The sequence below is a fragment of the Anabaena sp. UHCC 0399 genome, from assembly GCF_034931465.1.
In the GTDB taxonomy this organism is placed as follows: domain Bacteria; phylum Cyanobacteriota; class Cyanobacteriia; order Cyanobacteriales; family Nostocaceae; genus Trichormus; species Trichormus minutissimus.
In genome coordinates this window covers 1-53181 of sequence record NZ_JAYGGZ010000050.1, presented here as the reverse complement: position 1 = coordinate 53181, position 53181 = coordinate 1, and the positions used below count along the sequence as shown (strand labels likewise).

Sequence of the window (53181 nt, the reverse complement as noted above, 5' to 3'; positions counted from 1 at the left end):
TCTCTGTTGATATATTAATAATAGACACGGAGACACAGAGATTTATAATATTTGGGCTATTAGGCGATCGCTCTCATGATTTACGACCAGTCTGAGTTTGATTTACGCTGTGAATGGGGTTCACAAGGCGTTGCTCAACTTGCTCCTATCAGTGATGTGGTTGTGATAGTTGATGTTCTTTCTTTTTCTACCTGTGTAGAAGTCGCTACTAACAACGACGCAATCATTTTTCCCTACGCCAGTAAAGATGAATCAGTTATAGATTATGCCAAGTCAATACAGGCAGAATTGGCAAGTCATAGACAACGTTGGACAACAAGTGGTTATTCTCTATCTCCCAAATCCCTACTGGAGATTCCGGCTGGAACTCGGTTAGTTTTACCTTCGCCTAATGGTTCTTTTCTCACATTAAAAACTGAAGTTACACCAGCATTAGCTGGCTGTTTACGAAATTGTGAAGCAGTGGCGAAGTTTGCTCAAACCTACGGGAAGAAGATTGCAGTGATTCCAGCTGGAGAAAGGTGGAGCGAAGACGGTAGCCTACGTCCTGCATTAGAGGATTTGCTTGGTGCTGGAGCGATTCTTAGTCATTTAGCTGGCAGTTTATCACCGGAAGCTTATATCGCGGTAACAGCATTCAAGACTCTGCAACGGGATTTACTCGGCTACTTGAAGCAATGCAGTTCGGGTAAAGAGTTGATTGCAAGAGGGTTTGATCTGGATGTGGAAATAGCCGCCATATACAATGTTAGTGATTGTGTGCCTTTGTTTACTGATAATACTTACGTTAAAAGAATATGAGAGGAATGAGCAAGACTACTAACCCCTAACTCAGTACTCATTACTCCCTATTGCCCACTCCTAGATTTTTATGTTCCAATCTCCATTAGAGAGCAAAGGCAAATGAGAACATTTTGGGAGATTTCGTTAAAAAAAGTAACAAAAATTAGATGTTGTCTCAGGAGAGAAAGAGTATGTACTTATTGATCTACAGGGATCGAGACTAAAAATCTACATACTTCTTAATAATTCAACAGTGCAAACGCAAAACGTTCTAATCTAAAAACTGACTGGGTTAATTTTACTGGCAATTTTGTAAGCAGTAATCACAACGCATGAAAAGACCTATGTGTCAAGCCTCAAGCAACCCAGACTTAACACATAAATTATTATGATGGGAGTTTTACAAATCAATGAGTGTTAAGGCAAGTGGTGGAAGCTCAGTTGCGCGCCCGCAACTATATCAAACCTTGGCTGTAGCAACCATTTCCCAAGCAGAGCAACAAGACCGCTTTTTGGGCAATGGGGAACTAAAAGAACTAGCAACTTATTTTGCATCTGGTGCAAAGCGGTTAGAAATTGCCCAGACCCTCACAGACAATTCTGAGATTATCGTATCCCGCGCAGCTAACCGGATTTTTGTCGGTGGTTCGCCAATGGCTTTTTTAGAAAAGCCCAGGGAACAAGAACTAGCAATGGCTGGTGCTGCTGTTGGTGGTGGTGAAAATGTTGCAGAAGGAATGAAATTAGGGACTGTAACCTACGTGGAAACGCGTGGTGGTTTCTTAGAAAATTTGCGTTCCATATTCAACACATCTCCTAGTGGCCCAACCCCAGCAGGATTTAGACCAATTAACGTTGCGCGTTACGGCCCCAGCAACATGGCCAAGAGCTTACGGGATTTATCCTGGTTCTTGCGCTATGCTACTTACGCGATCGTCGCTGGCGACCCCAATATCATTGCTGTGAATACGCGTGGTTTGCGGGAAATTATTGAAAATGCCTGTTCTGGGGAAGCGACTTTAGTAGCTTTGCAAGAAATTAGATCAGCATCGCTGTCTTACTTTCGTAAAGATCCTGAAGCCACAGATATTGTGACTCAGTACATGGATGTGTTGTTGACAGAGTTCAAAGCCGCAACACCTTCTACTAAAGTCCGTCAACGGCCCTCTGGCGACCAACAAGGTTTACAACTACCTCAAATTTACTTCAACGCATCCGAAAAAAGACCCAAGTTTGTCATGAAGACTGGGTTATCAACTAGCGAAAAAAATGAGGTCATCAAAGCAGCTTATCGGCAAATCTTTGAGCGCGATATTACCCGTGCTTACAGCTTGTCAATCTCTGACTTAGAATCCAAAGTGAAAAACGGCGACATCTCTATGAAAGAGTTTGTCCGTCGCTTGACCAAATCTCCCCTTTACCAAAAACAGTTTTACCAACCTTTTATTAACAGCCGCGTTATTGAACTAGCTTTCCGTCACATATTGGGACGGGGGCCAAGTAGCCGTGAAGAAGTACAAAAATACTTCTCGATTATTTCTAACGGCGGTCTATCAGCATTAGTGGATGCTTTGGTAGATTCTCAAGAGTACAGCGACTACTTTGGGGAAGAGACAGTACCTTACCTGCGTGGTCTGGGTCAAGAAGCGCAAGAATGTCGCAACTGGGGGCCACAACAAGACCTGTTTAATTACAGTGCGCCTTTCCGCAAAGTACCTCAATTTATCACAACATTTGCGGCTTACGAACAGCCACTACCTGACCAGCATCCTTACGGTTCTGGTAACGACCCCTTGGAAATTCAGTTTGGGGCGATTTTCCCGAAAGAAACTCGCAACCCCAGCACCAGTCCTGCACCTTTTGGTAAGGATACAAGACGGATCTTGATTCACCAAGGACCTGGGATTAATAACCAACTGAGCAACCCTGGTGCTAGAGGTGTCGCTCCTGGTACTCTGGGCGCGAAGGTGTTCAAGTTAGATCAATTGCCTGGCACAATTGGTAAAAAGGCTGCTAAAGGTGCAAGCGTTAAGTTCTCTGAAAGCTCTACTCAAGCAGTAATTAGAGCTACTTACCTGCAAGTGTTTGGACGCGACCTTTACGAAGGTCAAAGGTTGAAAGTACAAGAAATTAAGCTGGAAAACGGCGAAATTTCTCTACGGGAGTTTGTCCGTGCTTTGGCGAAGTCGGATATATTCCGCAAAATGTACTGGACATCGCTTTATGTTTGTAAAGCCATTGAGTACATTCATAGACGCTTGTTAGGTCGTCCTACCTACGGTCGTCAAGAAATTAACAAATACTTTGATATCGCCTCGAAAAAAGGCTTTTATGCTGTAGTTGATGCCATTCTAGACAGCGTAGAGTATAGCGAAGCCTTTGGAGAAGATACAGTTCCTTACGAACGCTATCTAACTCCTGCTGGTGTATCACAAAGACAATTGCGTGTCGGTAGCATTCGTGAAGATGTCGGAGCAAAAGTTGAAAAACAAGCAACACCACGCTTCGTAGAACTGGCTACAGTTACCGAAAAACGTCCAGAAGCAGAAGTAGACCTCCGCATCAACCAAGGTGTCACCAAGCAACGGGAACAAACTAAGGTCTTCAAACTAGTAGCAAATACTGTTGATAAAGTCGCAGTCAAAATTTTGATTAATGCGGCTTACCGCCAGATTTTCGAGCGTGATATTGCACCTTACATTGTTAAAAACGAATTTACAGTTTTAGAAAGCAAGTTGGGTAACGGCGAAATCAGCGTTAAAGAATTTATTGAAGGTTTGGGTTACTCTAACCTCTACTTGAAGGAATTCTACACACCCTACCCCAACACCAAAGTGATTGAGTTGGGAACTAAGCACTTCCTAGGACGCGCACCGCTTGATCAGGCAGAAATCCGCAAGTATAACCAGATTTTGGCTACCCAAGGGATTCGCGCCTTTATTGCGGCGTTAATGAATAGCCAGGAGTATAGTGAGGTGTTTGGTGAAGATACCGTACCTTATCGTCGCTTCCCCACCCTACCAGCTGCGAACTTCCCCAATACCCAAAGACTGTACAACCAACTCACCAAGCAAAACGATGATGTGGTTGTACCTAGCTTTAAGACTGTAAAATCGCGCATTGACTCTGATAAGACACCAATTTTAGCAAAGGCGATCGCAGATTTAGCGGCTGAAGCTAAACCCTCCTTTGTGGAATTGAGTCGTTCTTCCAACGATGGCGGCGGACAATCTCTAGAAGTGGCTCGCCAACCCATTCGCATTCACCGTCTCACCGATGCTACAACCCAAGCACCAGTAGTCATCAACGCTATTTACGCTCAGGTAATGGATGTATATAGCAGCGAAGTTCCTGAGTATTTACGTCGTTCTGACCTGGAAAGTAAACTCAGCAACGGTGAAATTTCCGTGCGCGAGTTTGTGCAAGAACTAGCTAGTTCTGATATCTATTGTCAACGTTTCTGTACGCCTTATCCTTCTGCTAAGGTCGTGGAACTTCTGTTCCGCCACCTGTTGGGACGTGCGCCAGCTAGCCAAGACGAAATTAGCCAATATAACAACCTATTGGCTGATAGTGGTGTGCGTGCTGCTGTCGCAGCGATTGTGAATAGCGCAGAATATAGCGGCTACTTTGGTGAAGATGTAGTTCCATACTCACGAGTCTCAGCATAACTAGCTCGGTAGTGTGCAAGTTCGCTAACTTCTCAGGGACTGAGTCCTAGGGATTGGGGACTGGGGAAATTTTTCCCCAGTCCCCAATCCTAATACCCAGCCCCTAATCTTGTATTGGCTTGTAATAACTGTGGCGATCGCGGCAAATCTGAAAATAAATATTACAAACTGTTAAGAGTAGCAATAAATGCTCAACAGAATGCCGGAGAATATTTTGCGTAAGGTAGTTGAGTTTTCAAGCTTGTGTAGTTGTATTAACTCAAGCAACCTCGTAATCTAAAGACAGAAGCAGTTACTCATTTAACTGCTGTGTCTGTAGGATGAGAGTAAAATCTCAGCCCGACCAACTTTAAAGTCGCACCAGTTTAATCAAATTCTGGTTTTATTTCGTACTGGAGGAATCCATTAATGAGTATCGTCACGAAGTCCATCGTGAATGCTGACGCAGAAGCCCGCTACCTCAGCCCTGGCGAACTAAGTCGGATCAAGAGCTTCGTTGCTGGTGGCGCACAACGCCTCCGCATCGCTCAAGTATTGACCGAAAACCGCGAGCGTATCGTTAAGCAAGCTGGCGACCAACTTTTCCAAAAGCGTCCTGATGTTGTTTCCCCTGGTGGTAACGCTTACGGTCAAGAAATGACAGCTACCTGTCTGCGTGACCTAGACTATTACCTCCGCCTCGTTACCTACGGAATCGTTGCTGGTGACGTTACCCCCATCGAAGAAATCGGTATCGTTGGTGTACGTGAAATGTACAAATCCCTCGGTACACCCATCGATGCAGTTGCTGGTGGTGTTGCCGCTATGAAGAGCGTAGCTGCTGGCTTGTTGTCTGCTGAAGACGCTGGCGAAGCTGGTGCTTACTTTGACTACGTTGTTGGTGCAATGCAGTAGTTGGAAACCGTTTCCAAAGCACAAAACTGAAATCTATTGCAATAAGGTTGGAAATAAGGAAATAACAACATGCAAGACGCAATTACCTCTGTAATTAACTCCTCTGACGTTCAAGGTAAGTACCTTGACACCTCAGCTTTAGAAAAACTCAAAGGCTACTTCGCTACTGGCGAACTGCGTGTACGTGCTGCTACCACCATCAGCGCAAACGCAGCTGCAATTGTTAAAGAAGCTGTAGCTAAATCTTTGTTGTACTCTGATATCACCCGTCCCGGTGGTAATATGTACACCACCCGTCGCTACGCTGCTTGTATCCGCGACTTAGATTACTACCTACGCTACGCTACCTACGCTATGCTAGCTGGCGATCCTTCCATCTTGGATGAGCGCGTACTCAACGGTTTGAAAGAAACCTACAACTCCTTGGGTGTACCCGTTGGAGCTACCGTTCAAGCTATCCAATCAATTAAAGAAGTGACGGCTAGCTTGGTTGGTCCTGACGCTGGCAAAGAAATGGGCGTTTACTTCGACTACATCTCCTCTGGCTTGAGCTAAGAGTTAGATTGCACTTAAGTCATTAAGTGCGCTTATATTAAGGTCTGGAAATCAACCATGAGTGCTAGAACATCTAGAGGCTTATCTAACTAACATATGAGTTATGAGTGTTAGCTGTCTAGTATTGATGTTTGATTTCCAGCCTTTGAAAGATTAATTAGAAATCTGGGTAAAATTCATAATCCCATTTTTGAAATAAAAAAGTTTTCATACTCACCACAGGAGAATCAAGATATGGCTCGCTTATTTAAAATTACAGCTTGCGTTCCCAGCCAAACTCGGATTCGTACCCAACGCGAACTACAAAACACCTACTTTACTAAGCTTGTTCCTTACGAAAACTGGTTCTCTGAACAGCAACGCATTCAAAAAATGGGTGGCAAAATCGTTAAAGTGGAACTCGCCACTGGTAAGCAAGGTTCTAATGCGGGTTTGCTGTAATTGCTATAGTTTTAAAATTTATTATAAGAAGAAGTTGTCAAAGAGGTCTAATTAGACCTCTTTATTTTTCTTGCTGATAAAATTTTACAAGTTAAAAGTCGAACATCTTTACAAGGCGATATCCCCTAGTATAAAGAGGGACAGGAGATCCAACATTGCGCTTCGCTTTCGCCTGCTCAACAGTTTCATCAAAGACGATGAGAGTGTCGTGACCAACCTTTAGCCAATCTTGATAAGGCACACTCATATCTTCTTCTACACCCCCAACATTGGGTGCAACCATCGCCCGATAAGCTTCATTAAATTTTCTGCGGAAGCGAAAATCAACGGAAATCCTCAAACCTGCGGATTTTCTTCTCACTGTCTGGTGCAATCCACGAGCATCATTGAAATACATAGTACCGTGCTGTAGTTCTGCTTCCTGGTAAGAAACAACCATCGGAATATCTCGCCCTTCATCAAAGTCCGACATCACGCGCATCGCCTGTAGTTCCATTTCCCGTGGCATTTCACCTGCTTCAATGGTGATATTCTCAATGTCGCCAAATAGCGGTAAAACAACTACAGTAGCATCTGCTGGAACACCTGCCCACACGTCGCTATGGCACTTAGAACTAGTAAAGGGCAAACGCAGTTTCTCCGCATCAGTCTGTCCATAAACCATGCGTAGATTTACTGGTAAATCTACTGCATCAATCAGGTCATTTCCTCCTAGAGTGTAAAAAGCCTCAGCTACACTCTTTTGAAACAAGTTAAAAGCTAGAGTGTGTTCTTTCTTGGGCATTAACAGACCAGTACCCATATAGTTGGGCAGATTGTTTCTAGCGTCTAATAGCCTTTGCAGCATTTCCGCTTCAGAAAGAATGATGGGACTATTTAGACAAGCTGAAATATAAGCTGCGGCAGCAAATTGAATTTGTTGGAATAATTCAAGCGGCAATGTGTGTTCAAACAGCAGTCGGTAATCTCGCCTTGTCGCCATTTTATCAGCCAGTTCATCGAAGAGGCGATCGCCCAACTCGGAAAATGCGATCGCCCGTTCATATTCTGACTGAGCTTGTAGCAATGATTCAGTTAATAGTCCTTGCATCATTTATTTTTATCAAACTATTTCAATAACTTGTATTCTTACTGCTATTTCGTTTTTCAAACGAATCCTCTCATTAAAAACTACCAAAATTCTTCATTATTTAACTTCGTAAAATATACTGTTTTTAGATTGCCATAATCTTGATAGAAAAAGAAAAGACTGCACCAGATTTTAAATTATAGATAAAGAGCAAAGTTTAATATTTTCTATTTAGAAATAGAAAATATTATATGAAGCCAACAATATAATTAAAGAGATAAAAATTCATAAAGTTAAATTTAAATTAGATTAGGTTTTTAAAGAAAATAATAAGCAAGGCATTGCTGCCAATACTTTTCAATATTTAAACCTTGAAAATATCCATATTCTGGGTTTTCTAAAAATCAAGTAATCAAAAATCAGCAATATCAACATTAAAAATAAAATTAGACCATGATAAAACATAAATACCCTGAAATTAAGCACCCAGTGTTGTGTAAATAGCTAAAATAAAAATGTTCAAAAATGAAAATCCTAAATAATGAAATATCCACGAGAGAGTTATACAATAACACCGCCTCTCATTGGATTAGAGAACAACCTATTTCTCTCTCAGACTTCACAGCACGCCCTTTTGTATTAGAGCTTTGCGAACCAATTAATCAAATGCAGGTACTAGACCTTGGCTGCGGTGAAGGTTACTGCACTAGAGAATTATCTCGGCGTGGCGCTGCACAAGTCTATGGAATAGACATTTCTCAAGGGATGATTGAAGCAGCACGCCTGCAAGAAATACAAAATCCTCTAGGTATTAACTACGAAATCGGTTGTTCTACCAACCTTAAGCAGTTTGGTAACGGTGAAATGGACTTAGTTGTTGCTGTTTTCCTATTTAATTATTTGACTATTGCTCAAACCCAGGAATGTATGGCAGAAGTTGCACGCATTCTTCGTCCTGGTGGTCGGTTCATATTTAGCGTTCCTCATCCATCCTTTCCCTATATGCGGGAAGCCACATATCCTTTCTATTTTCAAGTTGATGGTAATGGCTACTTCAGCAAGCGAGATCAGCAATTTCCCGGACGTATTTGGAAACGAGATGGTTCTTGGTTAAATGTGCAATTGATTCATAAAACTCTTGAGGATTACTTTAATTCCCTTAACGTTGCAGGCTTCAATACCATGCCAGTCATCAAGGAATTACGTGTTACCCCAGAGCATATTGCATTAGATGAATCATTTTTTAGCCCTTTACTTGACCTACCCCTACATCTAGCAATACAAGTATCAAAATAAAGCATTATGTCATCTTTAGTAAAAAACTCTTTCCGTGAAATTACGGTTAATCATTCGCTATGGAACCATGAATTCTTAATTCGCTGTCGTACTAGTAATTTGTGCCTCCAAGACGTGCAGATACTAGCTGTTCAAATGTACAAATTTTCTAAGGAATTTAATCGCATTCTGGCCAGTATCTTATCTTGTTGCCAAGATGAAGCCGCTCAGTTGGTTATCCTAGAAAACTTATTTGACGAAATGGGACAAGGAGATGTAAATCAGTCTCACCCAGAATTATTTCGTCGATTTACCCGCGCACTAGGAATTGATGACAAAACTCTAGCTGCACTACCAACTGCACCGGAAACTTTGGCTTTAATAGAAACTTACTTGAGAATCCCACATCAGTATGGCTACTTAGCTGCATTAGGTGCAGTCTGTTATGCTTCCGAAGGGATTGTTAGTTCTCTGTACACGCAACTATATACGGGAATTGTAGGATCTGCTCCTTTCCCGAAAGAATCGCTCATTTTTTTTGAAGTCCATATTGATGTAGATGATAGTCATGCGGCAAAACTAGCAGCAGTCATTGAGCCTCATATCGTTGCCATGAGTGAGGAGGATATTAAAGTTAAGCTAGCTATTGTAGAAGCAATGGATGCTCGTGTTCAATTTTTCAATGGAATTCAGCGTCAAATCTCTAAATACTCTCAATATAGTTTCTTTCCTGACTCATTACTTCTTCTTAATTCATAACTATAGATGAATAGAAAGGGTGTAAACACTGATGCCGAGATAGCAACTTGTAGCATTAAAATTTAGTCAGCCCTGATGAACTTATTAGCACATTACCAAGTATCAAAAAGGGGCATTGAGGCTCAAGGCTCGTAATTTTTGTTTAACACAAGCTTACTGCCCACTACTTTAATAGCACTTATTAGTCTTTCAGGGGGCATACTCTAACCATTGCGTATATACGCATACAATTGGGTAAACGTTAAATCAAGTCAAGCTTTAATGGAAAACAACTAGTTTAGTTCAACAAATTTTGTGGGTAATGACAACAGCACTAAGTATTAGCTAAATACAGCTTTTAGAGGGGGCTTCTATGTATGGATTAGTGAACAAGGCAATTCAAGATATGGTGTGTAGTCACTTCGGTGAAAAGATATGGAAAGAAATTAAGCAGAAAGCTGAGGTAGATGTAGACGTTTTCATTAGCATGGAAGGCTACCCCGATGACCTTACCCACAAGCTAGTAAAAGCTGCTAGTGTTGTTCTCAATTTATCTCCATCAGAGATTATGCAAGCTTTTGGAGAATTTTGGGTGAAATACACATCTGAGGAAGGCTATGGGGAAATGATGGATATGAGTGGGGATACACTACCTGAGTTTTTAGAAAATCTGGATAATCTTCATGCTCGTGTGGGTGTTAGTTTTCCTAAATTGCAACCCCCATCATTTGAGTGTAGTGATATGGAAGAAACTACTTTAAATCTACACTATCGATCTGACAGAGAAGGACTAGCTCCTATGATTCTTGGTTTAGTTAAGGGATTAGGAACGCGGTTTGATACAGAAGTAGATATTACCCAAACTCAGAGTCGAGATGATGGTGCTGAACATGATGAATTTTTAGTGAAATATAAACCAAACTGAGCAATATATGAATGGCTACTCCTTACTTAAGTCTCTCACCAGAACTTTTTGCTCAAGCTTTTCCATTCCACTTTGTTTTTAACCAGAAGCGAGAAATTTTACAGGCTGGTGATGTTCTAGAACGCATCAGTTCTGAACCACTGATTGGTAGTCAGATTGAGCAACATTTCCGGATTAATCGTCCTAATATTCCAGTTGATTTCGATAATATTCACAAAAAATCCCGTTCTCTTTTCATTTTGGAGTTTATTCAGAATGGAATGCTCCTGAAGGGACAAATAATGTATCATAACGAACACGATGTCATATTCTTTCTAGGTTCTCCTTGGATTACTGATACAGCCAGTCTTCCTCCTCTTGGCATTAAACTAAAAGATTTTGCAATTCACGATCCAATTGCTGATTTTCTATTTCTATTACAAGCCAAGAATACTTCTCTAGCTGATACTGAAAAGTTAACAGCAGAACTTACTCAGCAACGCGCACAGTTACGGAGTGCGCTGCAAATTAAGGATAATTTAACTCAAATTGCTCAAAGACAAGCTAAGGAATTACAAAAATCTCTAAAAGAGCTAAAGCAAACTCAAGCCCAATTAATTCAAGCCGAAAAAATGTCTAGTTTAGGGCAGTTAGTCGCTGGTGTAGCGCACGAAATTAATAATCCAGTTAACTTTATCTACGGGAACTTAAAGTATATTAGGGAATATATCAATGATCTGATGCAGCTTGTAAATTTTTATCAGAAGTTCCATAACAATCCTGATCCAGAAATTCAAGATTATATTAGATTAATTGATTTAGATTTCCTACTTGATGATTTACCAAAAATATTAAACTCTATGGAGGTAGGAACTGAACGTATCACGGAGATTGTCTTATCTCTCAGAAATTTTTCTCGTCTTGATGAGGCAGATATCAAAAAGGTTGATATTCACCAAGGAATTGATAGTACCTTATTAATTTTGCAAAATAGGTTCAAGGAAAAAGCTGATCATCCCAGGATAGAAATAGTCAAAAATTACGGTATTTTACCTTTAATAGAGTGCTATCCTGGGCAGCTAAATCAAGTTTTCATGAATATTATCAGTAATGCAATTGATGCCTTAGATGTTTGCTACAGTGAACGTTCTATTATAGAAAGATGTGCTAGTCACAGTCAAATTACAATTACGACAGAAATCTTAGAAACAAATTGTGTGGCCATTAGAATTGCTGATAATGGTTCAGGAATCACAGAAGCAATTAAGGAACGACTGTTTGATCCGTTTTTCACAACGAAGCCTGTAGGTAAAGGTACAGGATTAGGCTTGTCAATCAGTTATCAGATTGTTGTTGAAAAGCACAAGGGAAAACTAAGATGCTCATCAGAAATTGGTAAAGGGACAGAGTTCTGTATTGAAATTCCCTTATTTATAAGTAGCTATGTCGTTCACGAAGATAAATCGCTGATTTTTGTGGGATAAATATCTTAATTAACCTGAGTTTGGGATAAGATGAAACCTTGATTGTACCGTTGCTTGATTCTGCGATATGTCAATGTGTTTGCGTTGTTTCAGTTAACCAACGCGGAATAAATTTTCTTAACCAGAACTGACATTAATTATCAAGTTTAATATAGGCAGCTAATAGTCATTTTCTTAAAAGTAGGTTAAAAAATTATTCTACACTCATATTGAGACTACTGTTTAAGAGATTACTTGTCCCTAATATGAATAGACTATTGATAATTACAGAAAGATATACACCAGACCTTGGAGGCTTGGCTAGTAGTGCCACACGACTGGTTGGAATACTGTGTCAACTAGGTATAGAAGTTGATGTTATTACCTGGAGTCGTTACTTACAACCGGGTGAAGTTTTGCCACCAGAATCTTTAGAGATTAAGCCTCGTGTTTATCGCATAGGGTTATATCGGCATTGGGATATGACTATGCCTCATACATTAAATTTCCTAGAATGGTTACATCAAACGCGTAATTATGATGCTGTATGGGGGCATTATCTTTTTCCTAGTGGTTTTATAGCCACTTGGTTTGCCAGACTTCAGGGACTAGTCAGCACTGTTAGTGCGCGGGGTAATGATATTGACAGACAAATGTTTCCACCTGGAGATTTTGCTCGTTTGCAGTGGACGCTGGAAAATGCCAATGTAATCACGGCTGTAAGTGCTGATATGGCGCGGAAGATTCAGCTATTGAGTGGGCGTGATGATGTGTTGGTGTTGAAAAATACTGTTGATACAGAAATATTTTCTCCCTGGAATGAGAGTTCACAGAACCCCACAACCACAAAGGAAGAGGTGTTTACAGGGAACGGTAATCTTCGGAATAGTTTGGGAATTACCCCTAATGAAGTCGTACTGGGGTTTTGTGGGGAATTGAGGGAAAAGAAAGGGCAGCAGTTTTTATTGAATGCCTTAACTACCGTTCGCAAACAACGTCCGGCTTGTCTACTAATTATTGGTGAAATTAGAGATGCTCAAGAATCTGTACTGCAATTGTATGCAAGTCATCAGCCAGAAAATGCTCAACGAGTGATTGTCACTGGACATTTATCTAATCCGGAAACAGTAGCTGCCTATCTGCGGTTGTGTGATGTTTATCTTCAGCCTTCACTGTGGGAAGGAATGCCCAATGCGTTGTTAGAGGCTATGGCTTGCGGTTGTTGCTGTATTGCTAGTGATGCGGGTGGGATTCCAGAAATTATCTCGCATGGGGAAAACGGATTTTTACTGTCTCGTTCTCAGTTGCACAAGTTGGGCGAGGCTGTGCTGGAATGTTTAGCAATGCCATTAGAGGAAAAAAATAGAGTTCAGCAAGCAGCACGCGATCGCATTTTAACTACACATTCTATCACTCAAGAAAAACAGCAACTTCAAACGGTGATTGACCGCTTAATGCCTAATTCTTGATAGGCTTTCACTAAAGCATCACCAGCCTGTTGCCATGTATAGTAATTTTCAATTCGCTGACGGGCGTTGACTGCTAGTTGTGTGGCTAATTCTTTCTCATGATGTAACCGTAACGCCGCATCTTTAATCGCCTTGGCTGAACCTGGCTTGACTAATAAAAAATGAACCCCATCTTCTCCTAATTCCTGTACTACTGGCAAATCACTGGCAATTACAGGCGTTCCCGTTGCCATTCCCTCTAGAATCTTCAGAGGACAACAACCTTGGACTAAATTGCGATCGTTGGCTGTGAGAGGAGATAAAATCATATCTGAGGCATGAATTTTTGTCACCAAATCTTTTTGTGACATTGGTTCTAGGATAGTTAATTTATCCGCTATACCTAACTTTAATGCTAGTTGTGTTAAAGCTTTAATTTGATATTCTCTGGCTTGTCCAATTACGGTTAAATAAGCAGGAAAATCTCGATTTATTAGCCCTAACGCCTCAATAGCTAAACTCACACCTTGCCAGGGAGAAAGTGTCCCAAAATATAACATCTGCAAGGGTAAATCATTTGCATTCTCAGTTAAACGATAAGTAAATACCTCTAAATCTACACCATTAGGAATTACTCGGATTTTATCTGCTGGGATGTTCCTCTGTTGTTGTAAGTATTTAGCGGTGACTGCGCTAGGGGTGACGATTAAATCTGCGACTGAGAAGCAAATTTGCTCTTGAGAATACAACTTATGTAAAAGTTCTTGATCATCAACAATAGCAGGATAGCGATATTTTAGCTCTATAGAAGGTAATCCATTCACTTCAAATATCAACTTGTCGCAATATAGATTTTTGTTAATTGCAATAACCAAACCTTCATAAATTGACCGAATATGAATAGTATCAAATTGCTTTCCTTGCAACCATACTCTTAATATACGACGAAAGTACAAAATTCGCTGAATTAAATTCTCACCCAAAGCTGGCAACATTGTTTGCATAACTTGTGCATGAATTTGTACAGAATCAATCAAATCTGTTGTCGGAGAAACCGTTAATAAATGTATATGACTGAAAGCTGCTGCTAAGGCCACAGAAAAAGCCTCAATATGGATAGCAGCCCCCTTTGGTGCGGGTACAGTATCAAAGGAAATGTAAGCTATTTTTGACTTATTCATAAATGTTTAATTTCGTTGACACTATTTTTTTTGTTTGATATACTAGCGGCGATTTGTATTAGTTTTGTCTAAATATATTTAAACAAAACTTAGTATTCAAAAAAATTAATAAAACTATATAAAAGCCAAAAACATAGCTAAAAAATTGAGTTGAGGGAATTTAGATAATATGCCTATTGAATTACAAAAATTTCGTAAGCAGCTAATTTATCAAGAAACAGCACCAATTAGTGTTATTAAAACTGATTTAGATGATTTGGCAGCACTTGATCAACTCGCAGAATTGAAACAAAATAAATATGGCAAAAAAGCACTTTATTATTTTTTAGGGGTATTAAGTTTCAGTATATTGATGATAATGTTATCTACATTAAGTCCAGGAATAGGATTCCTTAGTGTAGTTATTATTTTGCTACTTTTGGGCTGTGTTGGGTTAATGGGCGGCTGGATTTATGCCTTGGTTATGATGTTTAAATTCAAAAAGTTAAATATTAGTAATAATCGATATGATGTAAGTAAAAAAATTTTAGAAATGCTGGCTAGGGACGTGAATGAAACAGCTTTAATTTCTATAAAGTTAGATTTTAATAAAGGCGAAATTAAGGAGAATAAAACAGGTACGATACCACACCCATACAAATCGGGATGGAAAATAGATATTTACCAAAATGAATGGTTGAAAATCCAAGGAAGTTTTTTAGATAATAGTCAATTTTTATTAACTACTACTGAGCTATTGAAAAAACAATATGGCTGGAAACGTGGTAGTAGTGGCAAGAGTAAGTATAAATCAAAAACTAAGTCTATTGGTTTAGAAGCAAGTTTAAGTTTAACCTATCCTTTGCGTCGGTATGGGGCAGTTAAAATTTTGAAAAATGATGTGATTAATGCAGTAAAGCTACCCCCATCATCAACTTTAAAAAGACTAAGAGTTACAGATAAAGTTATGTATCTTGGGGTCAGAATTGAACCACAGTTTGCAGAAAGTCAAGATAAAGTTTATCAAACAATTGCATCAATGTTTTTGAGCATTTATCAGGTACTTAATTTAGCTAAAACACTTTCTAAATAAAAGATATGCAAAAAATATTCTTAAATTTTTTAATTTCTGGTTTGTTACTAACATCTATTTTTAGTTGTAGTAGTAATCAAGCTAATCAAGCAACACATAGCGCACTTAGCACAAATAATCAACCGACAGAAACAACTGTACTTAAAATTAATGATCGCACAGATAAAATCAAGTTTAAAACTGAAGGAGGTTCAGATTTATTTTCTCTCAAACAACTTCCAGATGGTGCAAAATTAGTTAATGCTAATGAACAAGAAATAGCCAGAATCAAAACAGATGAAGCTGGGAAAATTAAAATTAAAAATATTCAGGATAAAGTTTTGGGATATGTATTAACATCTCATGGGTACTGGACAATAGAGAACCCAGAAAAGCAATCTGTATATATTCTTAAACGCAACAGTGATAGCAATTATCAATTAGAGGATGTTAACAAGAAAAAAATTTATCAAATTAAAACCAATAAAACTGGATTAGACATTTCCACGCCAGATCAAAAATTAGTTTATCAAGTAAGAATTAAAGAGGGCAAAATATCATTAAGAAATACCTCTGGAAATACAGTTTTTTCAACTAAATCAAATATATCTCCCTTAGCATTTACTTGCTTTGGATTAGATGCACTCACCCGTGAACAACAAGCGGCTTTAGCTTATGCTGTGAATTTAACAGGAGGTTGATAGGCTTTGCAAATTAAATTAACTTGGGTAGATCCCAATACAGGCGATCGCCGCGAACCATTATTACAGATACCAGTGGCAATTGGTAAAGAATTTGCAGCCATGCCACAAGAAGTTGATGAGCAAAGAGTTTCTAGAGCCACAATTCAAGATGATCTAGTTGCAGGTTATCATGCCTTGATTAATTGGCAAAATCAAGAATTAGTTATTATTGACCAGAATACCAGCAATGGGATGCAAATTAATGGTTTACCGTTAACAACGGGTAGCCTCACAGATGGCGATCGCATCCAAATCGGCAACTGTGAAATTATGATCAATTTTATAGCTACAACTGGCGCAGTGTGCGATCGCATGATCGGCTTCCTATTCAAACGTCGCTGTGGACGTACTGACACCATTGATTGTGCTTACTGTAACCAATCTTACGAAGAAGACTACGCCTATTACTCTAATTATGGAAACTATCGGTCTAGCTCTTGGGGTAGTGACTATTACTCTAACCGCGATCGCTATTCCTATGACCCGGAAACTGGTAACGTAGACTTTACAGAAGCTGACGCTATGAGTTTAGAAAGCGAACGAGATAGTGATTTTGAAAGCAATATGGGAGCAAGTTAATTCAAAATCCGACAACAAGAGTATTTGAAGTATTGAATATTGACTAAAACTTGGTTAATTTACGCCCTTGGTGGCGGTTGGGGACATATAACTCGTGCTTTGTCTTTGGGGAGAATTGCAGCTAACCAAAGAAAAGTGAAGATTATGACAAATAGTCCTTATGCAAAACAGATCAGTGATGAAGGGTGCTTATTACATTGGATTCCTGATAGTGCTGATTTTGCTGCAACTTGTCTGCAAGTACGAGAAATTTTATTAAATACTGAATATGATTGCTTAATTGTTGATACCTTTCCCAGAGGGTTGGGGGGTGAGTTGGCTAATATATTACCGCAATTACAGGCTATACCCCGAATTTTAATTCATCGAGATATCAACCCTCGTTATGTGCAAGTTAAAGATTTGCGATCATTTGTAACTAATAATTTCGATGCCGTGATTGTACCAGGGGAAGGAACAGATTTACCTTTGTCCGACTTACCTCGTGTTATACATACCGCACCGTGGTTAATTCGCAATGCGGAGGAATTACTGGCTCAAAAAATTGTGCGATCGCGTATTCTCAAAGTTGATAATGATCGTCAAATTATCCTAGTATGTGCAGCTGGGCAAGCCTCAGAGTTACCTTTATTTAGTCAACTTACCCGACGACTACATGAGGCTTTTCCTGAATCTGCTGTGAGAATTTTATCGCCTCATTGCCCTGAAGATGAACTCAAGACTTTATGGGTATCTCACCATCCAGGGATAGAATGTTTAGCCGTAGCTGATGTAGTTGTAGGTGGTGCGGGGTACAACACTGTTTACGAATGTGTATCTGTGGGTGTACCTTTGGTAGCATTAGCACTACCAAGACTGTACGATCGCCAACTCAAAAGAGCTAGCAAAATTAACCAGGTGCAAAATATACCAGATGCACTCTTTACTGTGAAAAAAATCCTAGATACAGTAAACAACAGTCAATCCATACCAAGTTACACCAATGGCGCGATCGCAGCAGTGCATCACATAATGAATTTTGAGTTATAAGTTATAAGTGTAATTCCTCACCTTTAATATTCTTTCTGCTTGATTACTCATTCAACCCGAAGAACCCCACCCCGCCAAAGCTACGCTTAGTCTCCCCTCCCTGCCTGCGGGAAGGGGATTAAGGGGTGGGGTAAGATGACTGTGGTAATCATCTAATTCCTAACTTTTACCTGTACTGCATCGTGAATCTACGCAGCCTAATTCCAATTTTTGATGATTCCGTCTCCAGCTGGGCATTAGAAGCGCGGTTGTTACGCTGGTTAACATTTACTTGGCTATTTATCGGCTTGATTATCCTGTTTTCAGCCTCCTATGTAGTAGCTGATGTTCGTCAAGGCGATGGCTTATTTTACTTTAAACGACAAATTATTTGGGTTTTCGCAGCCCTGATTGGATTCAACATCATTGTGAATCAACCCTTGCAGAAAATTCTCGGCGTATCCCATTGGTTACTAGGAATATTTTTAGCCTTAATTTTTGTAACCCTCATTCCAGGATTTGGTAAAAAAGCCTTTGATGCAGCCCGTTGGATAGCCATTGGGCCGATTCCCATACAACCATCAGAATTAATTAAACCCTTTTTAGTCCTGCAAAGTGCGCGATTATTCGGTCAATGGGAAAGACTAACTTGGCGGGTGCGTTTAACTTGGCTGGGTATTTTTGGCTTAGTAATTTTAGGAATCCTCGCCCAGCCTAACTTAAGTACAGCCTCACTTTGCGGTATGACTATCTGGATGATTGCTCTAGCAGGTGGCTTACCTTACAAATATTTAGGAGGAACAGCAATAGGAGGATTTTCGTTAGGGTTACTCAGTATCAGTATTAAAGAATATCAACGCAAGCGGGTGATGTCATTCCTGAATCCGTGGGCGGATGCAACAGGAGATGGCTATCAGTTAGTACAGAGTCTCTTAGCCGTAGGTTCTGGCAAAACTTGGGGTTTAGGGTTTGGGATGTCCCAACAAAAGCGGTTTCATTTACCAATTCAAGACACAGATTTTATTTTTGCTATATTTTCGGAAGAGTTTGGCTTTGTTGGCAGTATTTTACTGTTGCTTATGTTAGCTGCATTTGCCACCCTAGGGTTAATTGTGGCACTGAAGGCGAAAAACCCTATATACCGATTGGTAGCAATTGGTATCACCACTATCATGGTAGGACAATCACTGCTCCATATTGCTGTGACAACAGGTGCATTACCAACAACAGGCTTACCCCTACCGATGTTTAGCTATGGTGGTAATTCTATGATTGCTAGCTTGATAGGTTCAGCCTTGCTAATTCGGGTAGCCAGGGAAAGTAGCGAAGCCGAGGTAGTACCTTTAAGAAGACCCCAACTTGAAAAGAAGCGTCAACGCCGGCGGATGTTTTAACAGTGAGATCAGCGCGATGGCGTAACCGCCCGCCGGAGGCGATCGCACTTCCTATGTATGATAGCCTGTACCTTAAAACCATTGACCATGTGTGGAGATCGAGTTTTATATAATAATCAACAAGGCGATCGCACTTTGGTTCTCAGATAGCGAGTTTCAAATTCTGGTACTGCAAACCCACTTGTACCTCCTGCTATTATTTCTTGGCAAACTTCAAAAGGAACTAATACTTGAGCGTACAGCGATCGCAATACCTCTAAATCACCAAGTGCCGCTACTATACTGATTAAGGGAGCAGTATTAATAACTATTTTCTCAGTTTTAGGCATTCTCTAAATCAGTCAGCAGTTCATCTTCTGTTAAATCAATCATCGATACACCATAATGATGTAAATTGAGTAAAAAAGAAACTCTATCAGTGCCTACTAATTCAGCCGCCATACCTGAAGATAGACGTTTCATTTCAAAGAGTTTTACCGCCATTGCCCATTTCGCTTCTTGTTCAAACTGTTCTCGTGTCTTTTGTAAGGCATCAGGAAGTGTTGCTGGGTAGTCTATTTTCAGCTGTAATGACATAGGCTTATCACTAGTTTATTGGAAATACTCATTGTTCATACCGAATCAATATCTGTCGTAGCACCTAATGATTGGTTCGGTGCGTTACTTCGTTAACGCACTCTATTGGACTGACACAGCTAAAATGTTACATTAAAATTCTCTTGTAGTGTAGGACAGACAGACCGCACAGGAGGGGCTAGAAGCCCATCCCAAAAGTGAAAGGGGGCGAATTGCGTTGGCGTTAGCCTTCCGCTTGCGGTATTGCGAATTGATTTAATCTCCGCCCAACCCCCAACTGTGGCACAATAAAGAACTGTAATAAGAAAAATATTGTTAAGGTAATTTAGTGACTCCAACTGCTCAATCCACGGCAAGTGTGCGTCGCGTGGTATTTCCATTTACGGCAATTGTAGGCCAGGAAGAAATGAAACTGGCTCTGCTGTTGAACGTGATTGATCCCAAAATCGGTGGTGTAATGATTATGGGCGATCGCGGCACAGGTAAAACCACAACTATCCGTGCGCTGGCTGACCTCCTACCAGAAATCCCCGTCGTTGTCAATGATCCTTTCAATAGTGACCCCAGCGACCCCGACCTGATGAGCGATGAAGTCCGCCAAAGGACAGGCCAAGGAGTCGAAATTCCTATAGAACTGAAAAAAGTTCAAATGGTAGACTTACCCCTAGGAGCTACAGAAGACCGGGTTTGCGGTACTATTGACATCGAAAAAGCTTTATCTGAAGGTGTCAAAGCCTTTGAACCAGGACTGCTAGCTAAAGCTAACCGGGGTATTCTATACGTGGATGAGGTCAACTTGCTAGATGACCACCTAGTAGACGTACTCCTTGACTCTGCTGCTAGTGGCTGGAACACCGTAGAACGGGAAGGTATTTCTATTCGTCACCCAGCAAGATTTGTCTTGGTAGGTTCTGGTAATCCAGAAGAAGGTGAACTACGTCCCCAACTACTTGACCGCTTCGGAATGCACGCCGAAATTCACACCGTCAAAGAACCAGCTTTGCGGGTGCAAATCGTAGAACAAAGGTCAGAATTTGACCAAAATCCCCCAGTATTTCTAGAGCATCATCAAACTGAGCAAGAAGCACTGCAACAAAAAATCGTCAACGCTCAAAAGCTATTACCAGAAGTCAAACTTGACTATGACTCAAGGGTGAAAATTTCTGAAGTTTGTTCAGAATTAGATGTAGACGGCTTGCGGGGTGATATCGTTACTAACCGAGCCGCCAAAGCCTTAGCAGCTTTTGAAGGTCGCACAGAAGTTACAATTGATGATATTCACCGCGTCATTACCTTATGTCTGCGTCACCGTCTGCGGAAAGACCCCCTAGAATCAATTGATTCCGGCTACAAAGTTGAAAAAGCTTTTGCGCGTGTCTTTGGTGTAGAACTACCAGATGATACTACGCAAAAAAATGGTACAGGTCAAATGAAGACAGGTGTCCGGTAATCATTCTCAGTGAACAGTGAACAGTGAACAGTGAGTGATAACTGATTTAACATTCCTGACTCAGTTACAAAAAGCTGTAGTAATTACTGTTCACTCACAACTCACAACCGGCTAAACGCCGCGCTACCGCTAACAGCACTCATAACTGTTTATGAGATTTTGTCAATTTTGGTTAAACAGCTTCATTTTAGCTAGTCAATACAACCCGCCTCGGTTTGTAGAGTTAGTAATGTTGATGCTAGCGATCGCTATGTTAAGCGTTGCGATCATTGTACCAGCCGAACCCTATTTAGTCTTGGGCTTAAGTTTCGTAGTAGGTGCGGCTATTTCTATATTAGTGCGAGAAGCGATCGCGCCTTCACCTCAAACCAGACTCACCCAACTCACCGCAATATTATTACTCCTCATCAGTTTCTACGGTTTTGCCGACTTAATCAACACTCTTTAATGATAACTGTTGACTGTTGACTGTTGACTGTTAACCCCACCCTTCCATTTCCACTAATTCCATACACAAATCATTAATTTGCTCTAAATCTGGTTGATGCGGTAAAGTTGATGTTGCATAGACAGATTCCATTTGAGCAACTAAATCATCTGCCATTTGCATCACCTGTTCATAAGAATATTCACCTTTGAGAATAGCTTTTAAGTCCTCAACATCACCTGCTATTCTCCTATCTACAATCACTTTTCCTGTTTGCAATATTTCTAACCCACTGCGTAGCAATCTAATGCAGTGCATCCCGTGTTTGAGGTCAAAACCTGACCTTCTTTCCATTTCCGCCCTAGCCGGATTTCTATTTTCTTGCCATGATACATAAGCCTTCCATTCTCTTAAAGCTATTTGATAATTTTGACTTTTTTGTAATAAGCGAATAAAATCTTTCCGACTATTGGTTAATTTCTGGGTGTAATCTAAAACTTCATCAGGCAAAGCGTACTGTTTTAGCACACCTTTAAAATCAATATCAGCCGTGAGTAATTTATATAATTCTTCAGCTTCTTCTAAAAATTCTATTCTGCCCCTAATTAAGATATAAAGATACTCTAAAAAAGCATTTAATTCATCTTTAATTAAAGGCTCTTCATTTTCTATGCCAAAATCAGATGGTAGTGGTTTCTTTTGCGGCGGATGTAATAACCACTTACGATGAGTTTCCATCTTTTTGATTTGAGCAAAAGCATAGCCAGAATAAGTATGTTTAACTTTTTTGCTCAAGAATAATTTTTTATGCTTAATGAGATGCTGTCCAACAGATGTTAACACAGGATAGTTAGGCAACCACAGCAATTCTAAAACATTAGGATTAGCCCCTGCTAATAAATGAAGGACTTTCTTTAATTCATAGATAACGGTGTCTTTATTACCATCAATAAAAGGAAAAATACCGGGTTCATCCCAACCAGCATCTTTTTGTTCTATGCGGTCAAACCCCAAATAATATCTTTTAGGTGCAATAAACACACCTCGAAAATCCCAATCAGACTCAGGACGATTTAACCCATAGCCGTGACTACCGGCTAAACCAATGAAGATAGTTCTTTTTTCAATTTCAATTCTTTTCATATGATCGATGTATGGCGATTTAAAATTATTAGCTAGAGAAAAATAGTCCAGGAAATTTTAAAACCACTTACTTTTATACTCTGCAAGATACGTATGTCGTATACTTTTACACCCTTTATGACGTGTAAAAGTATACAATAAATTTTGGCTCTCCCATACTTAGGTCGATAAATTAACACTAAAAAATGGCTAAAACAATTGACATAACAAGGTTTGTCTAAAATAGAATCAAAGATTTAATAAAGATTCACTTTGTTCCTCTTGAATCCCTGAGGATGTAAGGATTTAGCTACTTATCAAGTATTGATTTGTTATAACTAGTCTAGGAGAGCCTGAATTTTTATGAGTATTCCATAATTCGACCTTGACTATGTGAGTTGAGTAAACAAAAAGGTTTCATAGCTATTCCGTCAAAACAGAAAAATTTCTCCGATATCAGGAAATTTCTGTGATGTTGGAAAATTGCCAAGCTATGAAGAAAAATGGTTTTATGACTGGCAATCGCCACAACTTAAATGAGCTACAGTTAAGTACGAAATAGAATCTTGAATTATTCTAATAATAGCTCAGATATGGAAACAGAGAATCTTAAAAAGTTATTATATTCTGTTATAATGTTTAACTCAGTCGTTTAAGGGAATATTTTAATAATTTTTATGGAGGGATTAAAACTCAAATTTGCTGATTTATTTGCTGGTATTGGAGGTTTTAGATTAGCTTTTGAAAAAGCTGACTATGATTGTGTATTCTCCTGTGAGATTAACGAGGCTTGTCAACAGGTTTACTTGAATAATTTTGGAGACATACCTGCAAATGATATCAGAAAAATTGACAGATGTAATCTACCTTACTTTGATGTTTTAACAGCAGGATTTCCTTGTCAACCTTTTAGTATTTGCGGCAGAAGAAAAGGGTTTTATGACACTAGAGGTACTCTATTTTTCCATATTTGCGAAATTATTGAATATATTAATCCGCCTGTAGTTATTCTCGAAAATGTTAAGCATATATTACATCACGATAAAGGTAGAACATTAGAAGTAATCTTATATTCTTTAGAAGATATAGGTTATGTAGTTAATTACGAAATACTTAACTCTAAGGATTTTGGCTTGCCACAAAATAGAGAAAGAGTAGTATTTGTTGCTACGAAAAATAAAAAATTTGATTTTGGACTGCTCAAAAAAACTTATCCGTTCCCTAATCTAAAAGAATTTTTGTGTACTTCAGGAGAATTTGAATACTTAAATCCTCAAGAATACACAATGATAGATAATCCGAAGCAACAAGAATCAGGTTTAATTTTTGTAGGATATCGTAATAAAAATATTTGGAAAACAGGTATTCGGCCAAACACAGAACATTTGTCCAGAGTTCATCATCAACCAAATAGAATCTATTCTATAGAAGGGGTGCATCCAACAATACCATCTCAAGAGACTTCAGGGAGATTTTTTATTTACATACCAGAAGAAAATGCAGTTAGGAAATTAACCATTAGAGAATGTTATAGAATTATGGGTTTTCCTGATAGTTTCAAAACCCATAGTAATTTAGCAGAGTGTTATAAGCAAATAGGCAATTCAGTTTCTATCCCAGTGATGTATGAACTTGCTAATCAAATTAAGAAACAAGTTTTTTACCATCAAGAGATAATGAGTGACATGATCAATATTACACAAAGTTGTCATGTTAAGCAATCTATTCAATTAGAAATTCCTTTTAAGTAGATTAATGATTGATTAATCAAGTGGATATCAAGTCAGCTTTTTCATGAGGGATGAAAATAGTCGTAGATTGTTTGCGCCAACTTCGTTCCAATACCTGGAACTTCCGCAATTTGTGTGGGTGTGGCTTGTCGGAGATAGTCAACAGAACGAAAATGTCCTAATAGCAGCTTTTGACGATGGTGTCCCAAACCGGGAATTTCATCTAAACGCGATCGCTTTAATTTATCACTCCGTTGCTGACGATGGAAACTCACAGCAAAACGATGCGCTTCGTCTCGCAGTCGTCGCAACAGTTGTACCCCTGGTTGTTCAAGATCAGTAGCTAAAGGTGTTGATTCTCCCGGTAAAAAAATTTCTTCTCGCTTCTTGGCTAAACTCACAACTCGCAAGTCTTCTAATAAATTCATCTCCTGCAAAACAGCAACCACTGAAGATAGTTGTCCTTTACCGCCGTCTATCATCACTAAATCAGGCCAATCAAGGTTATCTACTCTTGGTAGTTGTGGATCTTCAGCATACTTGCGAAACCGTCGTTGAATCACTTCTGCTAAACTAGCGAAATCATCTGAATGTCCTATGGTGACTGTGGGATTTTTAATTTTGTAGTGGCGATAGTATTGTTTGGCGGGTATCCCATCGATGAACACCACTTGGGAGGCGACAGCATTCGACCCTTGAATGTGGGAGATATCGTAACCTTCGATGCGGTGGGGTAAGTCGGGTAAATCGAGAATCGCTGCTAAATCTTGCATCCCTTGGTGATTGCGATCGCCTAATTTTTGCATCCGTTGCAATTCATATTGGGCATTACGTTCCACCATCTCAATTAATTCTGCCTTAGTTTGACGCTGGGGAGTTAAAATTGTGACTTTTCTTCCCTTGCGTTGCGTCAAGACTTCCGCCAACATTTCCCCATCTGGTAATTCATGCTGTACCAAAATCTCTGCGGGAATTTCCACCGAGTCAGCAGTTTGGTAATGTTCCTCTAATACCCGTTGTAAAATTGCGCCTGGTTCAGCTTGAGATTCAGCCACAAAAGCTAAACGTCCCACCAATTGACCGGCGCGAATCTGAAATAATTGAATACAGGCGTGTTGTGCGTCGGCTGCCAGAGCGATCGCATCCCGTGAAATAGTATCATCGGGTAAGGAAACCTTCTGTTGTGCATTCAGAGACTTTAAGCCGGCTATTTGATCACGAATTCTCCCAGCTGACTCAAAGTTAAGCGATTCGGCCGCTGTTTGCATTTGTTCAGTCAAAATATCGATCAGTTCTTGCGTCCGTCCTTGAAATACCATCGCTACTTTCTGCACAGTTTTGCGATATTCTTCTGGCGAAATCAGCTTTTGACACACACCTGGACAGCGACCAATATCATAATTTAAGCAAGGACGGTCTTTAAACAGTGGTTGCGGTCGTTGTCTTAAGGCAAATATCCGCTTAGATAGGTGCAGTATGCCTCTTAATAGACCTGAATCAGTATAAGGCCCGTAATACTTATCTTTTTCTTTGCCTAGTTGACGTTTGCGAGTGATGAAAATGCGGGGATAGTCTTCTGACCAAGTGATACAGACGTAGGGATATTTTTTATCATCTTTCAGCAGCACATTAAAGTATGGTTGATGCTGCTTGATTAAGTTTGCTTCCAACGCCAAGGCTTCCGCTTCAGTATCAGTGACGATAAATTCAATTTCCGTCACCTGCTTCACCATTGTGGCGATACGTTCAGTTTTGTTGTAACCCTCGCGGAAATAAGAACGGACACGCGATCGCAATTTACGCGATTTACCTATATATATAATGCGATCGTTGCCGTCGCGCATAAAATAAACCCCCGGTTCTGGGGGAATTTCTGCCAGACGCACTTCCAGGCGTTCCGGGTCTTTAACCAGTGATAGGATATCAGCAGATGTTGTCACAATCTTAACTTAGGTAATTTTACAAATTTACCTATTCTTATTCTAGGAAAAATCACTGGTTTTTGTGTAAGAATTCAAAATCTACAATCTAATAAATTTTGAGCGTTAAAAGATTCAAATTTATAGGTTTAACTAAATAACCACGCGCACCCAAATCCATTGCTCTTTGTTGATCAACTTTACTCTTGATATCTTAAATCAATAAGATTAAAATAAGTAAAAAAAAGGAGCTAAAAGCCCCATAAATCTTATTTATTCTTTAATTCTAGAATTTTAGACTCAGCCAGATACTTTTTTGAACTTGCGCCGTGTGGTAAAAATGCCACCTACACCTAAAAGACCAAGCAAAATAGAAGGTTCTGGGACTGATTGTGTAGATGACTTGATGGGAACTAAACCTTGAAAACTAACTTCATAGTTACCACTATGAGATTTAGCATCACTTAGTTCAGTTAAACCAGAATTGGTAGCTATAAAGCTGAAAAGATAATCAGTTTGACCGTTATATGTGTACTTCAGAACTTCACTAGCTTGTGTTGTTGTATTTGCTAGCTGTGTTATTAAACTACCAGCGAACATTTTAGTCGGGCTGTTTGGTAAGCTATTAACGTATTGGGTAAAGTATGGTAGTAATAGCGGTGTTGCATTCAAATGTCCTGCCAATCCAATGCTGATTACACCAGTAGTGTCATCTTGGTTGGCATAAGAAATATTCGGATCACTAAACTTTTGGAATCCTCCATTATTTTTAAAGGTGTTATAAAACCCTGTACCTATAGTATTTCCCACCAAACTACCAAACCCGTTAGCGGTTAAAGCCTGATTAAACCAATATTCACCAAAGGTCTTACCTGTGTCTTTATAGTTGTTATTCCAGTCTGAATCAACTAAACTGCTGAGTGTTAGGGTTTCACCGCCGATTGTTCCGGATAAACTAGTATTTTTGGTGAAATCGAAACCTGATGTTTCACTGCTAGCTCTTAACTCTACGTTACCAGTAGGGCTGGCAGCATTACCATCCAATACCTTTTGTAGATTAGCGTTAGTATTAGGTACAACGTAAGTATTTGTACTATTGGAATCATAGATTAAGTAATCATTTGCTGCTGTACCACCAATGGTAGCACCAGATAAGCTACCAGCTTGTGCTGGAGAAGTGGCGATCGCACCTACACCCATAGCGATGGAAGCACCTAGCAAAAATGTTTGTAAAGTCTTATTCATTGATCAGATATCTCTCTATTTAACTGTAATTTTTTGTACTTTTGCCATTTTACAGATGCAGGAAAATGCCATCAGTATTTAGCTATATTTAGTAACTTGCGAGACAATACTAGTTTAGGCAATTACCAAGCCAGATTGGGTAAAGTTCCCTGGTATTATTGATAAATTAATGATAAATATTTTTGGGTTTGTTCTAGTAATTTTACTTAAAAGATTTATTTTTCTGTATTAATGAAATTACTTTAAGCTTTTATGTTCCGACACTAACTTAGTAAACTCTTTCAAACTCTTGTTATATCTTTCCCCAGCTACCCAGAGAAAATCATTATGATTTGCGTCTTCTACCCATAAAGACAGTTTTGGCGACGGCGCAGCAGCATACAAATTTTCTGCATGAGTAAAAGGAATAATCTCATCAGCCTTACCGTGCATAATCAATACTGGACATTTCACATTTTTAATTTTTTGTAGATTAGTAAACTTATCAAACGGCAAAATTTGAAATGGGACTATTACTCGAAATGCAGATATAAAGCTACTTTCGATAATTAGACCTGCAACTGGTTTCCGTACCGCCAAATCTACTGCCGACCCACCTCCAACTGAACGACCAAAAACAATAATGTGCTGTGGTAGTATCTTTAAATCTTGGGTCAAATAATTGTAAGCAGTATCAATATCTTGATAAGCGTGGTTTTCAGTGGATGTTCCTGAGCTTGTACCATAACCGCGATAATCGTAAGCCAAGACATTGAAACCCAAATTACGTAATTTTTCTAGAACTTGTTGAATATCACCTAAATCTTCCGCATTACCGTGAGCATAAAGGATCGTATATTTAGCCGCAGGGTTGAGTAAATGCACTGCTGAAATTTTCGTTTTTCCCCCGCTCTTCAGCTTCAATATATCTTTAGTATCTTGATAGCTGGATGGTTGAGGTAAAAAAATCATACTATCTGCCTGAAAATAAACATACAGAGTTAAAAATAGATATATAAAAGTCAGAGATTTTAACAATCTTTTCCAGGTAAAATCACCAATTAAAATTTTTTTGAGACGATATTTATCCATGAAATTTGTACTATATCTATATTTTCAGGCAAAATAAATGGGGAAAGCTATTTAAAGCTTTCCCCATTTTTACTGTGACCTAACACTGAAATATTGGCAAACTTAAGCAGTGAAATACTTCGCTACTGGGTGATAGGTAATAATCGCCGTTGTAGACTGTTCTGGATAAAGTTGCTCACTTTCATCCATATATAAATCAATTCTGTCAGTCTGCAACAATTCCAGTTGCTTGTATTGGTCTTGAATATTTGGACAAGCCGGATAACCGAAACTATACCGTGAACCACAATAACGCTGTGCCAAAATATCCCGAATATTATCAGGTTCTGATGCACCCAATCCTAATTCACGGCGAATTCTAGCGTGTGTCCATTCTGCCACTGCTTCTGCGACTTGCACCGCCAAACCGTGGAAATACAGATAATCAGTGTATTGATTATTGGCAAATAATTTTTGGGCGTACTCTGTAGCAATTTCGCCAACAGTTACCGCCTGCATGGGGAAAACATCAATGATTCCCAACTCCTTCGGGGCAAAAAAATCTGCAATACAGAGTCTTCTTGATGACCTTTGACGGGGAAACTCAAACTTAGCTACTTCCTTCTTATCTTCACTATTGTTTTCATAGATATACAAAGTATTCCCCTCAGACTGACAAGGGAAATACCCGTAAATTACCTGGGGATGCAACAGATTTTCGGCAATAATTAGCTGCTTCCACGTTTCCAAAATGGGATACACTTTCTCATGCAAGAAAGCCTGATATTCTTCCTTAGATTGTTCCTTTGGCTTGCGGAATTGCCACTGTCCAGCAATTAAGGCTTGTAAGTCTAAATGCCAGAATATTTCCTCGATGGGAATATCATTAGGTTGTAAAAGTTGCGTTCCCCAGAACGGTGGTGTGGGACGTTCTATGTCTACTGCTACAGCTTTGGAACGTTGGGTATCTACTTCAGTGCTGAGTTCTAAATTCCGAGTTCTGAGTGAAGTCTTTTTAGTTTCTGGTTGTTCAGAAGTAATTTTTGCTTCTTCAGTCGCTACTTCATCTAGGAATCCTTGTAAGTTATCCCAATTACCAGCTGCCTTTGCTGGCATTAATTTATCCATAAAATGCAAGTCAGAGAAAGCATCTTTGCCGTAAACAACCTTACCTTTGTAGGTGTTTTGACAATCTTGATGCACAAATTTGGGAGTTAGTGCCGCACCACCTAAAATTACAGGTACAGTAATACCTTTTTCGTTGAATACCTGCAAGTTCTCTTTCATAAAGGCGGTGGATTTTACCAACAAGCCACTCATAGCAATACAATCAGCTTTGTGTTGGTTGTAAGCTTCGATGATATTTTCTACTGGTTGTTTAATTCCCAGATTAATCACCTTGTAACCGTTGTTAGACAAGATGATATCTACAAGGTTTTTACCGATATCATGAACGTCACCTTTGACGGTAGCAATGAGAAAAGTTCCTTTGGCGTTATTCCCTGATTCTGACTTTTCCATGAATGGTTCAAGATAAGCTACAGCAGCTTTCATGGTTTCCGCAGACTGTAATACAAATGGTAGTTGCATTTGTCCTGAACCAAACAACTCACCCACAACTTTCATCCCATCTAGCAGGAAGGTGTTGATAATTTCTAAGGGGGGATATTGTTCTAAGGCTTTAGTCAACTGTGCTTCTAAGCCGATGCGTTCACCGTCGATGATATGTTGTTTGAGCCGTTCTTCGATGGGTAAGCTTTCATCAACCCCCGCGTTACGTTTGGTTTTGACACCTTCAAATAATTTAGTCAGTTCTCCCAAGGGGTCGTAAACGCAAACATTACCCTCAAATTTGCGCGCATCATAGATTAACTGACGACAAACTTCTTGATGACGGGCTTCAATCTTAGATAGTGGTAAAATCTTGCTGGCACTAACGATCGCAGCATCCATGCCTGCTAACATGGCTTCATGCAAGAATGTTGAATTTAGCACCATTCGTGAAGCTGGATTCAAACCAAAGGATATATTCGATACCCCTAAAATAACGTGACATCCCGGCAATTCTTGCCGAATGCGGCGAATCGATTCAATAGTAGCCTTGCCGTTTTCTCGGTCTTCTTCAATCCCCGTAGAAATAGGTAGAGCTAGAGTATCAAAGAATATTTCCGTGGGAGGTATACCATACTCTACAGCTTGGCGGTAAGCACGTTGGGCAATTTGAAATTTCCTCTCGGCTGTCCGCGCCATGCCTTCTTCGTCAATTGTGCCGATGACGACACCTGCACCGTATTTCTTCGCTATTTCCAGCACCTTTAAAAAGCGCGGTTCGCCGTCTTCGTAGTTGGTGGAGTTCAGCAAACACTTACCTCCAGCCACCTTTAAACCCGCCTCCATTTTTTCCCATTCGGTGGAGTCAAGCATTAAAGGTAGTGTGACATTATTGACAATGCGCGAAACCAACTCGTGCATATCCCGCACGCCGTCCCTTCCTACATAATCAACGTTGACATCTAGGATGTGTGCGCCTTCCTTAACTTGCGCCCTCGCCATTGATACCAGTCCGTCCCAGTCTTCCGCATTTAACAAATCGCGGCACTTTTTAGAACCACTGGCGTTAAGACGTTCGCCGACAATCAAGAAAGAATTATCTTGGTCATAGGGTTGAGTAGAATAAATTGATGCGGCAGCTGGTTCTAAACTTGGTTGTCTAACCTTTGGTTTTAGTTCCTGAGCAATTTGAGCCAATTGTTGAATGTGTTCTGGACGTGTCCCACAGCAACCCCCAATCACTTGGACACCCAAATCTTCAACAAAGTGCATCAACGCCATGCGTAATTCTATTGGTGTTAAGCGGTAGTGTGCTTGTCCACCAACATTTTCCGGTAAACCCGCATTGGGAACGCAAGAAACCACAAATGGTGAATGTTCAGATAAATATTTGATGTGTGGTTTCATCAAATCTGGCCCAGTGGCACAGTTAAGCCCCAGAATATCTATTGGGAAAGGTTCTAAAATCGTCAGCACAGCACTGATTTCTGAACCTACCAGCATTGTCCCCATGCTTTCCATTGTCACAGAAACCATCAGGGGTATTCGTTCCCCTTTTTTGGCAAAGACTTCTTCTATTCCATTCAACGCCGCTTTGATTTGTAGCACATCTTGGCAAGTTTCGATAATAAATAAATCAACTCCACCATCAAACAAGGCTTCAGCTTGTTCCGCAACAGATGTTTTTAAAGTATCAAAGTCAATGTGTCCCAAGGTTGGTAGTTTGGTTGTCGGGCCAATAGAACCAGCCACAAACCTGGGTTTCTCTGGGGTGGAAAATTCCGCCGCCACACTTTTCGCTAATTCGGCGGCTTTTTTGTTGAGGTAGTAAGTCTGGTCTGCTAAGTCATATTCTGCTAACACAATCGATGTAGCACCGAAAGTATCAGTTTCGATGACATCTGCACCCACAGCGAGAAAGTCGCGGTGAACCTTAGCAACGGCTTCCGGTTTTGTGTGGACTAGGTATTCGTTACAGCCTTCATACTCCGCCCCACCAAAGTCTTCAGCCGTGAGGTTTTGGGTTTGGAGGTTAGTCCCCATTGCACCGTCGAAGACGATCACTGGTCTATCTGGACTACGCAAGTGTTTAAGAAAAGGATGGGTCATATTTTCAAAAGAGAAAATGAGCAAACTAAGTGAGTTTTGTGTTACTCCACTTAATCTATTATTTTCCACAATTGGGAGAGTTTCGTGAGAGTTTGAGTAAACTAGGTAAGAGGAAACTCAGCGATCGCTTTGCTGATCACGAGTGGGGAATACTTTTGTCTTAGGGAAGTTTCCGCACGATTGCTATAAAAACGCCATAAACTTTATTTTGTCGGGGTTGCAAAATTAAATTAGTTGTAGCCAATCATAGAAGATACTCCTATGATTTTTCTCTCTTAGTGTAAGGATTACAGATAATGCAAGTTCTAAAAAGATCCATCAAACCAGATACCTATATATCATTCCTCTACATCTATCAAACTACTTGGGGGACTGCTGGTGACATCTGTTTAGTCCGTGAATCTGTAGCTAATTCAGGTGTGTCGAAGTTCGTCGGTCACAAAATCCGGCTAGTCGTACCCAAAGGAATGGAACGCGATCGCGTGGCGAATTTTCCGGTGATCAAAGTTGCAGGTAACGTTGGCGACGGACACCCCAAAGAACACCCATATGAATGGGAGGCTTATGAAGGTATAAATCCAGAAATAGCGATCGCTGCTTTGAAGCCTTGGGGTTTCAAGTTAATTGAGTCTACAGAATGATAGGTAACAGGTGACAGGTGATAGGGGACAGGGGACAGGTGACAGGTGACAGGATAGAAGGGAAGGAGGTGTGTGTTTTATTTTGAATTTTGAATTTTGAATTGATTCTTAGCGGGTGGTGCGCTGCTAGAGTGGCTACTCTCAAGAAAATACCTCTTTCCCAGTCCCTACTTCTCTAGATGAATTGTCAACATAGCTTAAACTCGCTAATAAATAGTTAATGGTGCAATAGAGTCAAGCAAGAAGCATGGAAACTCAACAACTAGGAAAAACAGGTATCTTTGTCAGTGCGATTGGTTTGGGTGCTATGCCGATGTCAATATATGACCGTCCTCCTGAATCGCAATCAGTTCAAGTTATTCATCGGGCTTTAGATTTGGGTATCACGTTCGTTGACACTGCTGACTCCTATTGCAAAGATGAATCAGACAAACACCACAATGAACGACTCATTCACAAAGCACTTAGCAGTTACCAAGGTGACGTTAGCCAAGTGATTGTGGCGACTAAAGGCGGTTTAATGCGTCCGAATCAGACTTGGGTACGTAACGGGAATCCAGAACACCTGCGCCAAACCATTCGCGTCAGTTTTGAAGCTTTGGGAGGTGAAAAACCAATTGATTTGTGGCAATATCACTCACCAGACCCACAATACACCGTTGCAGAATCTCTCGCACCAGTTAAAGAAGCTGTGCAGAATGGTTTGATTCGGTTTGTGGGAGTTTCTAACTTTTCTGTGGAGCAAATTAAACAGGCGCGGGAGGTGGTAGATATTGTCTCAGTCCAAAATCAATACAACCCGTGGGAACGTCAGCCAGAAAGAGACGGCGTATTACAGTATTGCGAAGAAAAAGAATTAACTTTTTTACCTTGGAGTCCCTTTGGTGGTAGTCGTCGCCATAAAAACTTAGAAGATATTCCAGCGATCGCACAATTAGCCAAGCAAAAGGGCGTATCAGTATACTGTATTGTGTTGGCGTGGTTGCGTTCCAAGTCCTCCTGTATTTTACCAATCCCCGGCGCAAGCAAGATTTACAGCATTGAAGACTCTATACGTGCTGTAGATGTGAAACTATCTGAAGCAGAAGTTAGAAAAATTGATCAGCAAACGTAAGAGTGCTGAGTGCTGAGTAATGAGTGCTGAGTGGCGAAAAATTCTCCCCAGTCTCCAATCCCCAGTCTCTAGTTATTTAATTTTGAATTTTGAATTTTGAATTTTGAATTGATTAGTCCCCAAAATTAATTGTTAATCCGTAGTGACATGATTTGAGGTACAATCAAAAACCTGCCAATACATGACAAAGCTTGCTGACAGGAGAGACTTCATATGGCCCGGATGTACTATGACTCAGATGCCAATTTAGACCTTTTGGCTGGAAAAACCATCGCAATTATCGGCTATGGTTCTCAAGGTCATGCCCACGCCCTGAATTTGAAAGATAGTGGTTTGAATGTAATTGTGGGGCTATATCCGGGTAGTAAGTCGGAACAAAAAGCCACAGCAGCTGGGTTAACTGTAAAAAATGTGGCAGATGCTGCCAATGCTGCTGACTTCATCATGATTTTATTACCCGATGAAGTCCAAAAAACGGTTTACAAAAATGAAATTGAACCAAATCTCAAAGAAGGCGATGTCTTAGCCTTTGCCCACGGCTTTAATATTCACTTTGGACAAGTCGTACCCCCTGCTAATGTAGACGTAGTAATGGTTGCACCCAAAGGCCCTGGGCATTTGGTCCGACGCACTTACGAACAAGGTCAAGGTGTACCAGCGTTGTTTGCAGTTTATCAAGATGCCACAGGTAAAGCACGCGATCGCGCAATGGCATACGCTAGAGGTATCGGTGGGACTCGCGCGGGTATTCTCGAAACCACTTTCCGCGAAGAAACGGAAACCGATTTGTTCGGCGAACAAGCCGTATTATGCGGTGGTTTGAGTGCCTTAATCAAAGCTGGCTTTGAAACTTTAGTAGAAGCCGGTTATCAACCAGAATTGGCTTATTTTGAATGTCTACATGAAGTCAAGCTAATTGTTGACTTGGTTGTTGAAGGCGGTTTAGCCACAATGCGCGACAGCATTTCTAACACTGCGGAATACGGCGATTATACTCGTGGACCACGGATTGTCACCGCCCAAACCAAAGCTGAAATGAAGAAGATTCTCAGCGAAATTCAATCTGGACAATTCGCACGGGAATTCGTATTAGAAAACCAAGCCGGTAAACCTGGATTTACCTCCATGCGTCGTCAAGAAGCCGAACACCCCATTGAAGAAGTAGGTAAAGATTTACGGGCTATGTTTAGCTGGCTGAAGAAAGTTTAAAAATTTCTTTTAAATCCTTCAAATAGGCGCAAATGTACTAAAAAGTGCTTTGCGTCTTTGTTTTTTGGTGGTAAATTGTCAGCAAAACACTACATTTAAATCTATGTCAAACCTGAGAGTTCAAAAAATTCTGAGGATGTTTACTGTTTTATTGCTGACTAGCCCACTTTATTGGCAAAATCCAGTTGCAGCACAGCCAGAACAAAAACTATTACCATTTTTTGATGACGTAGATAACCCAGTTTCTGTAAATTTTCCCAGAGGACAACAGGTAGATATTACACCGTCAGCACCGAAGTTAAATGCTTTTGACAAAGCTGTACTTAATACCTGTGGTGCTATTGGCACAAGAGTGAGCCAGAATAAATTTCAACAGTTATTATCTTCTTACCCAGAGGTATTACAAAAACTGCAAACAGTTAGCGGCGGTGAACTGCTTCCAGGACGCAAAAGTAAAACACAATTTCTCGAAGACTTAACTAATATTTGGTTTAAGCGTCGAGGCTTTGAACACATCTTTTGTGGGGAAATATATAACGCCAATGACATTGGTGGCTTGCATTTTTACGGCAGATATTTGCAACTTCAAAATCAAGGAATTGGCGGTAGATTATCCAATAATCGCCAGAGAGAAGAAGTTGTTCCTGGGGTAATTTATACAATGGGTGTAGTTATTAAGCAAGGTAATCAGACAATAAAAGATGTCATCAAAGGTTACGGCTACCTCAGCAACGCTGAAGAAATGCTTGTCGATGCAACCCTAGCATTTAAAAAACAAAAAAATACAGAAGGGGCTTGTATTTACAACGTGCGTGACCAGGACACAGGCAAAACTTTTCCTACTGTTTTTGTAAGGAAAAATCAGGCGATTGTTACTTTCTACCCTGATGCCACTCCTCAAGGGTCAAAATGTAAGTAATCTGAAATTTTGCACCAGTTTTCCCGCATTTCTCACAAACAGTAGGGGCTGGTTCACAGATATACTCGAATCATTCACGAATATTTCACTCAACCCGCCCCTACTAACTCTGGACTGAGGTGACAATAATTGGTGAGAAATCCGGGTTTTTTTGTCAGTTTTGTCTACAATTACTTCCCTCTTCACTGTCACCTGTCACCTATATTTCTTAAAAAGCAATTTATTATCTCGTCTTTGAGCTACCTCAAAGACGAGATAATAAATTCCTGGCATATTAGGGATAGATAAGTTTCAGGGGTCAAATAAATGACCAATACTACCCTAAATTTGCAAACAGCTAGCGGACACCAAGTTCTAGCAGCCGCAGGTAAAAAATATCTGCGCCCCGGTGGCAGAATAGCTACAGAAACATTATTGCAGTGGGCTAATTTTCAACCAGGCGCAACAGTTTTAGAATTAGCTTCTAGCTTTGGTTATAGTGCAATTTATCTGGTTCAACATTACAATGTTAAAGTATTAGGAATAGAAAAAAATCCTGAGAGTGTAGCTAAAGCTTGTGCTAATATCCGGGCTGCTGGGTTAGAAAATCAAATCAAAATTATTCAAGGCGATATTTTTCATTTAGATGACACCTTGGTGCAATTTGACTATGTTTTAGCAGAAGCTATTCTTACCATGCAATCCCCTGTAGGAAAGACCAAGCTATTAACAGAAATTCATAAAAGATTAAAACTGGGGGGTAAATTTCTCTCCCATGAATTATTAGCTCGTGATAAAGAAGCAGAAATACACAGTGATTTAGCCAGAGTTATTAAAGTTAATTCTACACCACTTTCAGAAAATAACTGGATTGATGCTTTTGCCACTTCTGGATTAAAAATAGCGAAACATCAAACAGGTTCGATGAATTTATTGAACTTAAAGCAGATTCTTCAAGATGAAGGCTTTTTCAATACATTACAGATTTTTTGGAATGTTTTGACGCAAACATCTATCCGTAAAAGAGTTTTAGAAATGCACCGAATATTTCATCAATATCATGATGAATTAGGCTACATAATTTTGTGTGCTGTTGCTAATTAAAATTTCTCATCATTACCCCTTCCCAAAATTATGACTTCTCAAATTATCACTCATCAATCTTTTGTAACTCAACTACAACAACAGATTGAATATCCCAGTGCGGGAATTCTCAGCAAAGTTATCTTTCAAGACAAAGCTTGTCAATATACTCTATTTTGTCTAGCTGCTAATGCTGAAATCTCTGAACATACATCAACTCGCAATGCAACTATAAATGTGCTTGATGGCAGAGGGTTACTCACATTATCAGGAGAAAAAATTGCTTTAGAAGCTGGTGTTCTTGTCTTGATGCCTGCTAATGCACCTCATGCTTTAAAAGCTGAAGCAAATCTCGCCTTTCTACTTACTCTTTCTGAGAAAGCAGCAGATAGCTAATAATTATTTTCGGAGTTTTGTAAAATGCAATCAATACTGACGACTTTTGCCCAACATTTAGACCTTTCCTCAACTGAGTTAGATGTGATTATGGCTAAACCATTAACTGAGGTGCTGGTATTTTCTGATTTACAGCGAGAACTAGAAAGTTTAGACATCAATTTACTCAAACAAACCTTACCCACAGCAGGAGCAGTTTTAGCACAGGAACTACCATCTTTTTACAACTGGCTCAAAAATGAGTTGGGAGTCAAACGTGTTCCTGATAGTCCAAATCACACGACTACATGGGTGATTGGTTTTGTAAATCGCCAGGAAAGTTTGATGAACTTAGTTGATTTACATCATCCAGTACCTCGTCTGGCTTTAGAAGCTGCTATCCCTCGCTTAGTCGGGTTGTTTGATGGTGTAGAAGATGTGCAGGTAAAACAACAATGGCAAAAAGCGATCGCAGCTCTATGCTTAGTTTTAGTTGTCGCGGCTCGTGAACGAGATAGATATGTTCATATCTTGCACCATTCTCAATAATTCTACTGTGGGCAATGGCGACAACGTAAAAATTAGGTGCTAGTAAATTTTTAGCATGATAAACATAGCCCAAATTTTTAAAAAGACAAATTTATTTTATAAAATTTAAATATTTTCAAATGACACTGCACCAGAAGCGATCGCCTCTAATTTCTGACGATCAATAATTATAATTTTCCCCCCTCGACTGTAAGTAATTACAGACTTGAGACTTTTAATTAACCGCAGACACTCTTCATAGGCAATACCAACACTCCGCGCCATACGATAGTAAGATAATTCTGTTTTTAAAGATTCACCTTGAGGGGTGGATACAGTCCCAGATTTATCCGCAAAATATAAAATTAGCCTCACCAGGCGAATGGTTGCCCGTTCTGAAACCAAACCATGAACGGTTTCATGAAGTAGCTGAATTCGATTATTCAAAACTACCAACATTCTGATAGCAATATCAGGCTGCTGTTGAATTGCCTTTAATAAGGCATCCCTTTCAACAGTGAGTATTTCACAATCAGACTCAGCCATAACAGTGGCTGGAGAAGTACCATTTCCTAACAAAGCTGGCGCAGCAAAAATTTCTCCATCTGCTAAATTCCGTAGAATGGTTTCTTTACCTGTGGTCGCAGTTTTGGTGATTTGAATTGTACCACTGACCACAGCATACAATTTTGCAGGTAGGCGATCGCCCTCATGGAGAATAATCTCCCCTTTGCTGTAGCTTTGCACTAGGGTATGGCGTTGTAAACTTACCTGATCTGCGAGTGGTAAACCAGCAAGCACATTAATTTGGGCAACTTGTTCTAGGGAGGCTTGCATGAGAAAATGGGGATATGGGAAGTATTGACGTGATTAATCGCCAGGCTTAGGCACAAGATATAAAATAACTAATGACCATTGACTAATGACTAATGAGTAACGAAATCCGGGCTATTTTTGACCGTATTGCCCCAGTGTACGACCAGTTTAATGATTGGTTAAGCCTGGGACAACACCGCATATGGAAAGAAATGGCTATCAAATGGAGTGCGGCTAAAGCTGGAGATACTTGCCTCGATTTATGTTGTGGGAGTGGTGATTTAGCCTTAAGTTTAGCCAGGCGTGCAGGAACAACGGGGAAGGTTTACGGCGTAGACTTTTCCTGCAACCTGTTAACAACTGCAAAAGAACGCTCTCAAATACATTACCCCCAATTTGCCCTCTCTTGGATAGAAGCAGATGTACTGAATTTACCCTTTGATGACAATCAGTTTGATGCCGCAACAATGGGCTATGGTTTAAGAAATGTAACTGATATTCGTCGTAGTCTGCAAGAATTACACCGTGTCCTCAAACCTAGCACGCGGGCAGCCATTTTAGACTTTCATCGCCCTACAAATCACCAATTCCGTACCTTTCAGCAATGGTATTTAGATCATATAGTTGTGCCGATGGCCGAGCATATGGGTATGAAAGAAGAATATGCCTACATCAGCCCCAGCTTAGATCGCTTTCCCCAAGGGAGTGAGCAAGTAGAGTTAGCCTACCAAGTTGGTTTTACCTCAGCCACACACTACCCCATCGCGAACGGTATGATGGGAATATTGGTAATTATTAAATAGGTAATTGGGCATTGGGCGACTCAATGAGTGGATTTTGGATTGGGGTTTAATCTAAAATCCAAAATCCAAAATCCAAAATCTAAAATTCCCAGTCCCCATTCCTCATTATTCATCCAAAAAACTGTGGATTGGTCTCATCTTTTACTTTATGTATCTCCCCCTGTATTGGGTGCAATTATTGGCTATTTCACAAATGACATAGCCATCAAAATGTTATTTCGTCCCTACAGAGCAATTTATATTGCCGGACGGAGAATACCATTTACCCCTGGATTGATTCCTGCGAATCAAGAACGGTTGGCAAAAAATATTTCTGATACAATCATGGGGTCGCTGCTGACACCCGATGAGTTACAAAAACTGGCACGTAGGTTATTAGAAACAGAACGAGTAGAGTCAGCAATTCTTTGGCTATTGCGACTGGCTATAGATCAAATTAAAGCCGATAAAAACCAGAAAACTACTAAAATTGTCGCGGGGATTCTGCGTGATTTGTTAGGAGAATCTTTACCGCGTCTTTTGAAGGTGCTAGCAAGACAGGAAGACTTTTTAGAAGCACAAATTAATCAAATTTTTGACCAAATATTACTAGAATTACAACTGAGTGAAGAACAGGCTACTCGATTGGCTGATTGGTTTTTGGAAGTAGTTTTGCCACCAGATATGTTGAGGCAGGCAATTATAGATTTTTTAACCGATCGCACAATTCAAATTATTGATGAAAGCTTTCGAGAAAAAACCAGTGGTACTTATTGGGTAGTAGCGAATCTATTTGGTTTGCGGAACACTCTCACGCGGCTACGGACTTTCTGCTTAGATGAAAAAGAAGCCACTAATGCTAGGTTACAGGAATTAATTCAAGATTTACAGATGCGCGATCGCCTCAAAAAAACTCTGCAAAATCTGTCATTGCAAAACTTACCCATTGGTACAGTCCGCCAACTGCGAAAAACCACACGAGAAACAGTCCGCCAGTACATTCAAACAAGTGGTAGTGAATTACTGCAAGGATTAACTGAGTCTGTAAATTGGGAAAATATTGCTAAATTACTATTAAATCGCCTGAGTAACTCACCTGTAGTTATAAATTCGTTAGAAGTTGTCAGTCAAGAATTGGCATTGATTTTAGAAAGATATTTAGAAAAAGATTTAGAAAAAATTGTAGCCCAAATAATCCCTATTTTATCAATAGATCAAGTAATTGTTGACCGGGTAAAATCAACATCACCTGCTGATTTAGAAAATGCCATTGAAGGAATTGTCAAAAATGAGTTGCAGGCAATTGTCACTTTAGGGGGAATTTTAGGTTTTGTCGTTGGTTCATTGCAAACAGTATTTTTACTGTTTAATCAACGGTAATTATTCGTAGTTTTTAACGATTCCCAATTCCAAATTTAATTCACAGATTGAATTCTATTTTGCATGATGGCATTAATCGCGGCATAATTGGTTTTATAATTAGGTAGTATTGATTGAGCCTGTCCATAAACAGAACTACTTTTGGGAATAGATTCTAAGATTTTAATTGACTTTTGCCATTTGTCTTTTGCTTGTTGCCAAGCTGTTAATGAATTAGGTGAAGTTTCCATAAAAAACTTAGCTTCTATCGCTAGTTTTTCTGCTAATTCTAAGTTAGATACAGCTTTCTTTTCTGTGATAGCTCTTTTAGTTATAGCAATATAATTAAGCCGATAACGAACCAGTTTTTCTTGCGCTATAACAGATACAGATGTTCCTTCAGGAATACTTTGTAACAAATTAATTGCCTCTTGCCATTTAGATGCTGCTTGTTGCCATACGGTAAGTGCATGAGGAGGTTTTTGAGCGATAGCAGAAGCCTCGATTCCCAGTTTTAAAGCTGCTTTAAAATTGCTTGCAGCAATATTCTCTTGATATAAATTCGCACCAATTTCGTGAATTTGGATGAGCTGACCTTTCGCAAGCCATCCACCAAAACCTAAAATAGTTAAGCCAGAGAAAATTAATAAACTCTTGCGTATAACTTTAGAGGATGATAAATTATATTTCTGCTTTGTTGCGTGATTTTTATTATTTATTGATTTATTTTTTTTGTGTTTAATTTCTTCGATTTTAATTTTAAAACCATTAATTTTATCTTCATATATATCACATTTATTCAGGATTTCTGTCAATTCCTGAAAATTATCATTACTAGAAATAATTAATTCGTGAGCATCATCTAACCATTCTATAGCGAACCCAGATTTACCACAGAATGATGATAAGGCTATCATTATTGTTAAGAGACTTTGAGTATTTTGAATAGTATTTTTGACTAAAATTAATCTATTTTGTAAATTTGACAAATCCTCTTCAATATTGAGCGTTTGTCTGTGTGAAAGTTTATGATTATTTAATTTCTCAATATTTAATCTATTTTCAATTTCTATAATTTGAATGGGCAAGCTGGGATAATTAATATTTAAATTTATTTGATTGACTAAGCTAGCATCGCCTAAAATATCTGCGGCGATCGCCTGCAATAAGTCACCCCATTCTAGCCAGCAATTAATTTTTGACTGTAAACTAATTAAAGATATCTCCGTTTCTGGATTGCCAAACTTTTCTGTAATTAATCCTGAATTGCCAGTAATCGCAGGATTGACTTGTAAAACAGTTGGTATCGCCAGACTTTTAACAGCAAGAGATAGTGTATTGATAGTATTACTATGACCTTTACTTATGACAGAGCATAATTCTTGAGCGATCGCTTGTTGAATATTGCGGAGTTGTTCCTGAGCATGATTAATCAGGACAACCTGTTGCATCATATCCTGAGAATTACCAATAGTCAGTTTCAGTTTATAAACGATTTGTGGCAATTCATTAATAAGTGCTTCTATATCAGTCATAAATATCTCTTGGGGATTTACAAAATTTATTAAGAAGAATTCAGCATATAGGCGCAGCCTTCTGGATTATGGATTCTAAATTCTGACTCCTGATTTATCCTTTACTGCGAACTCTGCTCATGGTAATCTGGCAGCAAATTCCAGAAAACCTTGATAAATCCATAGACTTTTTGTGAGATGAGTATTTTTGCCTGTCGTAGTTATAAGTAAGTACCAGTAATAATTTGTGAAATCACAAAAACGATAGATTTATAGTTCCCAGAAATTCTGCTAAAGTAACAACTCCATTAGGGAAATGGGTCAATAGTTATTAGTCATTAGTTACTCCCCAATCCCCAGTTCCCAGTCCCCAATCTCCAGTCCCCAACATTATGAATGAGACTGATTTAGCCTTTACTCCAGCACTAGAGTTAGCAAAATTAATCCGACGGCGGGAAGTATCACCCTTAGAGTTGGTAGAAATATATTTAAGCCGGATTCAGCAGTTGAACCCTCAGTTAGGCAGTTATTTTACAGTGACGGCAGATTTAGCGATCGCTGATGCTAAAGCTAAGACAGAATTATTAACCAAAACTACAGCACTACCACCATTTTTTGGTGTACCAATTTCCATTAAAGACCTCAACGCCGTGGCGGGTGTACCTTGTACCTATGGGAGTCCAGCATTACTGAATAACATCCCCGCATTTGATGATGGGGTTGTCACACGCATTAAACAAGGTGGCTTTATTATCCTCGGCAAAACAGCCACTTCGGAACTAGGTTCGTTTCCTTATACTGAACCTACAGGATTTGCCCCCGCTAGAAACCCTTGGAATTTAGAATATACTCCCGGCGGTTCTAGTGGTGGGGCAGCTGCCGCAGTCGCCGCCGGATTATGTGCGATCGCCCAAGGTTCTGACGGTGGTGGTTCAATTCGTGGGCCTGCGGCTTGTTGTGGCTTAGTAGGGATCAAACCGGCACGAGGTAGAGTTAGTAAAGCACCAGTAGGCGATCGCCTAGCAGGCATTTCTGCCAATGGCCCTCTCGCCCGAACTGTGGCGGATGCGGCAGCTATGTTAGATACTATGTCTGGCTACGTCACAGGTGATCCTTACTGGCTACCCGATCCAGAACCATCATTTTTGACTGCTGCCCAAACTAATCCAGGGAGGAAGCGAATTGGCTTTGCTACTGGTATTCCTCCCTTAGGTGAAGCTGATGCTAATTGTCAACAGGCTGTGTTGCAGACAGTAAAATTATTAGAACAACTCGGTCATCAAGTTGAGCAAAAATTTCCCGATTTCAGTGCCTTAGTTGAACCGTTTAAAGTTGTCTGGCAATCGGGAATTGCCGGTGCAGGATTACCTGCTGAGGTATTGCAGCCTGTGAACCGTTGGCTATTGGCAAGAACGGGAACTGTTGGGGAATATATCCAAGCAGTTTATGCCATGCAGATCGTAGCGCGGCAAATTGTATCCTTTTTTGACACTATAGATGTATTACTATTGCCTGTTTATTTGCACTCTCCTATCAGGGTGGGGGAATGGGCAGCTTTTAGTCCTGAAGATACATTTCAACAAATTGTCAATTGGGTTGCCCCTTGTCCACCGGCTAATGCTACCGGACAACCAGCGATCGCTTTACCTGTAGGGTTTGATAGTCATGGTTTACCTATGAGTGTGCAGCTTGTTGGCAAACCGGCAGACGAAGCTACCATCATTAGCCTCGCAGCCCAACTAGAAGCTGCTAACCCTTGGATTCAGCACCGTCCAACTTTGGCTACACAATTGAGTTCGTAGTTTAAATTTTTGCTTGATGATAGTGAGTGCTAGTTAGGGCGATTGCTACTAGTTCAGCTGATAGATGAATTAGGTTGAGTTCATCTTCTCTTAAAAAGCTTGGTTGTTTCCACTGGAGGGATAACACCCCCAACATTTCATTTCGGTAGGTAACGGGGATGACTAAATGAGCTTGAATACCGCTTTCTTGATAATGAGTCACACCCTTCAGTTTTGAGTCTTTGGCAACATTCAAGGAAACTTGGACTTTACCAGTGGCGATCGCTTCACTTGCCAATGGGTCTTGCCCCAACCAATTTGGGATACTACCATCGGCAAAGTAAAGTCCTTGGGTGGCTGTCAATATTTGATCTTCTAGCAGTTGTAAAATACAGGCGTCAGCCGCAAAACTATCACAAAAGGCTGTAGCGATAGGTGTGAGAATCGCTTCTAAATTTTGGGCGGCTTGAGTTACCTGTACCAAAACAGTTAGCAGTGACATTTGAGCATTAGCACGGCGTAGTTCTTCTGTGCGTTGCTTGAGCAAGTCATAGGTTTCTGCTGCCCTTTGCACAACGGCTTTGAGTTCACCAGGATCCCAAGGCTTAGTAATATACTTATATACCTGTCCGGCATTAATGGCTTCCACCAAGTCTTCAATATCAGTAAATCCCGTGAGAATTATCCGCACTGTATCGGGAAATTGTGGTACAGTTTTACTGAGAAACTCTGTACCCTTCATTTCTGGCATCCGTTGGTCGGAGATAATTACCGCCACTTCTCCTTCTAGAGCCAATACTTCTAAGGCATTGATGCCACTGTCAGCTTTGAGGACATTAAAATCTCGGCGAAAGGTACGATAAAGCAAATCTAAGTTATCTGGTTCGTCATCAACTACTAAGATTTTGAGCTTTTTAGGTCTTTCTAAAGTTGCCATTTGTCGATGATTTGTCTGGATATCAGAAATGATGTCAGCCATAGATATTACCTGTAAAAATTATTTATAGCCCTACATTTTTACCAAGCTTAGTAGATTATTTCTATCAAGCCTTGCGGAAAACTACGGAGATAGTTTTGGTGAGTGCTGATGTGTATTATTTGTAACGCAAAATTTTATCTAACGGTAGAGTGTATCAGGGTTAGCTGATAAAGATTACAATAAGATTCACTAATGCGGTATCAACTTAGCCTCTCAAGTAGAAGCTGAAATTTTAGATTATGACTGACTTACCACCCAACACTCCCAATCCTGAAAATGCTGCTAACGATTCATCTCAAGAGTTACTGCGAAAATTAAGACAAAAACAAGGTAATTGGGTGGAATGGGGATTAGCGATCGCCACACTGCAAAAATCTGGTTACAATCCCCAAGACATTTTTGAAGCCACGGGATTTGAGCCAGTTCAACAAAATCAGGTAGTGGTTGGCTCACAAGTGTATAGTTCTATGGAAAAAGCCGGCACATCAGAAGCAACACGAGCGCATTATGCGACTCGTGGTAGTGATGTTTTGTATGAACTGCGGTTGCTCACCCACGAACAACGGGCGGCGGCGGCTGAATTGACTTTTCAGCATAAACTTGATTTAGACGAAGCGCGGGAAGTAGCCAAAGCCATTAAAGATTTCGCTCGCTTCCGCACTCTACCACAAGGGTTTTCCGAGCATCCCGGTGATGCGGTAGCCTATCAAGCTTGGAAATTAGCACGCCAAAACACAGATTTGCAAGAGAGATCGCGTTTAATTGGTAAAGGTTTACGCTTTGCTCATACTCAAACAGCCAGAAAACAAATCGAACAGTTATTAGTTGATTTTACCGTCGTTTCCCAGCGTCCCGCCCCCATTCCTCCCTTTTATCGCTTTGATTCCGAGGAAGAATTACCCCGGATTGTCCCTGTCGTGGGTGAGTTACCTTTAACACCCCAAAACCTGCAAGCAGTTCCCCTGGTAGAAGAAATTGAGCCATTCCGCCTAGTGAAGTTTGCTGGTGAACAAGCTTGGGTAGCCTTACCTGGTTGGCAAGTGCTATTGAGTGCAGAAGACCCGGTAGTAATTTTAGCAACTAGCGATCGCTTTACTAACCCAACTCTAGCTCAACCTAGCTCTGTGTTAGTAGTTGTAGATCGCAACCAAAGAGAATGGAATGATTTGAGTTACTTTGTTGTTGATAACGGTGATGAGTTGGATTTTCAATGGTTTGAAACAGAACCAGAACTCGCCATACTAGGCAAAGTTATCATCATCGTCCGCCCACGAAAAATTCTTGATGAAGAAGTAACTAAAGATTCCTGGCAAATTGACGAATAAACTAAAAGCCACGAAACTCGGTTCTAAAGATAAAAATAGGCAATAGTTTCTTCGCTATCGAGTCCCATTACTGCATCGGTAAAGTTGATAGGGAACACCGATGCGGTAATAGTTTTTGGAATCGATTGTACAATCATTTCCAGATAACATTAACTTTTGAGGATAATCCCTCCGTCTGATTCCAGGGGCGACTATCCATAAATTTAACTGTGATTTTATGGTTACTGACAGTTGTGAAAGCTTGATCCAGACAGCAGATAAACTAGGAGACTTTTGTAAAGCAACAAAACTATCTGATGCAGATGTTTGACTTCTAATTTTTTCTAATGCCAAAGCAAAACTGATTCCTAATGCGACATCTTGATAATTTTCGTATGTCACCACCAACATCAGAGGTAAAGATGGCTCTAAATTCATATTTAGAGCTACTTTTTCCGGCATAAATGGCTTTTGAAAACTTAAATTATAAACAACAAAAATACTACTTAATAAACCAACAAATATAAAAAATAATGTCTGTTTTTCACTGTTTATTTTTGTCTTTTGACCGTGACAAATGCTGGCTGCCAGGAGAGAGCAAATACCAGGGTAGTAAACAAAACTATAACGGGGAATAGCAGTAATATCTTTACCTGATAAATAAGCTATGGCGAAGCACTGTAACAATATAAAACTAGTAAAACTGATTAGTGTGAATGTAGCGAAGTGAGTTGTATCTTGCAACCACAGATGTTTTAAGCCCTTAAAGGTGATTAATCCTGCCCAAATAGCAAAAATCAACATTAATAATCCACAAATAATCATGATCCTTAATGATTGGTTTTCTACAGGTAAAGATATAGTCATTAATACCAAATTAATTAAAGTTTGATAAAAAGGGGCAATAAATCCTGTAGTTGGTAGCCAATTAGTTTCTGAACGTTGAGCATGATACAGAGTTGTTAATACCCAAGGTATAAAACAAATAAAAACACTAGTAGAAGATATTATTAAATATAATACAGCTATATTTTTTTGAATTTTATTCCAGTATATTAATAGTGATAAAGTGGCAATTTCAGCAATAAAAGCCAGAATGAAAAAGTAGTGGGTATAAAAACCAATAATACTAATAAGTACCCATAAAAACCAACGCCAGAATCTCATCTTATTCTGTACAATATCTTGTTGTATCTGCATGATTAACAACAATGATAAGGTGATGAGAAACATCGGGAAGGTATAGTGACGTGCTTCTTGAGAAAGGTATACGGCAAAAGGAGATACTGCCATTAGTAATGCGGCAATAATTCCTGATGTTCGTGAAAAAGCGATACAATTCACCCAATAAATAGCGGCGATCGCAGCTACACCAAATAAAGCTGGTAGCGATCGCAATTTTGTTACCCAGTCATTTCCTAATAGTGTCATCCACTCCATCCACCGATACATCCCACAAAAAAATAGTGGGGGATGGGTAGATTGAGTAGCGATGTTGTTAGCGATTTGGACACAGCTAACCCCAGGCTGAAAAGTAAAAATATCTGGGATACGGTTCAAGGGAAAAACTACATCCAAAGGTAAATCATGATAATTTTTCCCTAAACTAAATATGGCAGTAATCACCTCATCCATCCACAGAGGTTTTAAATCCAAATGCCAAAAACGTAAAAAAGCACCAAGTGCGATCGCTCCCAAGAAACCAAGATGATTTAAATAAACTCTGCGATTTGTCATGATTGCCAATAAGTGCTTGTTCTGTGTTTCCACAAGAGAGCGACCGCTAAAACTTACAAGTCACCAATCCCAGAACTTTGCAGAAATTATAGTTTTCGCTTAGATTGACGTTTCGGAAGCTTGTATAGACTGGTTAATTCGTTCTGCCCAATCTTGATGATTGTCAATGGTTAAAATTATACTTCGGAAAGGCTCATTCTTGAGTTCCAGTGTTAAATAATTTTTATCTTGTGTTACATACCAAAACTCTTTACCTCTATTACTGTAGTATGTTCCAGCTTTAATAATGCCTGGAATACTAGTACCAGGACTACGAATTTCTGTCCAACTACTTACAGGTTCAGTTGTTGAAACAGATTCTATATGATTGAAAGAAATTAAAAAAGTTTGATTGAGATTTAAAGTCAGAAGTTGCTCGTACCATTCCCAGGAAATTTGTAAGTTTCCATTAAATATACTTAGCTGCATTGTGTGACATCCTGTATTTAGTAAGTTAACACACTAACAATATTTACATATTTTCAACTATAGGGATATCACCCAATCAGGTGATTAGATATCCCAAAATTGTAAAAATGCTGCATTCGTAATTGCAGTTTTTATGTGCAGTTATAAAGAATACATTAGCCAACAAATTTTAGTAAGAATACAAGCAGATCAGCAAAAATTAATCTGCAATTTTTTCCTAGATATGGGGAATCATAAATAGAGCGAAAGCTATCAACCGTTTAAAAAATTTAAAATTGATTTCGATATTGGCAGTATTAGGTTCAGCAAACTGTGAGTCATCAGAAAATTCAGGTATTTTTATGATCAAATGGCAATTGCTTACATTGGTAGCAGGTCGGACTCTAATTTTACTGAGCGGTGTTTTGTTGTTTTCAAAATCAAGCTTTGCTACTCCGTTAACGACTAAACAGCAATATTCAGTTAACGTTGCCCAGACAGTCAATAAAAATTTCACTGCACAACAAGCCTATCAGCAAGCCAAGCAACTATATGAGCAAGGAACAGCAGCAGCTAGAGTCCAGGCAATGAAAAAATTTGAGGAAGCATTGGCATTGTATCAGACTGCGGGCGATCGCACTTCACAAGCTCCCATTCTGATATACATGGGCAAAACTCACTCAGATTTTGGAGAAAAGCAAACAGCACAAGATTATTATAAACAAGGCCTATCCATATATCAGCACTTAAAAGATAAGTCAGGGCAAGCAACAACCCTGAACAACATCGGCAAAATCTACTCAGAGTTAGGAGAAAAACAAAAGGCACTTGATTATTATCACCAAGCCCTCCCTCTCAGACGACAGGTAAAAGACAAAAGAGGAGAAGCTATTACCCTGAATAATATAGGGGCTATTTACGCTTTTCTGGGAGAACAGCAAAAAGCTTTAGACTACTATAATCAATCCCTACCCCTCAAAATACAAGTAGGTGATAAAGCCAGTTGGGCTAATACCATCAACAGTATTGGCAAAGTCTACCTAGATTTAGGCGATGAGCAGAAAGCCTTAGATTATTTCAACCAGTCTCTACTTTTATCCCAACAAGGCAAAGATAAAACCAATGAAGCCATTGCCTTAAACAATATAGGTATTGTCCACTCAAATCTAGGAAACCAACAAAAAGCCCTGGATTATTTCCAGCAATCACTGCCTTTATTTGCGATCGCAGAAGATAAATCAGGAACAGCGATCGCCTTAAATAACCTGGGTAAAGTTTACGCCAAATTAGGAAAACAGCAAACAGCCCTAGATTATTACATCCAATCTCTAAACTTATTCCAACAGTTAGGGAGCAAGCCTAGAGAAGCTCAAAATCTCTATGACATTGCCTCTTTGGAACGGGATCAAGGCAACCTCAAAACAGCCCAAAGTCGAATTGAAACATCTCTCAAAATTGTAGAAAATCTACGTAGCCAACTGCTGTCTCAAGAACTCCGCACATCTTATTTCGCTACAGTGCAGGATTATTATCAGCTATATATTGACTTACTGATGCAGTTACACAAACAACAGCCAGATCAAGGCTACGACAAACAGGCATTGCAAGCCAGTGAACGCGCCCGCGCCCGTAGCCTTTTGGAACTACTCAGTGAAGCTAATGCTGATATCCGCCAAGGAGTAGAGCCGAAGTTACTCTCTCAAGAACGTTTGTTACAGCAAAAACTTGATGTTTTAGAAACACAACAAGTAGAACTACTCAGCCGTAAAAATACAGAATCAGAAGCACAAGCTTTAGAAACACAAATTGCCACACTGCTGGAACAATACAAACAAATTCAAGCACAAATCCGTGCTATCAGTCCGCGTTATGCAGCCTTGACTCAACCACAACCCCTGACATTGCGACAAATTCAACAGCAAGTCCTTGACGACAACACCCTCTTACTAGAATATTCTTTGGGAGAAAAGCGTAGTTATCTTTGGGCTGTTACCAATAAAAATATTGTCAGTTACGAATTGCCCAAACGTGCAGACATTGAAGCAGCTGTTCAAAAGTTTCGTCAAGACATTATTAGCCCATACCTGAAGCATAGCCCATCGATAAATAAATTGTCTCAGCTAATACTTGCCCCTGTAGCCCAGCAGCTAGAACGAAAACGCTTAGTAGTAGTGAGCGATGGGGCTTTGCAGTATGTACCATTTGCGGCTCTCATAACACCTAATTCTCAACCAAGTAGCAAATATGAGCCATTATTACTAAAGCACGAAATTATTACCTTACCCTCGGCATCTACATTAGACATCCTGCGGCAAGAACAAAAAGGACGTAAACTTGCACCTAAAACCTTAGCTGTGTTGGCAGATCCTGTCTTTAGAAGTAATGATGAGCGTCTCCAAGGTAAATTATCTCGCCCACCACTAGTCAGTAATTTAGATAACCTCGCTTTAAGCAGATCCGTCAGTGATTCCGGTATCAACTTTGAGCGTCTCCGCTTTACACGTCAAGAAGCTGAAGCGATTTTGGCTCTTGTCCCTCATCATAAAGGTAAGCCAGCTTTGGACTTTACCGCCAGTCGTCAAACAGCTACCAGCGAAGAATTGAGTCAATATCGCATTATCCATTTTGCTACTCATGGCATTTTTAACAGCAAACATCCAGAATTATCAGGAGTGGTATTATCATTATTTGATGACAAGGGGATGCCACAAAATGGTTTTTTGCGCTTGCGTGATATCTTTAACCTCAACCTGCAATCCGAACTGGTAGTCCTCAGTGCTTGTCAAACCGGACTAGGAGAAGAAATTAAAGGTGAGGGACTAGTAGGTTTAACTAGGGGATTTATGTATGCAGGTAGTCCGCGAGTGGTAGTGAGTTTGTGGAGTGTAGATGACCAAGCCACATCAGAACTTATGCAGAGATTTTATCAACAAATGCTACAAGCAAGATTAAAACCGGCAGCAGCGTTGCGGAATGCACAAATAGAAATCTGGCGTAAACAAAAATATGCTGCACCTTATTATTGGGCAGCTTTCACTTTACAGGGTGAATGGAATTAGAAATGAGAATGGGAATAAAGAGCTAGGTAGTAACAGGTCTACCACCTCTTCTAAGATATAAGGGTGCGTTAGCACCCTACGAATATCAGATAATTTATGTTTTGGTATTTCCTTAATTGGTCAAAATAGATATGTTTGTGTGCATACACTACTCTCAACCTATCTCTTCTGATCTAGTGCCTGAAGCAATTTACCCACATAAAATTCAAATTGGCTACTTCTTCTTTGCGTAGATTCAATAATTGGCAGACTATCGGGGAAATTAATCACATAATTACCAACTTTAAAACCCAGAGGTTTTAAATGGCCTCCTGCTAAAGTATTTTGAAAATCAACTGGGGGCTTGTAAAAAATATTAACAAACCAATCGGCGGTTTTTTGAGCGATTTTATCTGATTTAAACTGTACTAATCCAAGTAAATTAAATAGATTTGTAGCTTTGATTAAAGCATAAGTTTCATCAGGGCTTGGGTTAACACCCCATCCCAATTTATCAATAATTTTCGCCAAAAATTTAGGGATTGCGCTGTCAGTGCCACTATTAACAGGTGCTAAAAGAACAGAAGTTTGACCTTTGATGAACAGGTTAGAGAAGATATATTTTTCTTCTCCCACATAGTAACTACTTAATTTATTAGCTTTGTTTTGTTCTTGCCTTAATTCATGAATGAGTATTTCAATATCTGTAAAAATGCGCTGAATTTTGCGCTCATTTTTGGCTGGATCTGATGTCTTACTTGTTTCTAACACCAGATTACGAATAAATTGTTCTAGTTCTTTATGGTCTTGTGGCAAGGCAGTAAAGCCTTCTAAAAGAGCAATATATTTACAACCAATGCTATGACCTACCCAAGAGAAATTTGTATCTTTTAGATAAACTTGATAGTCATAGTTAGCTAATTTTGCCATTCTGACAAGCTCTGGTGTGATTTCGTATTGTTCTTTGATCAGAAATCCAGCTTCTACGTAATGGTTAAAAGTAAAATTAAATGGCAACAGAATGATTGTATATCCATTGTTAAATAAATATTGGAGCAAATAGCGATAAAAAAACATGGGTGCAAAAGTACCAAAGAAAGCCCCGCCAATAAATTGAATTACCCCTTTAGGTTGTGGATGTAAAGCAACCCAGCTATGAGAAACAGGTTGAAATTTCAGTTTTGGATTCATAATTTCTTA

The 53181-nt window shown here is 39.7% G+C and carries 44 protein-coding genes and 1 pseudogene; 30 read left to right on the top strand and 15 right to left on the bottom strand.

All coding sequences use genetic code 11. The features are described from left to right. Positions 1-75 precede the first annotated feature (75 nt). The 5 genes and pseudogenes from VB693_RS22885 to VB693_RS22865 all read left to right on the top strand — a co-directional run bounded on the left by VB693_RS22885 (position 76) and on the right by VB693_RS22865 (position 6344). Positions 76-801: a 2-phosphosulfolactate phosphatase gene (locus VB693_RS22885; protein WP_323268269.1), complete on the top strand. Its 726-nt coding sequence runs from the start codon at positions 76-78 to the stop codon at positions 799-801. Positions 802-1193: 392 nt separating this feature from the next. Next, positions 1194-4442: pseudogene (locus tag VB693_RS22880) on the top strand (phycobilisome rod-core linker polypeptide); the annotation flags it as partial. A 420-nt stretch (positions 4443-4862) separates the two neighbouring features. Continuing rightward, a complete protein-coding gene (apcA, locus tag VB693_RS22875) occupies positions 4863-5348 on the top strand; it encodes an allophycocyanin subunit alpha (RefSeq protein ID WP_237989690.1) in 486 nt (161 codons plus the stop codon). 69 nt (positions 5349-5417) lie between these two features. Then, on the top strand, positions 5418-5903 hold the full coding sequence (gene apcB / locus VB693_RS22870) for an allophycocyanin subunit beta (protein WP_190702122.1): 486 nt from the start codon (positions 5418-5420) through the stop codon (positions 5901-5903). Positions 5904-6137: 234 nt separating this feature from the next. Further along, the gene (locus VB693_RS22865; protein ID WP_190702125.1) at positions 6138-6344 is read left to right on the top strand and encodes a phycobilisome linker polypeptide; all 207 of its coding nucleotides are present in this window, start codon (positions 6138-6140) and stop codon (positions 6342-6344) included. 91 nt (positions 6345-6435) lie between these two features. On the opposite strand, the gene VB693_RS22860 is transcribed toward VB693_RS22865, so the two are convergent. Then, complete coding sequence (locus VB693_RS22860) at positions 6436-7437, bottom strand: hypothetical protein (protein WP_323268267.1); 1002 nt, start codon at positions 7435-7437, stop codon at positions 6436-6438. Between the two features lie 501 nt (positions 7438-7938). Here VB693_RS22860 and VB693_RS22855 point away from each other — a divergent pair. From VB693_RS22855 to VB693_RS22835, 5 genes are all read left to right on the top strand, one after another. Continuing rightward, a complete protein-coding gene (locus VB693_RS22855) occupies positions 7939-8709 on the top strand; it encodes a class I SAM-dependent methyltransferase (RefSeq protein ID WP_323268266.1) in 771 nt (256 codons plus the stop codon). A gap of 6 nt (positions 8710-8715) precedes the next feature. Next, the gene (locus tag VB693_RS22850; protein WP_323268265.1) at positions 8716-9447 is read left to right on the top strand and encodes an iron-containing redox enzyme family protein; all 732 of its coding nucleotides are present in this window, start codon (positions 8716-8718) and stop codon (positions 9445-9447) included. Between the two features lie 352 nt (positions 9448-9799). Then, positions 9800-10351, top strand: coding sequence for a heme NO-binding domain-containing protein (locus VB693_RS22845; protein WP_323268264.1), 552 nt, complete (start codon positions 9800-9802; stop codon positions 10349-10351). A gap of 11 nt (positions 10352-10362) precedes the next feature. Then, positions 10363-11814 carry a sensor histidine kinase gene (locus VB693_RS22840; RefSeq protein WP_323268262.1) on the top strand — a complete coding sequence of 484 codons (1452 nt, stop codon included), beginning with the start codon at positions 10363-10365 and terminating at the stop codon, positions 11812-11814. Between the two features lie 245 nt (positions 11815-12059). Continuing rightward, the gene (locus VB693_RS22835) at positions 12060-13262 is read left to right on the top strand and encodes a glycosyltransferase family 4 protein (protein WP_323268261.1); all 1203 of its coding nucleotides are present in this window, start codon (positions 12060-12062) and stop codon (positions 13260-13262) included. On the opposite strand, the gene VB693_RS22830 is transcribed toward VB693_RS22835, so the two are convergent. Next, complete coding sequence (locus tag VB693_RS22830) at positions 13226-14422, bottom strand: glycosyltransferase family 4 protein (protein WP_323268260.1); 1197 nt, start codon at positions 14420-14422, stop codon at positions 13226-13228. The genes VB693_RS22835 and VB693_RS22830 overlap by 37 nt on opposite strands. Before the next feature lie 169 nt (positions 14423-14591). Here VB693_RS22830 and VB693_RS22825 point away from each other — a divergent pair, with 169 nt between their 5' ends. The 5 genes from VB693_RS22825 (at position 14592) to VB693_RS22805 (ending at position 19197) form a co-directional block, all read left to right on the top strand. Then, entirely contained in the window at positions 14592-15494 is a 903-nt protein-coding gene (locus tag VB693_RS22825; protein WP_323268259.1) for a hypothetical protein, read from the top strand. A 5-nt stretch (positions 15495-15499) separates the two neighbouring features. Further along, positions 15500-16174 carry a hypothetical protein gene (locus tag VB693_RS22820; protein WP_323268258.1) on the top strand — a complete coding sequence of 225 codons (675 nt, stop codon included), beginning with the start codon at positions 15500-15502 and terminating at the stop codon, positions 16172-16174. A 6-nt stretch (positions 16175-16180) separates the two neighbouring features. Continuing rightward, entirely contained in the window at positions 16181-16795 is a 615-nt protein-coding gene (locus tag VB693_RS22815; protein WP_323268257.1) for an FHA domain-containing protein, read from the top strand. 39 nt (positions 16796-16834) lie between these two features. Next, positions 16835-17824, top strand: coding sequence for a UDP-N-acetylglucosamine--LPS N-acetylglucosamine transferase (locus tag VB693_RS22810; protein ID WP_323268256.1), 990 nt, complete (start codon positions 16835-16837; stop codon positions 17822-17824). Between the two features lie 182 nt (positions 17825-18006). Then, entirely contained in the window at positions 18007-19197 is a 1191-nt protein-coding gene (locus VB693_RS22805) for an FtsW/RodA/SpoVE family cell cycle protein (RefSeq protein ID WP_323268255.1), read from the top strand. Between the two features lie 116 nt (positions 19198-19313). Here VB693_RS22805 and VB693_RS22800 read toward each other — a convergent pair whose 3' ends face one another. Continuing rightward, positions 19314-19526 carry a hypothetical protein gene (locus VB693_RS22800; protein ID WP_323268254.1) on the bottom strand — a complete coding sequence of 71 codons (213 nt, stop codon included), beginning with the start codon at positions 19524-19526 and terminating at the stop codon, positions 19314-19316. Further along, a complete protein-coding gene (locus VB693_RS22795) occupies positions 19519-19773 on the bottom strand; it encodes a UPF0175 family protein (RefSeq protein ID WP_323268253.1) in 255 nt (84 codons plus the stop codon). The genes VB693_RS22800 and VB693_RS22795 overlap by 8 nt, the downstream gene beginning before the upstream one ends. Positions 19774-20101: 328 nt before the next feature. Between VB693_RS22795 and bchI the strand changes: the two genes are divergently transcribed. Beyond that, the gene (bchI, locus tag VB693_RS22790) at positions 20102-21223 is read left to right on the top strand and encodes a magnesium chelatase ATPase subunit I (RefSeq protein ID WP_323268252.1); all 1122 of its coding nucleotides are present in this window, start codon (positions 20102-20104) and stop codon (positions 21221-21223) included. A 151-nt stretch (positions 21224-21374) separates the two neighbouring features. Beyond that, a complete protein-coding gene (locus VB693_RS22785; RefSeq protein ID WP_190702167.1) occupies positions 21375-21671 on the top strand; it encodes a hypothetical protein in 297 nt (98 codons plus the stop codon). Positions 21672-21701: 30 nt separating this feature from the next. Here VB693_RS22785 and VB693_RS22780 read toward each other — a convergent pair whose 3' ends face one another. Further along, positions 21702-22793, bottom strand: a complete 1092-nt coding sequence (locus VB693_RS22780) for a DNA polymerase beta superfamily protein (protein WP_323268251.1) — start codon at positions 22791-22793, stop codon at positions 21702-21704. Between the two features lie 656 nt (positions 22794-23449). Here VB693_RS22780 and VB693_RS22775 point away from each other — a divergent pair. Next, positions 23450-24523: a DNA cytosine methyltransferase gene (locus VB693_RS22775; RefSeq protein ID WP_323268250.1), complete on the top strand. Its 1074-nt coding sequence runs from the start codon at positions 23450-23452 to the stop codon at positions 24521-24523. A gap of 41 nt (positions 24524-24564) precedes the next feature. Here VB693_RS22775 and uvrC read toward each other — a convergent pair whose 3' ends face one another. The 4 genes from uvrC to metH all read right to left on the bottom strand — a co-directional run bounded on the left by uvrC (position 24565) and on the right by metH (position 32376). Beyond that, the gene (gene uvrC / locus VB693_RS22770) at positions 24565-26442 is read right to left on the bottom strand and encodes an excinuclease ABC subunit UvrC (protein WP_323268249.1); all 1878 of its coding nucleotides are present in this window, start codon (positions 26440-26442) and stop codon (positions 24565-24567) included. 279 nt (positions 26443-26721) lie between these two features. Continuing rightward, the gene (locus VB693_RS22765; protein ID WP_323268248.1) at positions 26722-27666 is read right to left on the bottom strand and encodes an NF038130 family PEP-CTERM protein; all 945 of its coding nucleotides are present in this window, start codon (positions 27664-27666) and stop codon (positions 26722-26724) included. 237 nt (positions 27667-27903) lie between these two features. Continuing rightward, a complete protein-coding gene (locus VB693_RS22760) occupies positions 27904-28737 on the bottom strand; it encodes an alpha/beta hydrolase (protein WP_323268247.1) in 834 nt (277 codons plus the stop codon). 102 nt (positions 28738-28839) lie between these two features. Beyond that, positions 28840-32376, bottom strand: coding sequence for a methionine synthase (metH, locus tag VB693_RS22755; RefSeq protein ID WP_323268246.1), 3537 nt, complete (start codon positions 32374-32376; stop codon positions 28840-28842). A gap of 296 nt (positions 32377-32672) precedes the next feature. On the opposite strand from metH, the gene VB693_RS22750 reads away from it, so the two are divergent. The 7 genes from VB693_RS22750 (at position 32673) to VB693_RS22720 (ending at position 38245) form a co-directional block, all read left to right on the top strand. Continuing rightward, positions 32673-33017, top strand: coding sequence for a hypothetical protein (locus VB693_RS22750; protein WP_190703748.1), 345 nt, complete (start codon positions 32673-32675; stop codon positions 33015-33017). Positions 33018-33264: 247 nt separating this feature from the next. After that, entirely contained in the window at positions 33265-34131 is an 867-nt protein-coding gene (locus VB693_RS22745) for an aldo/keto reductase (protein ID WP_323268245.1), read from the top strand. Between the two features lie 213 nt (positions 34132-34344). After that, positions 34345-35340, top strand: a complete 996-nt coding sequence (ilvC, locus tag VB693_RS22740) for a ketol-acid reductoisomerase (protein WP_190703744.1) — start codon at positions 34345-34347, stop codon at positions 35338-35340. A 136-nt stretch (positions 35341-35476) separates the two neighbouring features. Continuing rightward, on the top strand, positions 35477-36259 hold the full coding sequence (locus tag VB693_RS22735; protein WP_323268244.1) for an EndoU domain-containing protein: 783 nt from the start codon (positions 35477-35479) through the stop codon (positions 36257-36259). A gap of 306 nt (positions 36260-36565) precedes the next feature. After that, a complete protein-coding gene (locus VB693_RS22730) occupies positions 36566-37342 on the top strand; it encodes a class I SAM-dependent methyltransferase (protein WP_323268243.1) in 777 nt (258 codons plus the stop codon). Positions 37343-37372: 30 nt separating this feature from the next. Further along, positions 37373-37717, top strand: coding sequence for a cupin domain-containing protein (locus VB693_RS22725; RefSeq protein WP_323268242.1), 345 nt, complete (start codon positions 37373-37375; stop codon positions 37715-37717). 24 nt (positions 37718-37741) lie between these two features. Beyond that, the gene (locus VB693_RS22720) at positions 37742-38245 is read left to right on the top strand and encodes a hypothetical protein (RefSeq protein WP_323268241.1); all 504 of its coding nucleotides are present in this window, start codon (positions 37742-37744) and stop codon (positions 38243-38245) included. Between the two features lie 105 nt (positions 38246-38350). Here VB693_RS22720 and VB693_RS22715 read toward each other — a convergent pair whose 3' ends face one another. Continuing rightward, positions 38351-39061: a Crp/Fnr family transcriptional regulator gene (locus tag VB693_RS22715; protein WP_323268240.1), complete on the bottom strand. Its 711-nt coding sequence runs from the start codon at positions 39059-39061 to the stop codon at positions 38351-38353. A 92-nt stretch (positions 39062-39153) separates the two neighbouring features. Here VB693_RS22715 and ubiE point away from each other — a divergent pair, with 92 nt between their 5' ends. Together ubiE and VB693_RS22705 are read left to right on the top strand one after the other, a co-directional pair. Further along, the gene (gene ubiE, locus VB693_RS22710) at positions 39154-39843 is read left to right on the top strand and encodes a bifunctional demethylmenaquinone methyltransferase/2-methoxy-6-polyprenyl-1,4-benzoquinol methylase UbiE (RefSeq protein WP_323268239.1); all 690 of its coding nucleotides are present in this window, start codon (positions 39154-39156) and stop codon (positions 39841-39843) included. 123 nt (positions 39844-39966) lie between these two features. Continuing rightward, the gene (locus VB693_RS22705; RefSeq protein WP_190703728.1) at positions 39967-41202 is read left to right on the top strand and encodes a DUF445 domain-containing protein; all 1236 of its coding nucleotides are present in this window, start codon (positions 39967-39969) and stop codon (positions 41200-41202) included. Between the two features lie 35 nt (positions 41203-41237). Here the strand turns inward: VB693_RS22705 and VB693_RS22700 are convergent, their stop codons facing one another. Beyond that, complete coding sequence (locus VB693_RS22700) at positions 41238-42716, bottom strand: hypothetical protein (RefSeq protein ID WP_323268238.1); 1479 nt, start codon at positions 42714-42716, stop codon at positions 41238-41240. Between the two features lie 371 nt (positions 42717-43087). Here VB693_RS22700 and VB693_RS22695 point away from each other — a divergent pair, with 371 nt between their 5' ends. After that, positions 43088-44497 carry an amidase gene (locus VB693_RS22695; protein WP_323268237.1) on the top strand — a complete coding sequence of 470 codons (1410 nt, stop codon included), beginning with the start codon at positions 43088-43090 and terminating at the stop codon, positions 44495-44497. Position 44498: 1 nt separating this feature from the next. Here the strand turns inward: VB693_RS22695 and VB693_RS22690 are convergent, their stop codons facing one another. Further along, on the bottom strand, positions 44499-45455 hold the full coding sequence (locus VB693_RS22690; RefSeq protein ID WP_323268236.1) for a response regulator: 957 nt from the start codon (positions 45453-45455) through the stop codon (positions 44499-44501). A gap of 239 nt (positions 45456-45694) precedes the next feature. Between VB693_RS22690 and VB693_RS22685 the strand changes: the two genes are divergently transcribed. Beyond that, a complete protein-coding gene (locus VB693_RS22685; protein WP_323268235.1) occupies positions 45695-46780 on the top strand; it encodes a RuBisCO accumulation factor 1 in 1086 nt (361 codons plus the stop codon). Between the two features lie 54 nt (positions 46781-46834). On the opposite strand, the gene VB693_RS22680 is transcribed toward VB693_RS22685, so the two are convergent. Next, positions 46835-48496, bottom strand: a complete 1662-nt coding sequence (locus VB693_RS22680; RefSeq protein ID WP_323268234.1) for a glycosyltransferase family 39 protein — start codon at positions 48494-48496, stop codon at positions 46835-46837. A gap of 99 nt (positions 48497-48595) precedes the next feature. After that, positions 48596-48964 (bottom strand): hypothetical protein, encoded by a 369-nt coding sequence (locus tag VB693_RS22675; RefSeq protein WP_323268233.1) that lies wholly within the window; start codon positions 48962-48964, stop codon positions 48596-48598. 341 nt (positions 48965-49305) lie between these two features. Between VB693_RS22675 and VB693_RS22670 the strand changes: the two genes are divergently transcribed. Beyond that, the gene (locus VB693_RS22670; RefSeq protein WP_323268232.1) at positions 49306-52002 is read left to right on the top strand and encodes a CHAT domain-containing tetratricopeptide repeat protein; all 2697 of its coding nucleotides are present in this window, start codon (positions 49306-49308) and stop codon (positions 52000-52002) included. 159 nt (positions 52003-52161) lie between these two features. On the opposite strand, the gene VB693_RS22665 is transcribed toward VB693_RS22670, so the two are convergent. Further along, a complete protein-coding gene (locus tag VB693_RS22665; RefSeq protein WP_323268231.1) occupies positions 52162-53172 on the bottom strand; it encodes a DUF1350 family protein in 1011 nt (336 codons plus the stop codon). Positions 53173-53181 lie beyond the last annotated feature (9 nt).

Coding starts and splice junctions, on each gene's coding strand:
- VB693_RS22885 (WP_323268269.1), top strand. CDS start 76: ATGATTTACGACCAGTCTGAGTTTGATTTACGCTGTGAATGGGGTTCA.
- apcA (WP_237989690.1), top strand. CDS start 4,863: ATGAGTATCGTCACGAAGTCCATCGTGAATGCTGACGCAGAAGCCCGC.
- apcB (WP_190702122.1), top strand. CDS start 5,418: ATGCAAGACGCAATTACCTCTGTAATTAACTCCTCTGACGTTCAAGGT.
- VB693_RS22865 (WP_190702125.1), top strand. CDS start 6,138: ATGGCTCGCTTATTTAAAATTACAGCTTGCGTTCCCAGCCAAACTCGG.
- VB693_RS22860 (WP_323268267.1), bottom strand. CDS start 7,437: ATGATGCAAGGACTATTAACTGAATCATTGCTACAAGCTCAGTCAGAA.
- VB693_RS22855 (WP_323268266.1), top strand. CDS start 7,939: ATGAAAATCCTAAATAATGAAATATCCACGAGAGAGTTATACAATAAC.
- VB693_RS22850 (WP_323268265.1), top strand. CDS start 8,716: ATGTCATCTTTAGTAAAAAACTCTTTCCGTGAAATTACGGTTAATCAT.
- VB693_RS22845 (WP_323268264.1), top strand. CDS start 9,800: ATGTATGGATTAGTGAACAAGGCAATTCAAGATATGGTGTGTAGTCAC.
- VB693_RS22840 (WP_323268262.1), top strand. CDS start 10,363: ATGGCTACTCCTTACTTAAGTCTCTCACCAGAACTTTTTGCTCAAGCT.
- VB693_RS22835 (WP_323268261.1), top strand. CDS start 12,060: ATGAATAGACTATTGATAATTACAGAAAGATATACACCAGACCTTGGA.
- VB693_RS22830 (WP_323268260.1), bottom strand. CDS start 14,422: ATGAATAAGTCAAAAATAGCTTACATTTCCTTTGATACTGTACCCGCA.
- VB693_RS22825 (WP_323268259.1), top strand. CDS start 14,592: ATGCCTATTGAATTACAAAAATTTCGTAAGCAGCTAATTTATCAAGAA.
- VB693_RS22820 (WP_323268258.1), top strand. CDS start 15,500: ATGCAAAAAATATTCTTAAATTTTTTAATTTCTGGTTTGTTACTAACA.
- VB693_RS22800 (WP_323268254.1), bottom strand. CDS start 19,526: ATGCCTAAAACTGAGAAAATAGTTATTAATACTGCTCCCTTAATCAGT.
- VB693_RS22795 (WP_323268253.1), bottom strand. CDS start 19,773: ATGTCATTACAGCTGAAAATAGACTACCCAGCAACACTTCCTGATGCC.
- VB693_RS22785 (WP_190702167.1), top strand. CDS start 21,375: ATGAGATTTTGTCAATTTTGGTTAAACAGCTTCATTTTAGCTAGTCAA.
- VB693_RS22780 (WP_323268251.1), bottom strand. CDS start 22,793: ATGAAAAGAATTGAAATTGAAAAAAGAACTATCTTCATTGGTTTAGCC.
- VB693_RS22775 (WP_323268250.1), top strand. CDS start 23,450: ATGGAGGGATTAAAACTCAAATTTGCTGATTTATTTGCTGGTATTGGA.
- VB693_RS22765 (WP_323268248.1), bottom strand. CDS start 27,666: ATGAATAAGACTTTACAAACATTTTTGCTAGGTGCTTCCATCGCTATG.
- VB693_RS22760 (WP_323268247.1), bottom strand. CDS start 28,737: ATGGATAAATATCGTCTCAAAAAAATTTTAATTGGTGATTTTACCTGG.
- metH (WP_323268246.1), bottom strand. CDS start 32,376: ATGACCCATCCTTTTCTTAAACACTTGCGTAGTCCAGATAGACCAGTG.
- VB693_RS22750 (WP_190703748.1), top strand. CDS start 32,673: ATGCAAGTTCTAAAAAGATCCATCAAACCAGATACCTATATATCATTC.
- VB693_RS22745 (WP_323268245.1), top strand. CDS start 33,265: ATGGAAACTCAACAACTAGGAAAAACAGGTATCTTTGTCAGTGCGATT.
- ilvC (WP_190703744.1), top strand. CDS start 34,345: ATGGCCCGGATGTACTATGACTCAGATGCCAATTTAGACCTTTTGGCT.
- VB693_RS22735 (WP_323268244.1), top strand. CDS start 35,477: ATGTTTACTGTTTTATTGCTGACTAGCCCACTTTATTGGCAAAATCCA.
- VB693_RS22730 (WP_323268243.1), top strand. CDS start 36,566: ATGACCAATACTACCCTAAATTTGCAAACAGCTAGCGGACACCAAGTT.
- VB693_RS22725 (WP_323268242.1), top strand. CDS start 37,373: ATGACTTCTCAAATTATCACTCATCAATCTTTTGTAACTCAACTACAA.
- VB693_RS22720 (WP_323268241.1), top strand. CDS start 37,742: ATGCAATCAATACTGACGACTTTTGCCCAACATTTAGACCTTTCCTCA.
- VB693_RS22715 (WP_323268240.1), bottom strand. CDS start 39,061: ATGCAAGCCTCCCTAGAACAAGTTGCCCAAATTAATGTGCTTGCTGGT.
- ubiE (WP_323268239.1), top strand. CDS start 39,154: ATGAGTAACGAAATCCGGGCTATTTTTGACCGTATTGCCCCAGTGTAC.
- VB693_RS22700 (WP_323268238.1), bottom strand. CDS start 42,716: ATGACTGATATAGAAGCACTTATTAATGAATTGCCACAAATCGTTTAT.
- VB693_RS22695 (WP_323268237.1), top strand. CDS start 43,088: ATGAATGAGACTGATTTAGCCTTTACTCCAGCACTAGAGTTAGCAAAA.
- VB693_RS22690 (WP_323268236.1), bottom strand. CDS start 45,455: ATGGCTGACATCATTTCTGATATCCAGACAAATCATCGACAAATGGCA.
- VB693_RS22685 (WP_323268235.1), top strand. CDS start 45,695: ATGACTGACTTACCACCCAACACTCCCAATCCTGAAAATGCTGCTAAC.
- VB693_RS22680 (WP_323268234.1), bottom strand. CDS start 48,496: ATGACAAATCGCAGAGTTTATTTAAATCATCTTGGTTTCTTGGGAGCG.
- VB693_RS22675 (WP_323268233.1), bottom strand. CDS start 48,964: ATGCAGCTAAGTATATTTAATGGAAACTTACAAATTTCCTGGGAATGG.
- VB693_RS22670 (WP_323268232.1), top strand. CDS start 49,306: ATGATCAAATGGCAATTGCTTACATTGGTAGCAGGTCGGACTCTAATT.
- VB693_RS22665 (WP_323268231.1), bottom strand. CDS start 53,172: ATGAATCCAAAACTGAAATTTCAACCTGTTTCTCATAGCTGGGTTGCT.